This window comes from Mycoplasma sp. 6243, from assembly GCF_051200785.1.
Taxonomy (GTDB): domain Bacteria; phylum Bacillota_I; class Bacilli_A; order Mycoplasmatales; family Metamycoplasmataceae; genus Mycoplasmopsis.
Genome location: NZ_CP195154.1, coordinates 461,373 through 519,043 on the forward strand (window position 1 = coordinate 461,373; position 57,671 = coordinate 519,043).

At 27.0% G+C, this 57,671-nt stretch carries 49 protein-coding genes (2 of these 49 cut by a window edge); 17 read left to right on the forward strand and 32 right to left on the reverse strand.

Annotated elements, in window-relative coordinates; all coding sequences use genetic code 4:
* The 13 genes from ACR82Z_RS02000 to ACR82Z_RS02060 form a co-directional block, all read right to left on the reverse strand.
* Positions 1-1,843, reverse strand: partial view of a DEAD/DEAH box helicase gene (locus ACR82Z_RS02000; protein ID WP_435130467.1) — the 5' portion only. The gene continues 1,922 nt to the left of window position 1, outside the view; only the first 1,843 of its 3,765 coding nucleotides appear in the window; its start codon is at positions 1,841-1,843; its stop codon lies beyond the left edge, outside the window.
* A 6-nt stretch (positions 1,844-1,849) separates the two neighbouring features.
* A complete protein-coding gene (locus ACR82Z_RS02005; protein ID WP_435130469.1) occupies positions 1,850-2,206 on the reverse strand; it encodes a PTS glucose transporter subunit IIB in 357 nt (118 codons plus the stop codon).
* Positions 2,207-2,421: 215 nt separating this feature from the next.
* Positions 2,422-3,471 carry a hypothetical protein gene (locus tag ACR82Z_RS02010; protein ID WP_435130471.1) on the reverse strand — a complete coding sequence of 350 codons (1,050 nt, stop codon included), beginning with the start codon at positions 3,469-3,471 and terminating at the stop codon, positions 2,422-2,424.
* Positions 3,471-4,625: an MAG3720 family protein gene (locus ACR82Z_RS02015; protein ID WP_435130473.1), complete on the reverse strand. Its 1,155-nt coding sequence runs from the start codon at positions 4,623-4,625 to the stop codon at positions 3,471-3,473. The genes ACR82Z_RS02010 and ACR82Z_RS02015 overlap by 1 nt, the downstream gene beginning before the upstream one ends.
* Positions 4,626-4,636: 11 nt before the next feature.
* Positions 4,637-5,539, reverse strand: a complete 903-nt coding sequence (gene rsmH, locus ACR82Z_RS02020; RefSeq protein WP_435130475.1) for a 16S rRNA (cytosine(1402)-N(4))-methyltransferase RsmH — start codon at positions 5,537-5,539, stop codon at positions 4,637-4,639.
* Positions 5,539-5,964: a division/cell wall cluster transcriptional repressor MraZ gene (locus ACR82Z_RS02025; protein WP_435130477.1), complete on the reverse strand. Its 426-nt coding sequence runs from the start codon at positions 5,962-5,964 to the stop codon at positions 5,539-5,541. Before ACR82Z_RS02025 ends, rsmH begins: the two co-directional genes overlap by 1 nt.
* A gap of 208 nt (positions 5,965-6,172) precedes the next feature.
* Complete coding sequence (locus ACR82Z_RS02030) at positions 6,173-6,847, reverse strand: potassium channel family protein (RefSeq protein WP_435130478.1); 675 nt, start codon at positions 6,845-6,847, stop codon at positions 6,173-6,175.
* An 8-nt stretch (positions 6,848-6,855) separates the two neighbouring features.
* Positions 6,856-8,643, reverse strand: coding sequence for a potassium transporter TrkG (locus tag ACR82Z_RS02035; protein ID WP_435130480.1), 1,788 nt, complete (start codon positions 8,641-8,643; stop codon positions 6,856-6,858).
* Positions 8,644-8,658: 15 nt separating this feature from the next.
* On the reverse strand, positions 8,659-8,895 hold the full coding sequence (locus ACR82Z_RS02040; RefSeq protein WP_435130482.1) for a YneF family protein: 237 nt from the start codon (positions 8,893-8,895) through the stop codon (positions 8,659-8,661).
* A gap of 16 nt (positions 8,896-8,911) precedes the next feature.
* A complete protein-coding gene (locus ACR82Z_RS02045; protein WP_435130484.1) occupies positions 8,912-10,033 on the reverse strand; it encodes a M42 family peptidase in 1,122 nt (373 codons plus the stop codon).
* A gap of 65 nt (positions 10,034-10,098) precedes the next feature.
* Positions 10,099-10,692: a hypothetical protein gene (locus ACR82Z_RS02050; protein ID WP_435130486.1), complete on the reverse strand. Its 594-nt coding sequence runs from the start codon at positions 10,690-10,692 to the stop codon at positions 10,099-10,101.
* Positions 10,682-11,404: a 23S rRNA (guanosine(2251)-2'-O)-methyltransferase RlmB gene (gene rlmB / locus ACR82Z_RS02055; RefSeq protein ID WP_435130488.1), complete on the reverse strand. Its 723-nt coding sequence runs from the start codon at positions 11,402-11,404 to the stop codon at positions 10,682-10,684. The genes ACR82Z_RS02050 and rlmB overlap by 11 nt, the downstream gene beginning before the upstream one ends.
* 15 nt (positions 11,405-11,419) lie before the next feature.
* Positions 11,420-12,640 carry a class I tRNA ligase family protein gene (locus tag ACR82Z_RS02060; RefSeq protein ID WP_435130490.1) on the reverse strand — a complete coding sequence of 407 codons (1,221 nt, stop codon included), beginning with the start codon at positions 12,638-12,640 and terminating at the stop codon, positions 11,420-11,422.
* 150 nt (positions 12,641-12,790) lie between these two features.
* Here ACR82Z_RS02060 and ACR82Z_RS02065 point away from each other — a divergent pair, with 150 nt between their 5' ends.
* From ACR82Z_RS02065 to ACR82Z_RS02075, 3 genes are read left to right on the forward strand one after another with little or no spacing between them, the layout of a single operon-like run.
* Positions 12,791-13,579 carry a DNA-methyltransferase gene (locus ACR82Z_RS02065; protein ID WP_435130492.1) on the forward strand — a complete coding sequence of 263 codons (789 nt, stop codon included), beginning with the start codon at positions 12,791-12,793 and terminating at the stop codon, positions 13,577-13,579.
* 30 nt (positions 13,580-13,609) lie between these two features.
* Complete coding sequence (locus ACR82Z_RS02070; RefSeq protein WP_435130494.1) at positions 13,610-14,659, forward strand: hypothetical protein; 1,050 nt, start codon at positions 13,610-13,612, stop codon at positions 14,657-14,659.
* Positions 14,647-15,591, forward strand: a complete 945-nt coding sequence (locus ACR82Z_RS02075) for a hypothetical protein (protein ID WP_435130496.1) — start codon at positions 14,647-14,649, stop codon at positions 15,589-15,591. Before ACR82Z_RS02070 ends, ACR82Z_RS02075 begins: the two co-directional genes overlap by 13 nt.
* 247 nt (positions 15,592-15,838) lie before the next feature.
* Here ACR82Z_RS02075 and ACR82Z_RS02080 read toward each other — a convergent pair whose 3' ends face one another.
* A complete protein-coding gene (locus ACR82Z_RS02080) occupies positions 15,839-17,230 on the reverse strand; it encodes a DUF2179 domain-containing protein (protein WP_435130497.1) in 1,392 nt (463 codons plus the stop codon).
* 158 nt (positions 17,231-17,388) lie between these two features.
* On the opposite strand from ACR82Z_RS02080, the gene ACR82Z_RS02085 reads away from it, so the two are divergent.
* The 3 genes from ACR82Z_RS02085 to ACR82Z_RS02095 all read left to right on the forward strand — a co-directional run bounded on the left by ACR82Z_RS02085 (position 17,389) and on the right by ACR82Z_RS02095 (position 24,699).
* Entirely contained in the window at positions 17,389-18,645 is a 1,257-nt protein-coding gene (locus tag ACR82Z_RS02085; RefSeq protein ID WP_435130498.1) for an Mbov_0400 family ICE element protein, read from the forward strand.
* 144 nt (positions 18,646-18,789) lie between these two features.
* Positions 18,790-20,244 (forward strand): hypothetical protein, encoded by a 1,455-nt coding sequence (locus ACR82Z_RS02090; RefSeq protein ID WP_435130500.1) that lies wholly within the window; start codon positions 18,790-18,792, stop codon positions 20,242-20,244.
* A gap of 618 nt (positions 20,245-20,862) precedes the next feature.
* Positions 20,863-24,699, forward strand: coding sequence for a hypothetical protein (locus tag ACR82Z_RS02095; RefSeq protein ID WP_435130502.1), 3,837 nt, complete (start codon positions 20,863-20,865; stop codon positions 24,697-24,699).
* A gap of 123 nt (positions 24,700-24,822) precedes the next feature.
* On the opposite strand, the gene ACR82Z_RS02100 is transcribed toward ACR82Z_RS02095, so the two are convergent.
* From ACR82Z_RS02100 to mip, 5 genes are all read right to left on the reverse strand, one after another.
* Entirely contained in the window at positions 24,823-25,020 is a 198-nt protein-coding gene (locus ACR82Z_RS02100) for a hypothetical protein (protein WP_435130504.1), read from the reverse strand.
* 276 nt (positions 25,021-25,296) lie between these two features.
* Positions 25,297-26,490: an IS1634 family transposase gene (locus ACR82Z_RS02105; RefSeq protein WP_435130506.1), complete on the reverse strand. Its 1,194-nt coding sequence runs from the start codon at positions 26,488-26,490 to the stop codon at positions 25,297-25,299.
* Positions 26,491-26,642: 152 nt separating this feature from the next.
* Complete coding sequence (locus ACR82Z_RS02110; RefSeq protein WP_435130508.1) at positions 26,643-27,032, reverse strand: hypothetical protein; 390 nt, start codon at positions 27,030-27,032, stop codon at positions 26,643-26,645.
* A complete protein-coding gene (gene gltX, locus ACR82Z_RS02115; RefSeq protein WP_435130510.1) occupies positions 27,022-28,428 on the reverse strand; it encodes a glutamate--tRNA ligase in 1,407 nt (468 codons plus the stop codon). Before gltX ends, ACR82Z_RS02110 begins: the two co-directional genes overlap by 11 nt.
* Positions 28,415-31,021 carry an Ig-specific serine endopeptidase MIP gene (gene mip, locus ACR82Z_RS02120; RefSeq protein ID WP_435130512.1) on the reverse strand — a complete coding sequence of 869 codons (2,607 nt, stop codon included), beginning with the start codon at positions 31,019-31,021 and terminating at the stop codon, positions 28,415-28,417. The genes gltX and mip overlap by 14 nt, the downstream gene beginning before the upstream one ends.
* Positions 31,022-31,200: 179 nt before the next feature.
* Here mip and ACR82Z_RS02125 point away from each other — a divergent pair, with 179 nt between their 5' ends.
* The gene (locus ACR82Z_RS02125) at positions 31,201-33,699 is read left to right on the forward strand and encodes a putative immunoglobulin-blocking virulence protein (RefSeq protein ID WP_435130514.1); all 2,499 of its coding nucleotides are present in this window, start codon (positions 31,201-31,203) and stop codon (positions 33,697-33,699) included.
* 20 nt (positions 33,700-33,719) lie between these two features.
* Here ACR82Z_RS02125 and ACR82Z_RS02130 read toward each other — a convergent pair whose 3' ends face one another.
* Positions 33,720-34,721 carry an Mbov_0400 family ICE element protein gene (locus ACR82Z_RS02130; RefSeq protein ID WP_435130516.1) on the reverse strand — a complete coding sequence of 334 codons (1,002 nt, stop codon included), beginning with the start codon at positions 34,719-34,721 and terminating at the stop codon, positions 33,720-33,722.
* 86 nt (positions 34,722-34,807) lie between these two features.
* Here ACR82Z_RS02130 and ACR82Z_RS02135 point away from each other — a divergent pair, with 86 nt between their 5' ends.
* The 9 genes from ACR82Z_RS02135 (at position 34,808) to ACR82Z_RS02175 (ending at position 40,734) form a co-directional block, all read left to right on the forward strand.
* Positions 34,808-36,007, forward strand: a complete 1,200-nt coding sequence (locus ACR82Z_RS02135) for a DNA cytosine methyltransferase (protein WP_435130518.1) — start codon at positions 34,808-34,810, stop codon at positions 36,005-36,007.
* The gene (locus ACR82Z_RS02140; protein ID WP_435130520.1) at positions 35,977-36,159 is read left to right on the forward strand and encodes a hypothetical protein; all 183 of its coding nucleotides are present in this window, start codon (positions 35,977-35,979) and stop codon (positions 36,157-36,159) included. The genes ACR82Z_RS02135 and ACR82Z_RS02140 overlap by 31 nt, the downstream gene beginning before the upstream one ends.
* A 30-nt stretch (positions 36,160-36,189) precedes the next feature.
* Complete coding sequence (locus ACR82Z_RS02145) at positions 36,190-36,363, forward strand: hypothetical protein (protein WP_435130522.1); 174 nt, start codon at positions 36,190-36,192, stop codon at positions 36,361-36,363.
* Positions 36,348-36,782, forward strand: coding sequence for a hypothetical protein (locus ACR82Z_RS02150; RefSeq protein ID WP_435130524.1), 435 nt, complete (start codon positions 36,348-36,350; stop codon positions 36,780-36,782). The genes ACR82Z_RS02145 and ACR82Z_RS02150 overlap by 16 nt, the downstream gene beginning before the upstream one ends.
* Before the next feature lie 117 nt (positions 36,783-36,899).
* Positions 36,900-37,931, forward strand: a complete 1,032-nt coding sequence (locus ACR82Z_RS02155) for an Eco57I restriction-modification methylase domain-containing protein (RefSeq protein WP_435130526.1) — start codon at positions 36,900-36,902, stop codon at positions 37,929-37,931.
* Positions 37,932-38,891 (forward strand): hypothetical protein, encoded by a 960-nt coding sequence (locus tag ACR82Z_RS02160; RefSeq protein WP_435130527.1) that lies wholly within the window; start codon positions 37,932-37,934, stop codon positions 38,889-38,891.
* The gene (locus tag ACR82Z_RS02165) at positions 38,891-39,067 is read left to right on the forward strand and encodes a hypothetical protein (RefSeq protein WP_435130529.1); all 177 of its coding nucleotides are present in this window, start codon (positions 38,891-38,893) and stop codon (positions 39,065-39,067) included. The genes ACR82Z_RS02160 and ACR82Z_RS02165 overlap by 1 nt, the downstream gene beginning before the upstream one ends.
* Before the next feature lie 128 nt (positions 39,068-39,195).
* A complete protein-coding gene (locus tag ACR82Z_RS02170) occupies positions 39,196-40,155 on the forward strand; it encodes an Mbov_0400 family ICE element protein (RefSeq protein WP_435130530.1) in 960 nt (319 codons plus the stop codon).
* A gap of 150 nt (positions 40,156-40,305) precedes the next feature.
* A complete protein-coding gene (locus ACR82Z_RS02175) occupies positions 40,306-40,734 on the forward strand; it encodes a hypothetical protein (protein WP_435130532.1) in 429 nt (142 codons plus the stop codon).
* Positions 40,735-40,872: 138 nt separating this feature from the next.
* Here the strand turns inward: ACR82Z_RS02175 and ACR82Z_RS02180 are convergent, their stop codons facing one another.
* The 12 genes from ACR82Z_RS02180 to secG form a co-directional block, all read right to left on the reverse strand.
* Positions 40,873-42,798, reverse strand: a complete 1,926-nt coding sequence (locus ACR82Z_RS02180; RefSeq protein ID WP_435130534.1) for a hypothetical protein — start codon at positions 42,796-42,798, stop codon at positions 40,873-40,875.
* A gap of 1 nt (position 42,799) precedes the next feature.
* On the reverse strand, positions 42,800-43,075 hold the full coding sequence (locus tag ACR82Z_RS02185) for a hypothetical protein (RefSeq protein ID WP_435130535.1): 276 nt from the start codon (positions 43,073-43,075) through the stop codon (positions 42,800-42,802).
* Positions 43,076-43,077: 2 nt separating this feature from the next.
* Positions 43,078-44,106 (reverse strand): carbohydrate ABC transporter permease, encoded by a 1,029-nt coding sequence (locus ACR82Z_RS02190; protein ID WP_435130537.1) that lies wholly within the window; start codon positions 44,104-44,106, stop codon positions 43,078-43,080.
* Positions 44,063-45,100 (reverse strand): carbohydrate ABC transporter permease, encoded by a 1,038-nt coding sequence (locus tag ACR82Z_RS02195; protein WP_435130539.1) that lies wholly within the window; start codon positions 45,098-45,100, stop codon positions 44,063-44,065. Before ACR82Z_RS02195 ends, ACR82Z_RS02190 begins: the two co-directional genes overlap by 44 nt.
* Positions 45,081-47,165, reverse strand: a complete 2,085-nt coding sequence (locus ACR82Z_RS02200; protein ID WP_435130541.1) for an ATP-binding cassette domain-containing protein — start codon at positions 47,163-47,165, stop codon at positions 45,081-45,083. The genes ACR82Z_RS02195 and ACR82Z_RS02200 overlap by 20 nt, the downstream gene beginning before the upstream one ends.
* Positions 47,166-47,177: 12 nt before the next feature.
* Complete coding sequence (locus ACR82Z_RS02205; RefSeq protein WP_435130543.1) at positions 47,178-48,551, reverse strand: thermonuclease family protein; 1,374 nt, start codon at positions 48,549-48,551, stop codon at positions 47,178-47,180.
* 51 nt (positions 48,552-48,602) lie between these two features.
* Complete coding sequence (locus ACR82Z_RS02210; RefSeq protein WP_435130545.1) at positions 48,603-51,149, reverse strand: P68 family surface lipoprotein; 2,547 nt, start codon at positions 51,147-51,149, stop codon at positions 48,603-48,605.
* A gap of 192 nt (positions 51,150-51,341) precedes the next feature.
* On the reverse strand, positions 51,342-51,626 hold the full coding sequence (locus tag ACR82Z_RS02215) for an antibiotic biosynthesis monooxygenase (RefSeq protein ID WP_435130547.1): 285 nt from the start codon (positions 51,624-51,626) through the stop codon (positions 51,342-51,344).
* On the reverse strand, positions 51,627-53,177 hold the full coding sequence (metG, locus tag ACR82Z_RS02220; protein ID WP_435130549.1) for a methionine--tRNA ligase: 1,551 nt from the start codon (positions 53,175-53,177) through the stop codon (positions 51,627-51,629). It abuts the gene before it with no gap.
* Position 53,178: 1 nt separating this feature from the next.
* On the reverse strand, positions 53,179-53,979 hold the full coding sequence (locus ACR82Z_RS02225; RefSeq protein WP_435130551.1) for a tRNA1(Val) (adenine(37)-N6)-methyltransferase: 801 nt from the start codon (positions 53,977-53,979) through the stop codon (positions 53,179-53,181).
* Positions 53,960-56,140, reverse strand: a complete 2,181-nt coding sequence (gene rnr / locus ACR82Z_RS02230) for a ribonuclease R (RefSeq protein WP_435130553.1) — start codon at positions 56,138-56,140, stop codon at positions 53,960-53,962. The genes ACR82Z_RS02225 and rnr overlap by 20 nt, the downstream gene beginning before the upstream one ends.
* Before the next feature lie 3 nt (positions 56,141-56,143).
* A complete protein-coding gene (secG, locus tag ACR82Z_RS02235) occupies positions 56,144-56,377 on the reverse strand; it encodes a preprotein translocase subunit SecG (RefSeq protein ID WP_435130555.1) in 234 nt (77 codons plus the stop codon).
* Positions 56,378-56,524: 147 nt separating this feature from the next.
* On the opposite strand from secG, the gene ACR82Z_RS02240 reads away from it, so the two are divergent.
* Positions 56,525-57,671 carry the 5' portion of a hypothetical protein gene (locus ACR82Z_RS02240; RefSeq protein ID WP_435130557.1) on the forward strand. The gene runs 548 nt beyond the window's last position, so 1,147 of the gene's 1,695 nt are visible here — the first part of the coding sequence; its start codon is at positions 56,525-56,527; its stop codon lies beyond the right edge, outside the window.

The window sequence follows — 57,671 nt, forward strand, 5'->3', positions numbered from 1 at the left end:
CATATTTTTTAACAAAACGATACGGTTCAAGGTTTTGGATGCGAACACTTTGAGAAAATTCACGATATAATCGCTGTAATTGTGGACTGAATTCTTTGATTTGCTTTACATAGCGCTCTAAGGTAATGTTTTTAACTATCTCAGCACTTAATATTTGCTGATCAAAATTGATATTTTTAGATTCATTGATAATGCGATTTAGGTATTTTATTGAGTTACTAACATTTTTAATTGAATGAAAATTGTTAACTAATTGGTATAAACTTCCTGAAAAGTTGCTTAATTTGTTTTCGATCTGCTTAGCAACATCGCGAATCTTTCAATATTTTTTCATAAAAAATAATAAGTAACTATTGTTTTCTTTTAAGATGCTCTTTGCAACTTTCCCTTCTTGCAAACTTTCTGAAGGGTAAATAATATCTTTTGGTAAATCATTAATAAAATGTGCATCATTTTCAAAATCAGCATCCATTTTGTATTTGTATAAATAATAATATGCTTGAAATAGTTGGTTTATCCCATCTTGGTTTAGGATATTATTTACATTAACAATATGTCTGCTTTCTTGTTGGTTTATTACTGGATATTTTTGTAGTTGTTGCTTTGAATCAAAATTTTCCAGCATATCAAGGTAGTCTTGTATTGGTTGATAAAACTTTTTCTTTTTAACATCCTTATAATTAAGTAAAAATAAACAAAATTTACTTAAAATTCCAAGACGTTCATTGATAACATCTAAGGCAGCTTTCTTTTGTGAAGCAACAATAACTTTTTTACCATAAATTAAAATATTTGTTATTAAATTAACAATTGTCTGCGATTTTCCAGTGCCAGGAGGCCCTCAGATAATGGTATTTTGCTGTAATGCAGATAAAACTGCTTTATCTTGTGAAAGATTAGACTTAGCAACATTAAATAATGAAATATTTTCATTTTTAAGAAGTTGTATCACTTTGTTTTTATATTTGTTTTTATCAAATTCAACCTTAAAAATATCATTAATTTCATCATTGTTAATAATTTCTTTCATCCGATTGCGTGAATATCCACCTCAAGGTTGAAAAATCCCTAATAACATACCCTTATGAAACATTAAGTTTTCATTAATAATCAAATCACTGCGAAGTGGAGTAAATTTATCATATAAATCATTAGGTAAGGTAAATAAATTGTTTCAATCAGTTTTTAGTCTTTCAAAAATTGTATTAATTTCAAAGTGTTCAAAGTTAGAATCGATGTTAAGGTTAAATCCTGAGTTGTTTAAAAAGAAAATGAGTTTTTCATTAACTTTAATATCTCCATCTGAAAATAAATAAGGAATAGTATTTTTAAATTTAATTTGAACTTCTTTAAAAAACATTGGCGCATAAATAACTTTGTCATCTTTGCGCAGTGAAACAAACAAAAATCCGATGTGTAACGGTCATGTATTGGTTTCATCCAAAATGGATGTTACTTTATTATCTAAAATTTTTCATTTGCGAATCGCTTTTTGTTGTATATGTTCTAAAAAATTGATCACATTTTTTTGTTCATATTCAAAATTAGCGTTAAAATCCACCTTAGATGTTCTTATATATTTATTTGCTTTTGATTCTAAAAGAGATTTTAAGGAATTAAAATCGTAAGTGTTTTTAACTTGATCGATAAAATCAATTAAGTTTCCATCTAATAAACTGATCTCAAATTTTTCCTTATTTAAAACTTCTTTAAAATCTTCAAGACGTAAAAGATTAAAAATATCTACACAATTATTTTCGCTAAGTTTAGTAAAAATTGATGCATCATTTTGTGAGATATCGAGCAAGTTATCTAAAATTACTTGGTATTTGTTTTCTTGCATAAGTACCTACTTGATATATTTTGCTAAAGCATCAGCTACTGCTGCTGTATATTGTTCAAATATGATAGAAACAGAATTAGATTTTAAAAACAACCCACGAACACCTTTTAAAGCCTTTATTGACTGTATATCAATTATTTTAGTATCTTTTAAGATGATATTAACTCTGTAGTGTGTATTGGTTATTTCGATAATATTTTTTTGTTTTAAAGCATTAATTAATGTTTGAATTTTAAATGGTAAATTGTTTTCTTGGTAAATAGTATTTTTTTGATGATTTTTACTTTTATTTTTTCATTTTAATCAAATGAATCCAAAGGTTATAATGGTATAAAAAATAATAATTCAGGTTCTTTTTTTCATATATTATTAATTTTACAACATTTACCATAATATAAAATAGAATATATGAATTTAGTCAAAATTTACTTATTTTTTTTAGTTGTTTTTAATTAAATTTAACTAAAAATTCAAATAACTAATTATTTTTATATGATAAACATTATTATGCTTATTTATATAAAAAAACTAGTAAATATTACTAGTTTACAACTATAATTCTGATTAATAATTATCTTCTAAGACTTCGAGAATCATAAATCATACATTGAATTATAGTTTTTTTGATTCGAAATAATTTTTGTGTTTTCTGAGTTTATTCACTTCAATCCTTGCGAATATTTTGCATCAGTAGATTCAACATCATTTATATGTAAATTTTTTATATTATTATCAAGAGAATTATTTCGATTTACTAAATTTTGATTTATTCCACTTATAAATACATTTACATCTATAAAACTAAATGATTTTTGTTGATAAACTATATTTTTTATAATTTGTACATCATTAGATAAATTAAAATATTTAACAATTTCAGAAATTATTCGGCTAATTTCTTTATTTGTGTTGACATCTGTTTTAATGTTTACAAAAACTTTTTCAGCATTTTGGATTTGGGAATCATTTAAATTATATGTAGAAAACTTCTTAATTATTTTACTACTTAAATTGCTTCCGGATGCTTTTGCAGCAGTAATATAAGTTAATCCTGAATTCTCTAACGTCTTCTTTAAATTTGCAAGATTTATTGAATTATTAGCATTTTCATTTAAGAAGTTAATTAAATAACTTAATTGTAAGTTTGCGATTTTATTAATTTCTTGATCTGGAAAGTCTGGATACATATGATGTATTTTTTGCGTTGATACAAAAGTGTATGCATCAGAACATTCAATGATTTTATCTAAATATTGCTTTATATTAGGTAAATATGAATTTTGTAAAGGTATTTTGATAACTGAAACAACTAATTTGTTTAGCATTTTTGCTAATTTTGTTATTGCAGGAGTTAACCAAGTTCCCACATTGTCTATATAACTGCTGATTAACACAATTTCAGCATCTGCTAGCATATTTTTTAACATTAATGCATCAAAATGACTGCTAAAGTCATCAATATTATCTTTTAGATTCTCTTTTATTAATATTTTGCTTTCACAAGAACTTTTAGTAAATTCTTGTTTATTTGCAAAAATTGCAATATATTCAATTTCATCATTTTGCTGAAAAGAAATTGGGTTTTCACAAAAACTACCACATATATATAAAATTTTAATACTTTTCATTAATGTTTAAAAGCAAAGATTCTTTGTCAAAAACTTTTATTTTTGATATATGTTAAATCAATTTCACGTGTAACGGTTTGTAAGTGTCCGCTATCATCATAGTTAAATGAATTAGCAAAAATAATTGACTGTTTAATAATTGGATCAAGTTTATGTATCAAGTTAAAACCACTTTGGGTAATGGAATTTAATTGATAAAAACCTTTCAGTAGTTTTGAATCGATGTTTATTTGCTCTGTAAGTTTTTTAGTTATAAAGTCTGTTAATAAGTCATTGCTGCTATTAATTCAAACTTTTAATTCTTTGTTATTATATTTTAAAATTTGGTTGATTTTTGAACATAATATATTTACAAAGTTTATCAAAAGTGAATATATATCATTGTTGATTTCATCGAGAATTTGACCAGAATCACAAGATAAAATTTCATTGATTCTTGCAAAAATAACTTTTTTACTTAAATTTTGATCTAAAAACTTATTTACTATAATATCGGTACCCATTGTGATGTTAATAGTACTGAGAATATAACCATTTTTTACAAAACTTACATAAATATTACTATCACATATGTTAACTAAAAGGTTGTTATTTTCTTGATTAAGTGAGCTTGCAAGAATTTGTTGAAAGGTCGCAAGTGTGTATGTAATATTTTTTTTGTTTAAATTTGTCAAGTATTTATATGTCTTTACAAGAAAGGAATTTAATTGTAAATTATTTGTATTAAGAAATAATTGACTTTGAAATTGATGCAAACTTTGATAATCTTTGTCTTTTGGAAAAGTATTATAGTATTTATAAACACCATTATAAAAAGTTTGATATTGGTAGTTAAAGGTATTCAAATGAATAAAATCTTCAATTTGCTCAGGTTTTTCATTTAAAACATCTGTATTAACTTGCTTTTGACTAAGGATGTATTTAGTTTCTAAAAATAAGTCATCTTTTAAATTGATATTAATAAAAATATCATCTTTTTTGTATTTTTTGGTATAAGTGTTGATTTTATCTTTAATAAAATCTAAAATAATTATGGATTTTTGATAATAGATTTTAACATCTTCGGCAATTTTGCTAAAGTTGTTATTTGAATGTTTAATAGAAGAAAAGTAAAAATGATTTTGATGAATATTGAAATTTAAAAATATTTTCATTTTAACTCCTTCTATATTAATTTAGTTAATTTACGTAATTTTGCACTTTTTGAGCGTCGATTAATTTGAATTTCTGCTTGTGTAGGCAAAATTTGTTTTTGAATAAATGCTTTTGGTTCTTGAATCGGTAATTTGCTTGGTAGTTTTGACTTACAAAGTTGATTAAAATGCTCTTTTACTACCTTATCTTCAATTGAATGAAAGGTGATAATTACTAAGGAGGCATTGATTTTTAATAAATCGATGGCATCTTTTAGCATTGTTTTTAAAGAGTTGATTTCATCGTTTACTTCGATGCGAATTGCTTGAAATACAGGTTTTGCAGGATTTTTAGCACGTAATAATGCAGCAGGATATGTGCTTTTTATCACATCAACTAATTTTAGTGTTGTTTCAATAGGACGCGATGCTATAATGGCTTTCGCAACCCGACTAGCAAGTTTTACATCAGCGTATTTATATAACAACTGTGCTAAATCACTTTCACTATATTCGTTAACTACCTTATAAGCAGTTAATTGTTGATCTTGATTCATTCGCATATCTAAAATAGCATCTTTGTTGTAACTAAATCCACGGTGACCTTGATCGATTTGTGGAGATGAAACACCTAAATCAGCAATAATTCCATCAACTGAATAAACACCTAAATCCAATAATCTTGATTTTATATCTTTGAAATCACTTTTGATTATCGTGAAGTTATTCGATACTTTTTTAAGACGTACAGATGCTATCTTAATAGCATAGTCATCTTTATCAAAAGCATACAAGTGTCCGTTTTCAAGTTGCTTTAATATCGCTTCTGAGTGACCACCCATTCCAAGGGTTAAATCGATATATATTCCATTTTTATCTATATGCAAGGATTCGATGCTTTCATTAAGGAGTACAGAATAATGTAAGTTTGTCATTATAGCTGCGAAATTTTTTCTGCTAATGCCGACATATCTGAAAGTGATATTTCAGCATTTTCTGCATCAAATTTTTCCTTAGCTCAAATTTCAACAAGCGAACCCATACCCACAAATGTTATTTCTTTTTTGATAGCAAGATCAGTAGTAATTTTTTTCGGGATGCTAAAACGACCCACTGAATCTAGTGTGGCTAAAAAGGAATTACCAAGAATAAATCTAGTTACCTTTCTCACATCCTTATTAAAGAAGCTTTTTGATTCAATATTTTGACGATATTTATCAAATTCTTCAATACTGCGTAGTTCGGCATTACCATCAAAACCGATGCTAACCATAAATTGATTACCCAACTGTTCTTGAAAGACTGGAGGTAAGATAACACGGTTTTTATCATCTAGGTTTCTTGTATGTTGTCCAACCATTACCACGTCCTCCCACTATCTAATAAAATTCTACCACTATTTACCACCACTTATAAATAAAATTTTAATATTTTTTATCTTTTTAGTTTCTTAATCAATTTTGTTTTGACTAAAACAAAAGAAAACACCTATTTTTATGTATATTTAAAAATAGGTGTTAAAAATTTGTGAAAAAATTTTCCACATTTTATCAATGTGGAAAATAATTTTAGTTTTGGTTATTAAATCATTCAAAGGCAGCAGTAACATTTTCTATTTCACCGATAACAGTAACTGTATCATTTTCATGTAAGACAGTATCAGCTGTTGGTCTAATTTTCTTTTGTTGGGTTTTAATTAACACGATTGTTATTTCTCATTTGTTTAAATTTAGATCTCGAATTGGTATATTACAAATACTTTTGTTTTTAATTACAGAGTTACCTAACACAAAACCATCACCGAGTTCTTGTAGATTCTTGCTATATAAAATAAATTTTTCATTTGATGCAATTAATGCAGCACGGATTCCGGCTTCTTGTTCAGGCCGCAAAATTGCACTAACACCAATTTGTCTTAGCACTCTTGCATGACGACGACTTACAGCGCGAGCGATAATGTTTTTAACTTTTAATTCTAATAAGGCTGCAATGATTTCAATGTTATCAGGGACAGCAACAACGATTGTTCCGATTTTTTCTACACCAATTGCTTTTAGCAATTTTGTTTCTGCAGCATCACCTACTATAAGTCTTTGTGCATCATCTTCATAAAGTTTTAACCGTTCTGAGTCGGTATCGATAATTGTAATTTGCTTACCTAATTTAATTAACTCTTCAACAACGGCCTGTCCGAAGCGACCTAACCCGATAACAGCGATGTCATCGCTTTGTTTAAATTTCATATTTTCTCCTAACCGATTGCTAGATCAGCATCGATGTATTCATAACTGCGATCTTTTGATTTCTTACGTTTTCATACCAACAAGGTAGATGAAACACCGAATTGACCGATAAACATTGTTAATATTAATGCAAGTTTTGAAGCAACATTGAGATCTTTAGTTATTCCTGTGCTTAATCCAGTAGTTCCAAAAGCACTAGAAACCTCAAAAATGATATGCATTGGATCATAATAAGGTTTTGATAAATCTGAACCAGTTTGCACCATATTTGATGTACTGATGTGTCCACCTGAAACATCAAAGGAAGTAAATGTGATTAAAGTGACAAAAAAGACTAAGACAAAAGCTAAAATAAAAGTTTGTGTAGCCATAAAGACGGTTTTTTGTTCAATAGCACGTTTAAACATTCTTACTCGTTTGCGACCCATTAAAACTGAGATGGTAGTCATTAGCAAGACAGCAAATGTTGTTGTTCGAATTCCACCACCTGTTGATGATGGTGCAGCACCAATAAACATCATAGCTGTTCATATTAAAATTGAACTTGCACTAAAATCTCGTAAATTCACACTTGAAAAACCAGCAGAACGTGTTGAAAAAGTTGTGAATATTATCGCAAAAGTTTTATCAAAATTGTTTCCGTACATATAACCTTGATTAATATAATGTTTTAAATTTTCAAGATTATCCTTACTTGTGTTTAATAATTTGTATATTTTTAATTCTGAATCGCTAAGATTATTTGAATTTGTGATATTTAAAAGATGTGGAAGTTTTTGGTTATTATTAACTGCAGATAATCAACTATTGTATTCTTGATAATATGCTCCTGGGATATAAACTTTATTTCAGATAGTATTTTGTGATTTAGATGTTGCTTCAAAGGAAATTGTTAAAATAAAACCTACTAAAAATACTAAAATATAGGAAATAATTGAAACTTTAGTAAATAAACTAAAGCGATGTTTTCCTTGGTATCTACGGATTTTATGTTTTAAATAGCGATGGATATCATATATTGTTGGATAACCTAAGCCACCTATCACAAAAAGGATGATAAATCATATTTGTAATCCAAAATTAAGATAATAAGGCATGATTGAATTACCAGAAATAATGTCAAAACCAGCATTATTGATTGCTGAAATTGTGTGAAAGAAACCAAATCTAAATGAGTGTGCTCAGTTTTTATAAGGATTTATATATGCACCTTGTGTTTGTAAATATGATTTAATTCCTAATGTTTGTTGTGGTGGAGTGTAATAAAAATAAATCGACATTAAAATACTTGAAATAAGTATGACAATTAATAAAAATTTCAAAGAAGATATAATTAATTTTATAGTTACATTAACATCCGAACTACCGCGTTCATGCTGGAGCAGTTGCACATTTCCAATTGATGTGATTTGTCTACCTAATAAATAATTGAAAATAAAGAATTTTAAGGCAAATATCCCGATTCCACCAAGTAAAATTAAAATAGCAATAATCGCTTGACCAAAATAATTTCAATGTGAAAAAGTATCATAGACAACTAATCCGGTGTCCGAAAAAGCACTCGCTGTTGTAAATAAAGCATTGATATAATTATCAAATGAAGTTCAATTATGATTATATGTCTTTTGAGTAATTGGACTTCAAAGCAGTAAACTAAAAATCAAAACTACAAAAAAATAAACAATTAAAAGATATTTTAATTGCGAAATATTTCTGCGTCAGTTTAAAAATTTTATAAATAGCTGAACTAATTTTAAAGACTTAAGGAATTTACGAACCTTAAACCAAAAACTCATGTAACTCCTTAGAGATTATTTATCAGATTGCATAGAACGCATAATTTGTCTAATTTGTGATTCACTAGCAGTGCGTCCCATTTGTTTAAACATTATTCGAATTTGTTTTTCTGTAATAGGTGGATTTTCTTTAAGTTGTTTTTGAAACATTTTTTTTGCAACAATAAATGTTACAACTGCAGCGACAAAAATAACAAAAATGATAACACCTATCATCATACCAACAAATGCTCCTGTTGACATTTCAACCATTGTTACTCCTTAATAATTAATTATACTTAATTTTTTGATATTCTGAATCATTAAAATCCTTAAGAAAATTAACTATCAAATCACTAGCAGCTAATAAATCAGAAATTGCACAAACCCCGATGGGACTATGTAAGTATCTTTGTGGTAGTGAAATTGTTAACACAGATGCCCCACCTGGAGCAAATTGTAATTCCTTAGCATCAGTTCCTCCACCAGCAGCAACAAATTTATAAGTAGGAATTTGATATTTATTTGATATTTTTATAAATGCATCAATTAGTTTCGGATCCATCAAGGTTCCACCATCTTTTACACGGATTGCAGCACCTGCATTTAATTTGGTGCTACCTGGTATAGTTGCATATGTATCATGTGAAGATGTAGTATCAAGAGCAATTGCAATATCTGGGTTAATAATTGAAACTGATGTTCGAGCACCACGGGTTCCAACTTCTTCTTGTACAGTTCCTACTAAATATAAATTTACATCTAAATCACAATTGGCTATCTGTGAGGCAATTTCATCTAAAACTGCTACACCTGCACGATTATCCATTGCTTTTCCACCAATTAAATTTGTATCATTGAACAAAATTGTTTCACCTGATAAATAAACTCTATCCCCTATTTGAATTCCTGCAGCAATTGCTTGTTCTTTCGAATAAAAACCAAAATCTGCATATAAATCATTATTTGTAAGAGCTTGTGAAATTTTTGATGCTTCCATAATATGGATGCTGGTATGTCCAAAAACACCTATATACTCTTGTTTTGATGAAGTGATTAATTTTGCTTTAGTTCCAATAACAACAGAGGCTCAAATTCCGCCTACTGGAGTTAAAAGAAGTTGTCCAGTTTTCGTAAAATCACGAACTAAATATCCTACTTCGTCCATATGAGCAGCAATCATTACTTTTGGAGCATTAGGGCTACTTGCTTTTTTATAAAAAATAATTGAACCAAATTTATCTCTAGATACTTCAAAATTATTACTAATATTTTTACGAAGCAAACTTGCAACAGGTTCTTCGTAACGCGACATTGCATCAGTTTGCATATAAGAAATTAATTTATTTTTAAATTCATTTTGTCTTGGTTCTGTAACATTATAAGATGGTTTATTGCTTTGATCTGACATAATTTCCTTTTGTAATATATTCTACCAAATTTTAAAAAATAGCCCATAATTATTGGACTATTTTTTTAGAAGAAATCAGTAATTTTTGCTCGGATGTTTGTTGTAATTTCTTTTTGTTTTGAATTTGTATAATACATTTTATTATTATTTAATAAGTTTTGTAAATAATTTCTTTCTTGTTCATTTAACAGATGCATAATTGAAATTAATTTTACATATGCTTCGTTTTTATTGTTTCTTTCTTGAAAGTTTTTATATCATAAAAGTTTGTTTTGCAAACGATTGAAATTTATATTGTGTCTACCAATCTTGTTTTCAAAACGACTTTGACTTCCATAATGAGCATTAAAAAAATTGATAATGCGATACTTTAGCATACTTCAAAAATAGTTAGCAAAAGGGATGTCCTGCTGATTGCGTTTTGTTTTTAACATCTGCAATAGTTCATAATATGCTGCATTTAATATCTCATCAAAACTAAATACATGATCAAAATATACATTTTGGATTTTATGACATACAGCGAATAAAATTTGCTGGTATTGCTTTATAAATGATTGAATAATCTGATTATTTGTGATGTGTTTTTTGCTTTCATCCAAGTTTAAAAACTCAATAACTTCTGAATCAAGATTTTTGATCTGAAACTTAGTTCTCATTTAATTTACTGATATAATCAAAAAGGATAATACCAGTTGCAACCGAAACATTTAAAGATTGTACACTTCCGTATTGTTTGATATAAACGCTTTGATCGCAGACTGACAAAACACTTTTTGAAACTCCATCTCCTTCATTTCCTACAACTAAAATAGTTGGTTTATTATATTTTATTTGTGTGTGTGGAATTGCCTTAGCATCTATGGTGGTAGCATAAGATCAATACCCAAATTTTTGTAGTTTTAAAATTGTTGCTGAAAGACTAGATACTTTGTAAAAATTGATATTTACAAAACCACCAGATGCAACTTTTAACACGGTAGAATTAATTAAAACACTTTTTTCTTTTGGAATAATAATGTCTTTGATTCCGGCTGCATTAGCAGTTCTAATGATTGCACCAAAATTATGTGGATCTTGTAAATGATCTAAAATTAAAATACATTTTGGTTTGGTTTTAATTAGAAGATCTATATCTTTATAATTAAAACCATCTAATATACCAATAAAACCTTGGTGGTTTTCCTTGGTTATATTATTTAAAAAAGCATTATCCTTTATTTCTACATTGTTAGTGTTTTTTATAAATTTAGTGTATTCTGCTTTAGATAAATATATTTTTTTAAATTTATATTTAGCAGCAATTGCATCGAGCAAGGTGTTTTTTCCACACACTATTAATTCTTTCATATTTTCTTTAAAATTTTTCATAACATTTGTCCATATTTAGACCAATTTTTGTTCCATTAAGGTATTTCTGAGTAAATCTGCATTTTGGTAGTCTTTATTTTGCAGATGTTCTTGTCATTTATGATATATTTTGACATAAGGTAGATAATCAAAATCACAGATATCAAATCTTAAGGTACTAAAAATTTCAGTAAGTAAACTAATATCATTACTTTTTTTATTGATATTAATGTTTTTAATTAAATCATTAATCTTTTTATTAAAATCAGAAAATTTTTGTTGATATAAAAGTCGCAAAATATTTTTGTATTTATCTTTATCATAGTTACTTTTAATATTTTTTAGGTATTTTAAAAAGAAGATTTTCTTAATTTTCTTTAACAAAATTTCGATATTGTTTATTGCATTATCATCAATGTTAATATTTGCTGTAAAGGAATTTAGTAAAAATAATAATTTTAAGTAATCACCTGTATATTGATTCAAAAAATCTTTTGCTAAAATAAAATTTTGTAATGATTTAGACATCTTTTGTCCTTTTAAATTAATTTGTCCAGTTCGCAATCATTTTTTGGTGATATCATTATCTGTTACTGCAAAATATTGGATATTTTCATTTTCATGATGTGGAAATGTCAAATCCATACCGCCTCCATGGATATCGAGTCCATCATTATTAAAATGTTTATAAACTAAAGCTGCACACTCAGTATGTCAACCTGGCCTACCAATTCCAAAAGATGAATGATATTTTATCCCTTTATCAGTTGTTTTTCATAAAGCAAAATCAGCATAAAACCTTTTATGTTCTCTAAGATTTTCATCAAAAATCATATGTTCAATTTTTTGTTTTGATACTATACCATAGTGTGATAAGTTATTTTTTATATCAAAATATAATGAATTTTGTGATATATATGTATGATTTTTTACTGTCATTTTTTTTATAAAATCTTCAATAATATCCAAATTTTTTGTAACATATTCATATTGATAAACTGTGTCAACTTTTAACTTTTTTAAAATATCTAAATAATAAGTTGCATACTTTGTAGCTATTTCTGATTCGCTGACATTTTCCTGTAAAGCTCTATTAATGATTTTATCATCGATATCTGTTATATTATGTATAAATTTAAAGTCGATATTTAATACTCTGGCAGCTTTTAAAATAAGATCCATAGTTAATATTGGTCTAAGGTTCCCAATATGCACATCGTTATATACAGTAGGCCCACAAACATAAATTTTTAGCATATGATTATTATATAGTTTTTCAAAAGAAGAGAATTAAAGAACAAAAAATATGGAATTTATTCAACAAAAACATCAAAAATAACAATATATAAAACGTTTTGCGAAGATATTCATATATAAGATTTATAATATAAAAGTTATAGGAGTAATATGGAAGTTAATAAAGTGTATCAGATGGATGTTATTGAGTTTTTAAAGAATTTAGAAGATAACTCAGTTGATTTAATCATTGCAGATCCACCTTATAATTTAAATAAAAGCAGTTGAGATAAATTTGAATCTAATCAGGAATATTTTGAATTTATGTATTCTTGATTAGATTTAGCAGTTAAGAAATTAAAAGATACAGCAAGCATATATTTGTTCAATAATTCATATAATTCTGCTTTCATTTTAGTTTATTTAATTAACAAAGGGATGTTATTTAAAAATAATATTATTTGATATAAAAAAGATGGTTTTTCACCAAGTAAGAAAAAATATGTTAATAATCAAGAGACAATTACATTCCTAACAAAATCTAATAAATATACATTCAATTATAATGATATAAGAACCGAATATCTTTCAAAGAAGCGACTTTTTAATGCTAAAAACAAAGGGATAATTAAAAACGGAAAACGATGAACACCTAATCCGAATGGTAAATTATGTACTGATATTTGAGAAATTCCGTCAGTAAGACTAACAAATAAAGTTAATGGTAAAGTAGTAAAGACTAATCATCCAACACCGAAGCCGAAAACAATGATTGAAAGAATAATAAAAGCAAGTTCTAATCCGGGAGATCTTGTTCTAGATTTATTTAGTGGTAGCGGTGTAACATCATTTGTAGCAAAAGAATTAAATAGAAATTTCATAGGATGTGAGTTAGATTCAGAATATGTTATGAAAATAAACATAAAATTACTAGATTTAAACAAGCAGCAGCAAAAATAATTGTTATAATTTATAACTTATAAGGATTATATGCAAAAGAATTATCAAGTGGTTTATAAAAATTTATCTAAATCACAAATACCATTAGAAGATTTTAAAAAGACAAGGTTATTTAGTTATTTATCTAATTTAGGATACCAGTTATCAAAATTCAAAAATATGAATCAAAAATCATTGTATTATATACACTTTACATCTTTTTGTAATATTTATCAGCCTAACAAAATAAGGTTAAGAAATGATTCGTTTTTAGATGATGTGATAAATAAAAAAGATTCTATTTTAGTAGCTGGATACCGTGAAAATAAAGATGTTTACTTAGTTTTTATGAGTAAATCATTTTTTGGTTATAACAAACAAGTATCTGTATCAAATTCATTTATTTTAATGGAATATAGTGATTTAAAAAATAAGATACTACCATTAAATTCGGATGTAATTTTGCCTTATTGAATTAAGAAAAATAAGCAATCAAAAATAAAATATTTATACTATGTAACATCGAATGACTTTGATGAAGAAATTTTTGATAATTTTAAAGAAACAGTTAATAAGATGAATTTTAATCCATATTCTGAAAATATGAAAATTCAAAATTCACTTATAAACAAAGGTCCAAAAATAAACCAAAATGAAGTCTTAAAAATTAGAAGTTTTTGAAATTATAAATGTGCCTTGATAAGCTCAAATTATGACTATAAATGCCCACTTGGTGAAAACATTGATATAGATAAATTAAATAATTACGGTTTATCTTATGTAGATATTCATCATATTGTTCCAAAATGATATTTTATTAAGTATTTTAAGGATAAAGGTGAAATAATTGATTGAAATATGATTCATAGTAGCACAAATTTAATTCCATTGTGTGCTGCTTGTCATACAGGGATTCATAAAGGTTCTTCGAAAGAATCTATTAAAAAAGAACTTAGCTTTAAAATAATTAATTCGCTTTATAACAATTTATTTAATAAAAATATACAAAGTGATTTTGATAGTTTTATTATCAAAAATACTGATATCAAAGAAATAAAAAAATTATTTGAAATTTATACGGATGAATTATGAAGAAATTAATTGTCTGGGATTTATTTGGTGGTGGTCAAAACTCGGTATTTAATGCAATAAATGAAGATAAATATTTAAAAGACAAATTTGAAATATATACATGAGATATTACTGAACCTACTAGAAACAACCATTATAAATTAGATTTAGCATCAGATAATATAGTGCAATTATTTTGAAAATATCCTAGACCTGATATTATCGTTGCTAGTCCATTATGTCAAAGTTTCAGTTGTGTTTTAGCAATGAAAGGTGGAGGAACTCCTTTTTGAAAGCTAAATGAAACTAAGGATTATGTTTTAGAACGCAGTATAGAAGAATTTGAAAGATTAAAGGGTGGTTTTACTAAAAATTTAAAGGCAGATGTGCAACTTTTTATCAAACGTCTGGGTGAAAAATGTTTAAATAATACAATTGAATTAATAAAGTTTTATAAACCAAAATATTTTTATCTCGAAAATCCTAAACAATCAATGATGTGAAAATATATACAATTTAACCGTAAAGATTTTCACAATGAAAATCATTACTTTAACGAAGCAAGTTATGGAAAATATGGCTTTCTAACAACTAAAGCAACTTATTTTTATAGCAATTTAAAATTAACTTTAAAAAAAGGAAGAATTGACCCACCTTATACGATACAAGAAATTAATGGTGAAAAGTATTATGTATTAAAAGATGATCACAACATTAAACTTAGACGGGATTTGGATAGTAGGATGTTAGGATTGGCTTCATTAAATCGGATGATTAAGGCTCGTAAAGTCAAAAGTGGTATGGGCGCAATGGATTTTGTGCAAAGATATAAAACACCTGTTCAAAAAAATAAAATGGTAAATGAACAAATATGTGAAGCAGGACCCGCTTCTGCAATACCTCATTCATTGATAATAGATATTTTTAATCAAATTTTAAATGATATAGAGAGAAATGAGTAAGAAATACATTTAAAAGTATTTTAAATTAAAAAAATGGAACAAATGTGGAAATAATTTTATTCATAGAATAAAAAAGTTAATTTTATTTGTAAATATTTAATATTTTCAAATACTTTAATTATAATTATATAGCCTTGTACCCCCAAGGTAAAAAATAATTCTCAAATTGTGTAAAGTTATTCATTTATGTCCTTTTGCTAGTAGCAAATAATATGATGATACAAAAAAACCAAGGAAACTTGGTTTTTTAAAATTTGTTTTGTGGTAAGAAAATGTGTCCATCGATGCTGGTAACATCGGATATTGCTATAAATGCATCGCTATCTATTTTTCGGACATCTTTTATAATTCGATTTACTTGTCTAAACAATGTAATTGATGTAACAACATCTAATAATTCATTTGAATAACCGCCTTGTGCTTTAAACAAACTTACACCTGTAACAATTTTACGGTCAACTTTAATGATTTGAGCGATTTCTAATGCTTTTTTGAGTGAGTAAATTTCAACACGGACTAACTTAAATTTTGGATACAACTTATTTAAAACAATGATATAGACAATATTTGTTAAGATTGTTGCAACAAAATTTGGAGATAAATATAATTGAAATGATCACTTTAAGGAGTTTATTTGAGCAAGTTCATGACCAGAAATATTACCTGATTTTGATGCTGCTTCCAAAAGTAGTGAACCAGGCAATCATGAACCAATTAACACACCAATTAAAACAATTATAATGTTAATATTACCAGAAATAGAACCAAATGATTTTTGCTTAGTATTTGCATATCATTCACCAATAATCCCTGTAACTCCAGCAGTTCCACCGATTATCTGAATAATTGCAAAAATTCATGCAAGTAAAAATCCGTATATAATAGCAAAAACAAATAATGCAATAATATTTCCTCCATCTTTTCAGGTTAGTGGGATTATCCCGCTTAATGGTTGCTGTCATTCAGAAAGTGATTTTTTAATTTCAGCATTTGAAAAATCACCAATTAAGTAGATTGAACCAATATTATGAATAAATCCTAATCCAAAGGAAACTAATGAAGAAACAACTAAAAAAATTACCGTTAAATTCGTAAATAATTTACCTATTTTTTTATAACCAAAAATAAATATCGGTATGCTTAGGATAATATAAGCTAATCAAAAGACAAATTGATCTAAAAAGTTGCGAATTCCTAGTGTAACACTTCCTTTTGGAAGCAAAACAATTAAAAGTTTTGATAAAGCTTGTCCAAAAGTTGCTAATCCAAAGTTATAAATTCCGACATTTTTAACTAAAAAAACCGAAATAACACCAAAAAAGACAGCAGCAGCAATTGTAATTAAAACAAGTTTTCAAAAAGGTTTTTGTGAATAAAGCAAACTTAGTTTCAATCCGAAATTTGCCATTTTGGTTCTTTTATAAATGGTATTTTTTTTAACTAAGCGAGTTTTTCTTTCGCTGGTTCCTGCTAGAATTTCTCCAATTTCTAATGTAAGTGTTTTTCGTGATATTTTTGAAATTAAACTATTATCATTTTCGGCTTTTTTGGTTTCTTCAAAAATTGGATCACAAATGTTGGTTTCATTTGTTACATTTTCTTTTTGAGTTTCTAACGAATCATTTTTGTTTTCTTGCATCAAACCTCCTTTTACATAGTAAAAAAATAACAAATTCTTGTTAAGTTTTTTATTAGAATAATTATATTCTTTTTAACTAAAAATTAGACATTTATCTAACTCAATTTTAGTTTTATAATTATATCAAATATAGTTTAGATATTAAGTGATAAAGGAATATGATGAGAGAAAAAGATATTTTAATGAAATTAGTAATGCCAAAATATTCAATAACATATAATCGCTTAGGAATTAATATTGGTAAGCATCCTGTAATATTTTTTAAAAATTATCAAGATAATGAATATTATTATGTTTCTGCTCGTAGTGCATCTGATTTTGATAATAAAAAGAGATTTAAATATAATTACGAAGTTGAAATAACTAATTCAAAGATGTTAAATAATAAAGTAAGTTATATTGATACAACACAAATTTTTCATATAAATAAACAAGATCTATATAAAGTTTTTGATAAAGATTCAGTAATATTTTTAAATACAAATTATTTTGATATTAATGATATCAAAAGTATTTATAATAAAATTTATCAAAACTTAACTAAAAATCCACCTTATGTTTCACTTAGTTATATAAATATCAACAAAAATAAAATTCATACACAAACTAAATATTCACATAAAGAGTTTTTATGAAGAAATTATTCTGAATTACAAATAAAACCAGATGGATATAAATATCTTAATTCTGCTAAATGACAAATAAACAAAATTCTAAATAATAAAAATTATCCAGATACTATTTTAGAACTTGATGATTTAGCTGGTGGAATATACACAACATATACTGAAATAATTCAAAAACATCATTTATTTGAAAAGTTTAAATCTTTTTTAAAAAAGGATTATCCACAATTTCTTGAAGATAAAAAACTTGATTTTAACAAATATTCACCAAGGCAACTTGAACAAATTTATTTAGGTTTACAAGCATCAGTTGATGTTGATAAATATTTGGATTCAAAATGAGAATACGATCAAATGCAGCAAATTAGAATAGGTTTACAAGCAAAAATTGATATAAAAGACTATTATGATAATAATTTAGATGGATTAAAGATGCAGCAAATAAGAGAATGTATTTTTAATGAACTAGATATAAAGAATAAATATAAAAATTATTGAGCAGATTATGAAAATGATAGTAATTATGATATTAATAAAGCAGATATCGATGTAATTAACATATTTAATGAAAATTTTAATGACAAAATAAATATCGTTTTTAATGATATTCTTAATCCTAATATATCTTCATTAAATGAAGATGCGAAAGAGACTAAGAATGAAATAAATGTTAAAATTGTTAAAAATATAGATAAAGAAAGTAAATCAGATAATGATGAAAATTCAGATGTTGATAATAAACAAGAGAATGACTTAGTTATTGAAGAAGATAGCGGTATAGTTATGTAAGTTTTAAATTTCAATTGAAAATATTTCCTTAAAATAGATAAAAAAATAATAAATTCACTAAATCTTATATATAAAATTTTGATATAATAATAATATCGTGTATATAAAATAATTCGATATATTTATATAAATAAATGGAGTAAAATGAAAATCAAAAAGAAATTAATATCGCTTTTACTAATTTCATCTAGTGTCACAGCAGTAGCGACAACTGCAGTTGTTGCTTCTTATATTTCGGTAAAGAATGTTCCAACTAAAACTCAATCAATGCATATGTCATTAGCACCATTAAAATATTTTGATGGTGATAATGAAGTTAAAACAAATGAATCAGATAAGAAAACCAATTCAGATAATAAAAATTCATCAAAACAGGAAACAAAAGAGTTACAAGAAGCAAAAGATGGATACAAACAACTTATAGCGTCAATTTTAACTAACGAAAATAGCATTTTCACTGATGAATCTTTTAGTCAATATAAAAAAATAGTAGATGATGAGAAGAAAATTCTTGATGAAAAACTTGACAAAAAAGAAATTACTGTTTTTGATGTAAGACTAGCAAATTCAAAAATTATTCATTATAAGTATCAATTAGTGATAAATGATGCAAAATTAGATGATGTTTATAAAATCATAACAGATTTAACAACAAAAATAAAAAATGATGGTGCCGCAGAAGTTCAAGCAGAAATTGATAAAAAAGTAGCAGACTTTAAAAAATCTTATGCAGATGAAAAAGATAATAATCAAAAAACAGAACAATTAACTAAATTAACTGAAATTTTCCTTGATACAACATTGATTCAACCTGCTATTAAAGATCTTAACACCACTAATATTAATTCACTTAAATTAGAAATTGAAAACACCTGAAATGAAAATGCATTTTTCACTGTGGATTCATTTAAACAGTTTTCAGATGAAAAAACAAAACTTATAAATCAACTGCAAGATTTATTAACTAATGGTACATCAATTACACAAGCGCAAGAAGATCAAGTTAATTCAGATTTAAAAAATTCAATTAATAAGTTAGTTATAGATTCATCTAAATTATCAGATGCAGAGAATAAATTAAAAGAACTTATAAGCAAGTTACCTAATGAAAAAGATAAAAATACCAAAAAATCAGCTCAAGATGTTGCAAATGAAAAATTAGCAGAAATCAATAGTTCTAAAACAAGTGAAACATTACCATCTGATAAATTACAAGATTTATCTACATTGTTTATAAATGTCTGAAGTCAAATAAATAACCAAGAACTGATACAAAACTTTAAAGAGAAATTAAATCGTGAAATTAAAAAAATAAGCGACAACGATGAAGTCCAAGTTCTTTCAAATGAAGTGCAAAAAGCAGCGACAATAGAAGATCTTAAAAAGGTACAACTAAAGATAACCGAAAAAATAGCAACTCAAAAAGAAGTGATTGAAGAACCAGAATCTAAATCTACTACAGCAGCTATAATTATTACATCGATTGTAATTGGTATTCTAGCAGTTGTTGGAGTTGTTATTTCATGAATTGCTGCTCCTCGCAAAGAAAAGAATAAAGATTCAAAAGCACAAGAGCAAGAACAAAAAGCAGAAAATTAATTTCTGCTTTTTGATATTTAATTAGTTAACTGATTTTATAAATTATAAGAATATATTGTTTCTAAAACTATATCCGTAGAAACAAATATTAACAAAGATTAGCGAATGATTCCAAGATCATATTGATTAATCAAAGACTTAATTAATATGATAAATCAATATTTTATAAATATACTTAGATAATTATAAAATTATATTTCTTTATTAATTGTTGAGAAATTTCCGTGTATAATGAAATATTGTTCAAATTTCTCTGGAGGGGGATTCTATAAACACAATTAAATAAAACACTGAATCAATAATGTTGATATAAGTTGCACAAGATTTTCTTATCTGTTTTTATATATTTAAATAAGATAGTTATAATATATTTATGGTTAAATAATGGAAAAATTTTCATTTATTTATCGTAAATTACAAATAAAAATATATAATTATAGAGCAAAGAATTTATTTAGTGTTTATCTTATTTATACTTTTTCATTAATAAGTAATTTAATCAAAGTAATTTTTCATTTTTAATTTTTATATTTATAACACTAAATTTATTATGCAAATAAAGATATAAAGTGAAATTTATATCTTTATTCTTATATCTTAATTTTAAGAAAGGTTTAAATGAAAAAAAGACACCAGAAAATTTTTCTTTTATTATCAGGGATTACTTCATCAACGGTAATATTAGTTACTGCATGTTCTAATCAAACTGATAATAAACCAAAGCAAGTAATTATAAATCCAAAATTAATTAATTTATCAACATTACAAACAACATCAAAATCAGCAAAAATAAAAGCCGTAATTGATGCAAGCAAACCTGAATATAATAATGCAACGGATTTTAAAATAACATTTAATAATGTTTCTTATATAGCTTTTGAGATAAAAACATCTAATAACCAAAAAGAAATTACATTTAACTTAAATGATTTAAATCCTGCTACTATCTATACATTTATAAAATTAGAATTTAAAAATAGTGTTTTAAATTCAGATGTCAATAATTTTTCTTTTACAACTACACAACAAAGTGATTTGACACCACCAAAAAAAAATGAACCTGATTCTGAAAGTGAAAAATCTCAACCTATTGACAAACAAGAATCATATAAAATCGAATCTGTTCAAACATCTAATGTTCATACAACATCTGCTATATTAAAAATTAAGATTCACACATCATCTGATATTTTAGATGCAAGTAATTTTATATTAATATTAAATAATCAAAACTACACTTCTTCGTCATTTAACAAACAAACAAAAGAAGTAACTTTTGAATTAGACAACCTAAACACAAATACAACATATAAGTTAAATAAATTGATAGTAAATGATAAAGAATTTCCATCATTTAATTTTAGTTTTAAGACAAAAGCAGAAAATGTAGTTGAATCATTACAAGCAAGTTCGATTAGTCACAACAGTTTATCAATCACATTCTCTTTGACAGATAATAATTTAGATGTCACACAATTAAATGTAGAAGTAAGCGATTACAGTCAACCTATTTTAGTTTCATTTAATCAAGAAACTCAAAGTTACAACTTTACTTTAACTAATTTAACCCCACAAAAATCATATACTATCAATTCTATAAGTTATCAAGGTAAGACATTATCAATAAAACCCTTGAATCACACCTTTACAACCACTTCTAATGCATTGCAAGTTAATCAAGCACATTTGGTATCAAAAAGCAAAAATACTGCTGCAATTGAGTTTAATTTAAACCGCGATATAACAGACAATGAATTAGCATCATTGTCGGTAGATTTAACAAACAATGAAACAACAACCAAACATAATAAATTTAAATATTTATCAAACCATAAGATATTGCTTCAAATAGATTCACTAAAACCACAGACAACTTATAAACTAACTAAATTAACTTTAAATAACAATGATATAGCATTAAACCATGAAAATGAACTTTCTTTTACAACATCAAAAGAAGTTACTACTGATTCATTTGCAATTAGCAAAATAACTTATAAAGATATCACTGCTACTTCTGCTACAATGCATATTGACTTTAGTTCAAACGATCTTTTAAATGAAAACCATCATGAATTTGAAGTAAATTTAGATAATAAAGTTTATAAATTTAGTGATTATAATCCATCTGAATCATATGTTGAAATTGTGCTTGATAATCTTGATTTTCATACTAAGTATTTTGTAAATTCAGTTACATTAAATGATAAAACTTTAACATTACCAACTGATGAATCACAAAAATCATTTACCACCTTGGACTGAAATCGTCCGGTAATATTAAATAGTTTAGGATATACTTTTGAAGATAAAGTTTCAGCTGATTCATCTGATGTGATGTCATTAGATTTTGGTGTTATTGATTTATTTCCACTTCATCGATCTCAGTATTTCTTTACAGCAGAATTTACTGATGAAAGTGCAAATAAAGACTACAATTTAGATTTTTTTGCTACACCTAAGGAAAATAATAACAATCAATTAAGTTTAGATAATATTCGCATCTTTGTAAAAAACGATCCTGAAGAAGCTGATGAAGGACATTATTATGATTTAGAACCAAATAAAACATATAAACTCAAAGCATTAAAATTAACTAATGGTGATGGACAAAGTGAACACGGAACACTTACTTTTGCCTTAAAACAAGGTGCTTCTTTTATCGTTGATACACATATTAACACCACCAGATATCAAAATGTTGAAATTACTAATACTAATAATAGTTTAAATGTTTCACTTGGTTTATCAGCCGATTCAAGTGATCCTGTTTCAGTTGATATAAAAAGTGATTTTGGCGGCTTATGAAATGTAAATTTAACTAAAACAAATGATAAATATACAGGAAGTGTACAGATTAATAATTTTCCGTCTGGAACATACAGCATCGCAAGAGTATATTTAAATTCAAAACCTATTTTTGTAAATAAAAATAATAAAGGTAACGATACATTAAGAGTTGATGCAAGTAAACCAACAACAAATAATATAAATACAATAAACTATTCATATGATAAATTTAATTATCAACATAATATTATTTTAGATTTACAAAGTAATAACACTGTTAATACATTTGTCTATAAACAGTCTCCAAATATTGTTATACAAAAAAATGGCTCAGAAGATTTTGTTAATTTAAATAGTATATGAAATCCGAATACTAATAAATTAGAAATAAAAACTTTAAATTTAGATTTTGCAACAACTTATAAAGTTATCGGAATTGGTAGTGTACATATTAACGAAAATAAGTCATTTACAACTATAGCTAAACCTACTACAAAAGCACAGCTTAGTGTTGATGAGTTAAACAGTTTAATTAATTCAATCAATCACTTAACACTAAAAAAACGTTGATGAGCATCTGGTATTAAAAAAGTTTTATTAGCAGATAAAGACTTATTTAAATACTTTAATTTTTCAAATAAAAATGGATTCGATAATGAAATAACATTTAATTTTGATGAAAGTAAATTTAGTAATCTAAATGAATTAAATGGTACATTATCGCTGACTTTGAAATTAAGTAGTGGAAATAATCATTCAATAGAAAAAACTTTTAAAATTGAAAATCTATACTCAAAAGCTTGAATTATTGCTAATAAAACTAACACATTATTATTCGATCCATTAGTACATATCTCAAAAAAAGGTATGAAAAAATCCACCAAGGACTTTGATGATGCATATAAAGATGCTAAATATAGTAACATTGATGATTTAGATTCATCATTTGGAAAACCTGCTATTATCGTTGATCTAAACGATGCATCGCTACAAAACTTTATTGATATTGATGAAGGACTAAAAAGTTATGATCCAAGTGTTTTTAAAGCATATTTTGTTAAATATAAAGATGATGAAAATGTCTATAAACCATATAAAACCACTGCATATGCTCCATTAGGTATGATTCAATATAAAATAATGTTTTGATTCAATCAAACTAATGCTGAAGATAAATATACTAACCAAATTACACCTTTGTGATTAGCTGGATTTAACAATTATACTAACAAAGATGCAAAAGATTGATATACATATTTATCAAGGCAAGCAAAATTATATGCATCAGCAGATTATTTAACTGTTAATTCTTCATATGGTCTTAAATCAACAGCAACCGAGAGTGCTGAACAAATGGTTGCATCAATAAATAATAAAGCAAATTCTCAAGAAAAAGTAGATTATCTTGATAAATATACTAATTTAATCAAGTTTATTAATGATAATTATAATGTTATAAAAGATGCTTATAATCCAGCTGTAGCACGCAGTTATTATCAAATTGAAATTATAAATGCATCAAAAATTGAATATGGTAAAAACAAGTTTGTAGATATTGCTTTTGCATTAAAACCAATATATTTGGGTGCAAGTGATGCATATAAAGCAAAAACAGATGTTATAGCAAAAAATGTTATCCATATCCAATTACTTAACAATAATTAAAAATATCCCGAAAAACAAGTTTTTCGGGATATTTTTAATCCTTAATTAAGGTTAAACCTGAATTTCCCACTTTATTGTATTAAAAATTCGTTTAAGCCTTAAACATAGGCAAAACGAATTTTTTTAATAATTTTTTCTTACTGTTTCACAGTAATCATTAAAAAGTGTTCAACCTTCTTCGAAATTAAATCCTGTAATTTCGTTTCTTATACTTTCTATAACTTCATTTGTGTATATATCAACTTTGTTTGAAATCGAAACATTAGAAATAAGATTTATTAATTTTTCTTCTGTTATTTCATATGAAATACCTGTTTTCATATGAAATTCTTTGAAAAGATAAACAAGAAATTTCAATATTACTAATGATGCAAAACATATTAACATATGTCCGATGATATGTTCTTCAACTCAAACATAAACAGTGTCTTATTTCTAAATAAGTCTTTAAACTTCTAAAATTTTCTTCAATTTTTCATTGATTTTTATAAATATTCATTATTTTATCTACTTTTTCATCCATTAAGTTAGTTTCATAAACATAAATTCCATCAAATTCTTTATGTCTGTTTACTTTATCTACATCAAGTTCAAACTTTAGATTTGATACTTGTCTGAAAAACTGACATTTATAACTTGAAATCATTTTACTTGATCTATATATCCATTTTTATCAAGTTTCTTTTGAAAATCTTCTATCATCTTGTCTCGGTCGAACTTTATCTTTTTAAATTCTTTTATACTATATGTAATGATTTTTCGACGAAGATGTCCATTAGGTCGTTTTTTATGAAAAGTTGAAATTGCTATTTCTTCTTTATAAACAACATCATTATTTAGTTGTATATATCCACTTTTTTCTAATAATAATTCTTTGTAATTTTTTACCCCTTTTCTTGCTCGATATGAGATGACAAACTTAAATCCTTTTTGTTCCAAAAATCTAATGTTAGAATTCGTACTCATTCCACGATCGGCAACAACAGTTAAATCATTAACATTATAAGTTTTTTGAACTTCTAAAATAAAAGGGATAAATGTTCTAGGATCAGCTGTATTTCCACGATATATTTTGATGTGATATGGTATTCCATTTCGGTCACAAGCCAAACCTATAACTATTTGATCTTCTTTAAATTTACCATCCTTAGAATAACCATTTTTCTTGTAACCTTTTCTTTTAAAGGTTTCAAAATAAACAGTTGTTGAATCAAAATAAATTTCACTCTCGCTTCTATTTGTTTTCTTTAAAACCATTTCATTTAATTTTTGTAAGAGTGTATTTTGGTTTTCTGCAACAAAATCTAAGGTTCTGTAGAATGTATTTTTTGAAACTTCCTGACTTTCTATATATTCTTTTTGAGAAATAAAACTTCGTAAAATACTTGATGGTTCGGTAATTCTACGAGAAATCAAATAATAGAAAACATATTTAAGTTTTTTATGCTTTTCTTGCTGCGACATACAATTAAATATATTGTATTCATCTATCAATTCGTATATTAATTTATTTCCCATTTTGATATTCACACCTTTAATTTGGTTTTCTCTAAGCGAACTTAGCAATGAAGCCTTTACAAAATCAGGATTATCATTTTTTGAAAATTGCTTTACTCTTCTTTTTAGTATATTCATTGCTTCCTTATTAATTTTTTCAAGTTCACTTATCAATCCTAGACTAAATCAGCGCACATAATTTCTATCACCTTCCCCTTTGTATCATCCTACATACTTATAGGTGATACCTTTTTTATTTCCTGATACGTTAAAAACTTTTAATTCATTTTTCATAATAAAATTATAACATAACAGTAAGAAAACGTAAGAAAAAAATAAAATAATTTTAAAGTTTCTCTTATATATATTTATATATATAAGAGAGTTAAATAATCAAATAAAAAATCCTACTTAAGTGGGAAATGTAGGAGTTTTTCGGGATATTTTTAATCCTTAATTAAGGTTAAATTAATGGTATATTCACCTAAAAGTTGTCCATCTTTAGCTAGTGTATAAGTGAATTCAAATAAATCATCAGCAAAGTTTTTATAAAACCAATTTGATACTAGTTCGATTGCTTGGTTGCGTCAATTAAAACCTTCAAGATCTAATAAAAACTTAAATTCTTTTTGGTATTTCAAATATACGGTTGTAGCACCTGCATAAATATTGATATTGGTTTCTGATATTTCGATTCGATTTCGAATTCCTTGTGAAGGTTCGCTGAATGTTAAAATATGATAACCATCATCAAATTCATAATCTAACACAGAAATAAAATCAATATCTTTTGATTCACCATTTTGTTTGGTGGTTGATTTAAAATTAATTTTCATATTTTTTTAATGCATCCTTGATAAATTCTGGTCCATATAAATATATTGCTTTTGCTAGTTCAGGACCATGTTGTTGCGATGTAGTTGCAAGACGTATGGGCATAAAAAGATTTTTACCTTTAATGTTTAAGTTCTTTGAAGTGGTATTGATTGCATCTTGAATATTTTCGATACTAAAGTTATTAAAGTCTATATGATTTTTAAATTCATTGATAACTTTATTTTCGTTATCATTAAATTCAAAGTGCTTATCAACAGGATTAAGATAAAGCATTAAATTTTGATTCATTTCAGAATATGTGATAACACTTTGTTTAAATGTTTCGATAAATAAATTAATTCATTCTAAACTTTTATTACTATTACCAAGCGATAAATGTTTTAAGATCTCATTGTTATCTTGATTTTTCATATATTGTTTTGAAAATCAATTCATTTTCAAAATATCGAATTTTGATGGACTTTTACTTAATCTATTTGGATCGAATTTTAAAATATTTTCGGAATGCGACATCATTTCACTTGCATCTGATGCAGTTCAACCTAATAAAGATAAAAAGTTAAATATTCCTTGAGGTAAATAGCCTTCATTTTTATAATCTTCTATAAATTGTTTTAATGATGTATCACGCTTAGAGAGTTTTTTACCTTCCATATTAGTAATAATGGTAAGATGTCCAAATTCAGGCATATTTCATTTAAGCATTTGATATAAAGCAATTTGTTTTGGTGTGTTTCCGATATGTTCTTCACCTCTTAAAATATGTGTAATCTGCATATCATAATCATCAATAACTACTGCAAAGTTATAAGTAGGATACCCATCGGATTTGATAATTACTCAATCACCAATTTCATCTGAGTTAAAACTTATTTGTCCACGTACTATATCATTTCATTGATAAACTTGATTTTTTGGCATCGCTAAGCGAATCGAATAAGCACCATTTTGATCACGAATTTGTTTTTCTGCATCGGAGATTTTTAATCAATTGCGATTATAACGAAAACTAGGAATACCTTTTGCATCGCTTTCTTGCTTTTGTGCTTCCAATTCTTCGGTTGTATCATATGCTTTATAAGCAAATCCTAGTTCTAACAACATATTTGCAACTTGTTGGTAGCGACCTAGTTTTTCGCTTTGTCGATATTGGCCATATTTTGGGTTTGGTTTTAAAGGTGATTCGTCAGGTATGATACCTAATCAAGCCAAATTATCTATCTGTGATGCTTCACCACCGATAACATTGCGTTTGACATCTGTATCTTCAAGACGGAAGATAAATGTTCCATTATAATGTTTTGCAAATAAATAGTTAAATAAAGCTGTTCGAGCTCCTCCGATATGTAAATAACCGGTAGGACTTGGTGCATAACGTGTTCTAACTTTTTGCATTTACATTATCCTTGAATGCATGATCTGAGTATGCAGAATTTACTCCTTTATCAAAAAGGTGTGTTTTGTAATTTGTTCCATAAAGTTTTTCAAGAGCTTGCTTAAAGGAATTATTTTGATCTTTACCTCCACCATAAATAACATCATATTGAGGGGTGTTGTAATCACCAAATGCTCCATCGTAGTTAACACCCAATGAACGCAATGCTGTAGCAATAGTAACCCTTGAGACAAAGAATACTGAATCAACTAAAGCAACTAATTCGTTTTTCTTAGTTCTAACACCAGTCCCGGATGCACCACCACCGACATTAAAGTCTCTTATCGCATATGATAGTCCTGAATGGTAGTATTCTTTTCCATCATCTTTGGATGTAAATAGATTTGGTTTATTATCACCATAAGATAAAAACGGAAGTGCTAAAAAGCGATCAAAGACACCTTTGCGGTTCTTAAATTCAGAAAGTACATTTGAATGTGATAAAAATCCACCACGTTGTGCTCTTGGATTATTTGCTAAATCTGTTGAACTTTTTCCGTATAAAGAACGGTTGGCATTAGTTCATAATGAATATGAATAAGGCGCGCTAGTTATTAAATCTTTATTTGTATATTGTCCATCACCTTCTTGTAAAAAGAAGTCGACAAACCCTTGTGATTTAGTTTGTGTTGCTGGAAAACCAACAAGGTAAAGTAAGTTGTAATCAGAAACAGGTTTTTTCTTGTGATCATCAATTTGACGTTTAATAATCGGCCCATCTACACTTTCATAACCACTTTGTGATAAGTAATCAAAAGTAGGAAATGATACTTTATTTGTATTGTTTACATAATCATTTGACATATCTTTAGCAAATTGTTCTTTGGTTTTTCCATTTAGCAAGTTTTCAGGTAATTTATCAATATCTACTTCAAAGATAGCAAAATCTAAAAATTCTTTTGCATTTTGAGCATTAGTTGCAACTGATGTAGGGTCAAATTTAAAGAAGTCGCGACCATCTAAAATAACCTTAACTGAATTTTTATCAAAGCTAAAATTTGAAAAATGCTGATCAAAAGGAATGGTTTTTAACTGATTACCAATATAACTACCATTATTATTTAAACGAGTTAATCCTAAGGTAAAATCAGGTAAAGAACTTATACCATTTACCACGTGGTAGTTAGTGATAAAGTAGAATTTGGTTGGATAACTTTGGTCTTCTTTGATTTCATAATCAATTATTGATGCAGTTCCTGCTTCAGTTTCTTGTTTTTTTGGATATCCAGCTAATTGGTTGAAATCAGTTGGTTTGTTTTTGCTAATATAATCTTTAACTTTTTGTTTTACGGTTGCATCTAAACCGGCTGTTTCATCTAATTTTTTGTAAATTTTATCATATTCAGATTTTAATCAGTTTGTATATATAACTGCATCTTTTTCATTCCCGTTATTATCCTTTTCGTTTCCATAGTCTGCTACAAGTTGCTTTTCGGTATCATCTTGAATAAGTTTTCAAACACCACGGTTACCATTCGATTTGTTTCATCTGTCTAATAATTTTGTTTTAGTATCTGAATCTTTAAGTTGATTTATCAAGTTTCGCAAATCTATATTATTTGTTAATGCAGTGGTTAAAAGGTTTTGTTGATTTTCATCTTTAGTAAATAAAAAATGATTAATACTTACATGATAAGATTGTTTGGCAAAATCTGAATATTGTTGGTTAGTGATAGTTCGTGCGACTCCTGTATTATTTTCTGGATTATTAATAGCATCAGTTCAGTTAGCAGCCACACGAGGACCGATATTAGGAAGTTGTAATTTCAATTTACCTTGATCATTGACCGCAATTGAATATCCCTTGATTCTTAATTCATCATAATTTGGCATATCCAGTTTTTTTAATTTAGCATCAATTTCTTGTTTTTGTTGCGAAGTTAAATTACTTGTAAGAGTCGAATCTGCGCTAAGGTATCTGTTTTTAATTAAATTTCAATCATAATCAAATTGTTGATCTTGATTCATATTAATAAAGTAGTTTACTTGGTCATTTTCACTAACATTTTTGGTTTGACCAAAGTTAAATTCTTCTTTTTTCTTAAATCCATCAATAGTAAAACTTTTATAAACATCAGCATCTTTACCAAAAGCCATAAATATAGTTATTTTACCATTAGCATCATCTACTTTGGTATTTGTTATGGTAAATTGAGGAATTTCATTTTCTTTAGCAGATAATTTTAAAATAAGTTTTCCTGGTTCCCTAATAGCAATTGCATCCTTTGTTACATCAACATTTGAAGCATATACATCTGACTTATTTCCTGAAAGATCAATATTAAATAAATCATTTAAAGAAGATTTTTCAACTTTTTGTTGTAATTCATTTTTTGTAAGTGTATTACCAGGATTTTGTGGATTTGTTCCAGGATTAGTTCCTTGATTTCCAGAACCAGGATTATCAGGATTTCCCTTTTTATTTTCACCTTCATTTGCATTTGAATCGGTTTTTGTTCCACATGCAACAGCAGATATAGCCACAAAAGCAGTGGTAGCATTAAATAGCAAGAATTTAGATAAAAACTTGGATTTTTTTATTTTTAATGGCATAATTTCTCCTTATTTGTTAAGTATAAGATAATTTGAATAAATTTTACTACTTTAAATTTCAAAAAAAATATTTTTAATTTTTCCAAAAGTAATAAAATATTTTCAAATAAATCATTGATATTATACTAAATATAAAAAATTACTTAAAGTGTTATAATATTAATATATGGAGATACATTATGAAACGTACCTGAAAAATTAGTTTAATTGCTCTTTCTTCTATTGTGATAACCTCAGCTGCATCTGGGGTGTTTGCTAATATTGTTGCAACTGCTGCTGATAACAGTTATCACTCATTTACTGTTAGTGATCAACAAACCTTTGATACTCGCAGTAACCTTATTTTAGAAGGAAGTAAGACTTCTAAGGATTATAACCTAAAACAAAAAGATCCAGAAACAACCAAACCTCCTAAAAAAGAAGACATCAAAACTATTCCATCGGATGTACATCAAGAAGATATTATTAAAGTACAACCAAAACCACAAGAACCTCCAAAAAAAGAGGAAATCAAAAAACCTGAAGAACCTAAACCGCCACAACTTACTAATGAACCGATTAGTAAACCTGGTACATCAGAAAAAGTAACAGAAACTCCACCACCTACTATTGAAAAACCAAAAGTAGTTGAACCACCTAAGGTTATCGAAACTCCTAAACCAATAGAAAAGAAACCAGAAATTATCCCACCACAACAAGTTATTCAACCAGTACAACCTGTTGAAAAACCACAACAGCCAAAAACAGTTACTAAAACTGTGCATACAGATGTAGGTAATATTCAAGTTACTGTTGAAGATGTTCCGCCACGTGTAGATAAACGTAGTGACCAAGAAAAAGGAATAACCAATCGTATACCATATCGTGCTGAATTAGTTCCTGATTTAAAGAATGTTAAACTTAATGCTGAAAACTATGCACAAACAGTTTCAAACGGAGAAGCATCATTGAAATCTTTTAGTAATCTTTGAGCAGGTGTTCCAGGAAAACCCGGCCCACTTCAAGAATACTATAAAGACTTATATATTTCTCGTGGTCATGATGAATTACAAAATTATTTGAATAATAGTCCTGGTGATTTAAATTTAATTTTACAATTATATGACAAATACCGTAATGTAATTGAGGCAGGTAATGCTAAGAAATTTATGTATGATTCAGTTCAAAATAAATATGATGAATGATTTAATCGTACCGATACTTTAGAATATATCCCACCTGTTCGCGGTTATGGAAAAGAGTATTTAAAAGTAGGGTGATTATGAATTGCGATGAATATGGACCCAAGTAAGTTCAAAGAATTATCACAAAACCTTAAAAATGAACTTGCAAAAGGATTTTATATCAGTAAAGATGAAAGAAATGTTTATGTAAATGATAAAGGTGAACTAGATTCATATGCAGTAAGTCCAATTTTCAATTCAGTTGTTGCTGAAATGAAACGAAATAATGCTGAAAAGCGAGCATTAGGATATGATACACAATGAACTCGTAGTCCTGATGACATTGCTCGTGGTAATTATCCTGGCTGAAGAAAATATGATGGTGATATGTCATATAAATATAAAAAATATGGTTTTGAAAGTGGTGATGGAATTTCAGTAACTGAATATAACAAAGAATCATCGAATACTGCAAATCCTAATGGACCTAAAAAAGCATTTATAATGACTGCTGATTTAGCTAATGAAAAAGCATTTGCTAAAATAACCAATGTTATTAAAAATATGGTAGCTGCAAATGATATTCCGATGGGAATAAGGATATTAAACATCGGTAAATATGATGATGCTCAAAATATTAGAAGTTTATTATCAGTATTACCAAAGCATTTACCTTTATTAGAATTATATTTTGACAGCTTTAACACATCTGCACTTGAAGCTATTTCTGATAAAGATATTGATGAACTTGGGTTATATACCAGTTTAAATTCTCTTGATGAAAGATGATCAATTAATCCTTGGGCACTAAGAAATGTAGCCTGAGTAAATACCTTAGATTATAATGTAAGTTCCGATTATAATCGATATGAAAAAATTACTACTAGAATTACCTTTAATTCACTTGCTTTTGATGAAGATGACTGACATGGTGAAGATGATATGACAACAATTAATAATGGATTACGTATGGCATATGTAACCAGAAATAATGAACGTATTTTCCAAGGTGCAATGGGTCCAGGGTTGAAACCCGATCGTAATGCTTCTGGAAATTCATATCCGACTGGTTTAGATTTATCTCGAATTAAAGAGGCAAAAGGACTTAAAAATATGATTTTCTATGATGAAGATCACGGTTATTCAACCTTACGTAAATTAACCAGAATTGTCTTATATAATAATTCCGATACATGAGAAACTGATACTGATAATATGAATAAAGCACAATTCGCTATGGTTTTAGCAAAAGATATCCCGATGCCTCGCTCTAAAATTATTTTTTCAAATGGCAAAGGAACCAAGAATATTTTAATTAAACCAAAAATACCAGGTGCGACTTTAGATGGAACTGGTTTAGCTAACTTATCAACATTGATTGCTTATAGCGATGGAACTTTCTTTAAAGAAACAACTAAAATCTTTGTTCCAAATAACGCAACCAATTTATATAATCAATTAAAGGCTAATGGATATAATGTTGACTATCAATCAAATGATATACAAGAAATATAAAAATAATACCTAAAAAGGTATTATTTTATTTCTTTATAATTTGATTCGTCAATGAATTTATCACCCGATAATTCCTTACGTTTTTCTCGCATCTGTTCTCATGATAAACTTGGATCTGCAAATTCTTTAAAATCTAATCCTGATTCTAAGGCAAGCCGTATTTCTTCCATCTGTCAAGCATCAAAAAGACCACTAGAATATAAACTGGTATCGACTCCACTTTCTAAACCAAGACGTATTTCCTGCAATTGGCCATGACAATATGAATCTAAATCATTATTTCGTGATTCGACATAATCTGGAAATTGATTAACTAACAACTCTTGTTCGCGACTACGACCTTGATATTCAAATAATGCTTCTTGGTATTCCCTTTTAATTCAAATTAATAAGTTTTGTAGTTCTTTAAGTGTTTGTGGGTCCTTGTTACGTTTTTTTTCGATTTCAAGCAATAAAGTTTTCTTAGCTTCGCGTTGTTTTGATGTTAAAGTTGCATCATCACGCACTCAATCATAATCACGCTTTAAAAAGTTATCACAAGCATATAATGTTTTAGCACGCACTTGATTTTTTTTATCAATATATACATGCGAAAGCGATACAAGTGGTCGATTTTTACTTAAATTATCAATTATCCCTTTATATAACTCATGAATTTGTTCGATGTTAAAAAAATCTGTTTCTAAATAATAAATTGATTCTTCATCAAAAACTTCATGCAGATCATGGTCACTTATTTTATAAATTTCAGATGTATCTATAAAGCTATCATGGATAAATAAACCAGTTTTTGCTTTAGGAACCTTGATTTCATATTCCAATTTAGCTCGCTTATGATGAAATTTGTTTTTGGCACTTCGCGCTTTAACGTAGTAATAAACATCTTTATAAATATCTAAAAAAACTACAATTGGATGTACACCAAAATTATTTTCAAGTCGATCAAAGGTAACTGATTCATATGGTTTGAAAGGTTTTAATGGTTCAAAATGTTTTTGTATTTTATCTTTTTGTTCTGACATATTAACTCCTTTAATAAAATTATAAAACATTAAAATAAAGCAAAAACAAATTTTTAAATTTATATATAATAAAATAAAGGGGTAAAATGATTGATAATAAATTAACTTATATTACACTGTTTTCATCAGCAGGAGTTGGTTGTTTCGGGTTTAAAAAGCAAGGATATGAACGCATCGCTACAAACGAATTGCTTGATAAACGTTTAAATATACAACGAATAAATAATAAATGTAAATATCAAAGCGGTTACTTATTAGGTGATATCAAAGAAAATTATGATAATTTATATAACGAGATACAAAGATGACATTTGCTTGGCAATGATGTTGTTGATGTAATTATTGCTACTCCTCCGTGTCAAGGGATGAGTGTTGCAAATCATAAAAAGAATAACAATGATATAAACCGAAATAGTTTAATCGTAGAAAGTATAAAATTAATTAACAATATTCAACCAAATTTTTTTATTTTTGAAAACGTTGCTTCCTTTTGAAAGACGGGGTGTTTATATAACAAAAAAATCGTTACAATATCAGAAGCTATTAAAGAAAGTTTAGGTAAAGATTATGAATATCAACATAAAATTATAAATTTCAAAAATTATGGTAGCAACTCATCAAGAACACGAACCTTAGTCATTGGTGTTCATAAGAAATTAACTGATAAAATTGATGTTGAGAAAATCTTTCCTAAATATCAGGGTGAAAAAACGCTCTATCAAGTGATTGGTGATATGAAATCATTAAAATGAGGTGAATATGATAACGAAGATTTTTTTCATAGCTTCCGAACTTATAAACACCATATGCAATCATGGATACAAAATATCAAACCAGGACAATCAGCATTTGATAATTTAGAAGATATAAATAAGCCACATAAAATTATTAATGGTAAAATAATAATAAATAAAAATAAAAATGGTGATAAGTATAAAAGACAAAATTTTGATAAGGTTGCTCCATGTATTCATACTAGAAACGATCAACTAGCAAGTCAAAATACAATTCATCCGAATCAAAATAGAGTATTTTCTATTAGAGAGTTAATGAAAATGATGACTATACCAAATGATTTTAAATGAACTAATATTCCTCTGTCACAGTTGAATAAGTTATCTTATGATGAAAAAGTTGCTTTTTCAAAAAAGAATGAAATGAATATAAGACATTGTATCGGAGAATCAGTACCTACTGTAATCTTTGAGCAAATCGCTAAGAATATTAAGAAAGAGTTTTTTTGATGAAGAAAAGTTTGAATAAACAACAAATTAAACAAATTATAGAAAAAAATGAATTAATAAACCATCAGAATTTAATTAAATTTATTAATGATAACAAACACAAATATGATTTCAATAGTTTATCTAGAATAATTGAATTATCTAATAGTAAGCGCAATCATTATGCAGCATTTTATACACACAAATTATTTTAGGGACCTTAAAAACACATTCAAAGAAATATTGTGTCTAAAGTAAGGGTTTCTGATCGTAAAGAAATTTCTAATGATTTTATGTTGATTGCAAAACGAAGTAATAAAACTGAAGCACAAAAAGAACTAGAAAACTTTGTATCAAAATGAACCATAAAAGGTTACAAAAAGAAGTCTCATATCTTTTGCAAATGCAAAATTTATTAACATTTTTTGATTTTCCACCTGAAAAGCGTAAATCTATTTATACAACAAATCCAATCGAGATCCTTAAACTCGAATATGAAATTGATTTTAAAAAGAAAAGTTTCATTTTCCTAATACGGAAAGTTTATCACTGCTTTTTAGCACATATTTTTGATAACTGAAATATTGACAGAAGTTTTAGAGCAACAAATGGTTTTTTAGAAATATTGGTTAAACTTCGATTTGGTATTGAAAAACCTGGAAAATATAAAGCAAAAGAACAAAAGATTACTTTTGTTCGCTTTATTTTGCGGGTTTTTCAAAAAAAATTTTTAAATTTTTCTGATAAGATGCTATTATATATACTACTTACCTTTTTTATAGGATATAACTTAGATTTTATTAAAATACACAAGAATTTTTATAATGTCTTATTTTAGAGCAAATATATTTACAATTACCTGAATTTACAAAGAAAGAAATTAATATTTTAGAACCTGCAGTTGGTTCAGGTAATTTTTTACCTATTTTATTTAGAAAATATCAAAAAAAATATCGTGAACTTAACAATTATTGATATAAATAACGAATCGTTAGAACTTTTAAAAATTCTTTATAAAAACAATATACCCGAAAACTTTAAGATTAAATATGTAAATGATAATTATTTAATGTTGAAATTCAATAAAAAATTTGATTTAATTATTGGAAATCCACCCTTTACCAAAATAAATAAAATTAAAAAAGTGAAATATCAAAATTTACATCAATATTCAGTGAATTTAAAAAATTTAGCAGGATTATTTTTAGAAAAATCCTTATTAGAAGCCGATAACATTTCATTGATAATGCCAAAAAATTTATTAAATACACCAGAATATCAAGAAACACGTAACTTATTAGTTAATTTTAATATTTCATCAATTATAGATTTTGGCGAAAAAGGATTTGATGATATTTTAATCGAAACTATTAATATAACAATTTCAAAATGTATTATAGATAGAATTTATATTAAATCATTACCCAAAAAACAAGAAAATTATCAATTCAGGGACTATATTTTCTCTAAGGAATTGCCATACTGAGTTATTTATCGTGATGAATTTTTTGATTTTGTATATAAAAAAATGGAATTTGATATTTTTAAGGTATTTAGAGACCGTCAAATTACTAATTCAATACTCATTAATAACAAACAAAATACAATAAGAGTCTTGAAGTCTAAAAACATTGATGATAGTGGAAAAAGTATCAGCGAAATAGAAAATTATGATTCTTACATCCTGGATGTTGTTGCAAAAAAATTAGATGTCTATAAATATCTTGATTATGAAAATGCTTATTTAACACCTAATATGACTTATAAACCTAGGCTAATATCAAAACCAAAAGGTTATCTAACAAACGGATCAGTAGCAATATTAATACCTAAGAATAATTTAAAGTTAAATGACAAACAAAAAGAATATATTTCGACTGATGAGTTTAGAAAGTTCTATCATATTGCACGAAATTATCAAACTCGTTCAATAAACATTGATTCTTCAAGTGTTTTTTGATTCGGGAAGAACAAGGAGTTGAATTAGATGTATAAATTATTAAGCGATTTCTTCTATGATAAGAATTATGATTTAAGAATTTCAAAAAATTTTAGATGAATTGATCAAAAGTGTACATATGATGTTTTGTCAATAGTTTCTGATTGTATTTTAGAATATATCAATAATAAAATGGATACATTTAAAGTAAAAGACATTTGATTTAATGAATATACAGTTATAAATGTTTCAAATCTATTTACCAAACCAAATCCATCGAATAAATCATCAAGAGAATACGATAAATATTTTGGTCAACCTATTAATTTACTTGTATATGCAGGAGTTTTAAAACAAAACAAAGTAAATAATGTAAGACACTTTAAGGTAACTAATAAAGAAATTTTAGAATATATTGCATTAAGACCAATGAATGCTCTAAACTTTTTATGTGAGTATATCAAAAAGGTTTTAAAAGATACTGATATATATCATTATTTTGTGAATTTTTTAAACAACACGAATTCATATACTTTTAAATATTTAAAAGAAAATGTAACAAGTTTTTATAAAGAAAACACAAAAATTAAGGGGACATTAGAAATTTATAGAATTTTTACTAAAATTATAAATCCACTTTCATTTGTAAATAAATCCTTAGGAACTAAAAAAGGTTATTTGTCTAAAAATATTATTACATTAGATGATTTAACATACAATAAAGCAAATTTTAGAGATTTGAAACCTAAAAATATGTCTAGAAATGACTATGTACAAGTTATAAATAAGAAAATTAATGAGACAACATATCGAAAATACTTAATCGATAAAGCAAAAAAAGCAATAAAAATGTTGAATCAAAAATATAATAATAAAAGTGAAATTATAGGATTAACAGATAATAACGATGCAACACAAGTGCATCATATCTTTCCGCAGTCTAAATTTCCACAAATAGCAGATTATTTAGAAAATTTAATTGCACTAACACCAATCAACATTTCTTAATGGCACATCCAAATAATAGCACACATTATATTGATGTAAATTTTCAATATTTAGCATTAGTCGCTAAGACATTTACAATTAAAAGTGATATCGAATCTGGAAATGAAAACTATTCATTTAGTAAATTTATTAATGTATTGAGATGCGGGTTAAATACAGAAGAGTTCGAGATATAGAAAACAAAGATTTTTTCATAATTATAGAAAAAATTGATTTAATATATTCACAATTTGGAAATGATAATCAATATAAGGAAGAAATTAGGATAAATAAACAAAGGATATTTAATTAAATTAAGGAAAATATGACACAAAAACAAAATTTTGAATACAAATTAACAAACGGATATAATATGAAACCAATACTACCGAAAAAACCTATTACATTTGATAGGTTTGAAGAAGATTATGGAATACATCCTGTTATTTTCTTTTACAGCGATCTAACAGGTTCATTTTACTATCTTAAATCTAGAAGTGCATATAATAAAAAACAAATCCAAAGAAAACCGTATGAATATGAAGTTTTAATTAAAAAGTCAGGCAATGGATTGCTATATAATGACAGTTATATAGATACAACACAAATTTATAAATTAAATATTGCAAAGGAAGATTTATACAAGGTTTTTGAAAAGGATTCTGTCTTATTTTTAGATACTGAATATTTTAATATAGATGATATTGATGAAATTTATTCACAGTTATATCGTAATTTAAAAAATAATCCTCCGTTTGTTTCGATAAGTCAGATATATTTTTATGATGAAGAAGTTAAATCAAGAACACTTTATAGCCATCAAAATTTTCTTGATATGGAATTAAATGCATATAAATCAAAAAGTAATATTTCAGTTGAACAAATTATACAAAAACAAGAGTTATATAATGAAATTATAAATTATCGTAACAACAATTATGATATTCTGTTTGAACTTAAGGAACTATCAAAAGGTTGTGATTTAGAATTAACTGATATTCATAATGAAATTAATTTTTTTAATGAATATAAAAATAAGATTTCAAGTGAATTTTCAAGTTTTATTACAGATAATAAATTTGATTTTAATAAATATTATTCAAGCCAACTTGAACAAATATATTTAGGTTTAAAAGCAAATTTAGATGTTAAAAAATATACAAAAAATATTTTTAATGGTTTTCAAATGCAACAGATAAGACTTGGTTTACAAAAAGATTATATATCAGATAAGGTATATTTATATATAGATCCAAAATACGATTGAAAACAAATGCAGAGATAAGAAAAGGACTAGAGTTATCGTTGGATGTGAATTATACCTAGATTCAAAATTATCATATTATCAAATGCAACAAATTAGAAATACATTACTCGAAGATAAAAGAAGGTTATTAGCGATGATGTAAAAGAAAAAGGACTAGATAGTGAATATATGAACGAGTTGAATATACCATATTTTGATGCGATTTTGGATGAAGTTCACAAACGAAAACACATTACATCTGAGAGCAGTAGTCACAGAGAAATTGTAAACATCAAGCATAAGGTTGCTAAGGCAGATGAAATAAATTCACAGCTACATTTATTTAATGAGCAGCAACAAGAACAAATCAAACTAGGTTTACAAGTAGATATCAATGTATATTCATATTTGGACCCAAAATTATCAGCCAATCAGATGCAAGAGATAAGATATCATTTACTAGAAGAAAAAGTATATCAAATGAATTTAGATTTAAAAGAAAATGGTATATATAGCCAATACTTTGATTATACATATAAAAATGTTTTCAATCAATTTAATGAATTAAAAGAGTTATATAGTGATGAAAAATCAGATGTAAAAGAGAATGTGATGTAAGTGTGATATGTTTTAGCAGATAAATGTATACTGTTTAACAAAATAATAAAGTCACTAACCATAAAGAACATAATATGGCTTTATAGGCACTATTTTGTGGGTATAAAAAGTTGTCTACACAAAGTGTATAGACAACTTTTATAACTCTGAATTAGAATTTGGTAGTTTTTCAAAATGATTATCTAATTTATCAAAGATAAATGTATCAATATTTGAGTTTTTATCTTTTTTGATGGCTTTATAGTATCCATATACATCGAATAAATATCATTTTTTATCTTCTTGATTATAAAATTCTACTCAGTATGTAAGTTTCTTAGAATCTGTATTTATTTTATATCCTAAAACAGATTGAGTTTTATATATTTTATTTAAAAATAAGAGTTTAGCGAATAAATCAGCTAATGAATATTGTGATGTTTTAGATTCTGCAAAACTTTTATCGATTAGTTTGTAAATATTATCCAAATCAAATTTAACAACTTCAAAGTTTAAAAAGTCATTAATAGTTTTTGTCGCTTGTGCCTTTGTAGTAGCATTAAGATCAGGATTTCGCAATGCTTCAGATGCTTTTTTAACAGCCGGCAGAGTTTTTTCAAAATAATCTATAACAATTTTATAAACATCAACTTTTTTATTGGTATTTTTTACAAACAATTCTGCAGCTTTTAAAGCAGAAATTTTTTCATCCAACTTCTTTGTGTCATTATCATTTTGAAGTTGTTTGATTTCTTGTTGTAGTTTTTCAATATTCTCTTGCGTTTTTTTAATTGTTTCAAGAGTTTCGGGTAAGGTATTAATGTATGAATGATAAGTTTTATAATAAAGCATATCGATGTGATTTTGGATAAATTCTTTTGGTTTTGATAAAAATTCACTTTGTTCTGATTCACTGAGTTTTTCAGTAAAGACTTTATATTCATCGTTTTTATTTTCTTTTGTATCGGATGTTGCAGATGGTGAAATTCCAAAAATTAAGTAAGTAGGACCAAATCCACGAGTAATTCCGTGAATTTCATCTTCCAAGTTTGCAGGAAGTGATTCATCAGTTTCAATGCGATAATTAGGATATAATTTATAAAACACATTTCAAATGTTTTTTAAAGTATTTTTAGCATCTATTTTAGTATAATCAATTTTTGAATCAAGAATCTTATTTTTTTGTAGAGTTAAATTAACTAAATTAGTATCAATGGTGTTTCCACGGATGTTATTTGCAAAATCAATTTTAAATGAAATGTCAGCATTATTATAAGTTAAAAGTTTATTCACAGGTTTAAATGCTTCTATTTGTTCCTTGTTAGCATAATCGACATAATTTATCCCAACTGCTAATGGAGTATCTTTGATGAAGTTATATACAATGCTTTTAACTTTATCTTCGGTAATAACTTTATTAAAATCATCAATTTGATAATATTCAATTTTGCTTAATGCTTGATATAAAGTTAAAATTTGTTTTTCTAAATCGATATCATCCCCTGCTTCGTTTGTTCCATATTTGTGGACTAATATTTGTGCAACAGAACGTTTTCCGTTGATTTTATGATATGCATCTAGTTTCTCTAAGATTTGTTTTTGTTTTGTGCGAATATCATTTAATAAAATGATATTTGAATTAATTAAGTCTTGTCCTTGTCGTTGGTATTTATGTTTTTTATTATATTGATCAAAGTTGTATTGCATCAAAAGGATACTATTTGCTAAAAAGTTGATATTATCTTGGTTAAATGCAACACCTTTACCTGCTGTTGTAATAATTGTTGGTAGGCTTGTTTTTAAAAACGAGTTATTAATAGAGACATTTAAATTTTGATATCTGATGTCTACATCTGAATATGTATATGCTAGTCAGTTTGCTGTATATAAATTATTTTCAAATTTTACTAATGCAGGAATATTTTTATCAGCAACTCTTTGTTTGATATTAAATCCGTTTTGTTGGACTCAATCCTTAGCATACTGAATTGTTTTATCACCTTGGTATAAACAGGACACGGCTGATAAAGGAACGACACATGAAGATAAGGTTGTAAAAAGGAGATATTTAATTTTTTTGTTCATATTAACTAAACATTTCTGAGTATTTTCAAGATTTAAAACCAGCATATGAAATAATTACACCGATGATAAATACCACACAAGAAAATGCTAAACCTCCTATAGAATATGCTTTAGAAAACTGAAATGCATTGATGATGCTCCGATCAAGTTCAACTTTTTTGTTTAATTCAATGGTATAACCTAATTGGTGGATAAAGATTGATAATCCGATGATTGCCATCAAGGCCAATGCAGCAATAATTGTTCAAATAATAATTCTGCGTTTATATGTTCTCATTTTTATCCTTTAATAGTTGAACCTTGTCTGCTGATTGCATTCATAATTCTTTTTCTAAGTAATAAATAAATAATAAACATTGGCAAGATTACAAAGATAGCAGCTGCCATTTTAATATTTTGGAGCGGAACACCAGCACTGTTATCATCACTAAAGTCCATACCAGCATTAAATAATCAAACTGATAGCAGTTGTAATGAATTACGATCCGAAACTAAAATTGATGGTCACAAGTAAGCATTTCAAGAAGCAAGAGAGGTTAAGATAACAATAGTTAAAGTAGTAGGCATTACCATCGGAAAGGCAATTTTAAACATATATTTTATCCCACCTGCTCCATCAATTAATGATACTTCTTTAATGCGTCCTGGAATTGCTTCAAATGAGTTTTTATACATAACGGTATTAAAGATGCTAGATACAAAAGGAAGTGCAATAGCAAATAATAAACCAGTATAATTAGCCCGCATATTAGTACGAAACACCACGATATATTGTCCAGATAATAAGGCAACTTCAGGGAGCACCAATAAAGCAAGTGCTAAGAATCAAACCAAACCTTTTCCATGTCACTTTTTAAGAGCAAAAGCATATCCCATTAAAAAGGTAATAAATACTTTTAAAACAACTGATATAATAACATTTAATGCAGTAAAACCTAATGAATTTCAATAACCAGTTGCTAATGCACGATGGTAGGTATTGGCAACAACTTTTGACCAAGCAACAGTATCACCAATACCTTTGGTTCCTTGATAATATGTATTTCCTTCGGTAAAATCAGAAACAAATCGAAAATTAGTACTTAGGTTTGCTACTTCATCATCGGTCATTAATGAAATTGAAATCATAAAGAAAAATGGGAATAATATTAGAACACCAAAAAAACATAACACTAATAACTTTAAAACCGATAAAAAAATTGCTGATGCAGGATTGCTGTCGATTACTTGGGTGGTAACTTTTTCTTGGTTGCGACGGATTTTTCTATGTATTAGAAGTTGTTGAATTTTTAACTTTAACTCAAACATTTCTTTCTCCTAAATTATTTAATGATAATTGCACCATAAAAAATCCTCCACGAATAATAGATGAAAAACTTACACCTATGATAAATAACAAGATAGCTGCAGCACCTGCATTATGAAATTGCGCGCTTTTAGTCATTAAATATACATATAACATTAAGGTTCCACCACCGTATGAAAAGGCATCGGTTGGGTTATTATTGAATAAAGCAAGCGGAAAAACTTTTAAACCTCCGATGATACCTAATGTGATTATAAAGTTAATGGTTCCTTTAATTGATGGTAAAGTAATGCTAAAGAATTGTTTGATTCCACCGCATCCATCGATAGAAGCAGATTTATAAAGGTTTTTATCTACTCCGAGCATTGCTGTGGTAAATATAAGGATGTTAAATGCTAATCCACCTCAAATCCCGTTAATAAACATTGCAATCAATGCATTGAATGTATATGGATCGGATGTGTTTAATCAGGCACGAGTGGAACCGGTAATTTTATTTAATATCCCTGCTGGAGCAAAGAATTGGATAAATACCAGTGAAACTGCAACAGCATTAGTGATATAAGGCATAAAGAATACAGTTTGTCATATTCCACGTGCATATTTACGATGTAGTTTTGCAATGATTGAAGAAATAATTAGTGAAAAGGACATCACAAATGGTAGCACAACTAAACCATATATAAATGAGTTTCTTACCCCAGTAGCAAAACGTGCATCTTTAAACACATATTCATAATTTTTTCATGTTCCTTCACCGCTTTCGGTTGTAAAAGATTGATAAATATTAATTCCCATTGGAACTAATGTAAACATTAAAATGAGTAAAAATCCAGGGAGTAGTAAAAGTAATGGGATATATAAAGGGGTACGACGTTCTAAAATTGAATGCGATAAAACGACTTTCTTTTGTGATTGTTTTTTTAGTGACCAATTAAGTAAAAACCCCATATGAATCGAGATAAAAGAGTGCAACTTACGAATTAGATATTTCATATTCTAATCTTTCTTCGGAAACTGCATCAAAGATATGCAATTTTGAAATAGGTAAATCAAAATAAATATTATCCCCGATTCGATATTCTAAATCATTATCTAATAAAAAGTTAATTCTTCCGATGTTGTTAACTTCAACTATTAATTTACTTTCTTTTCCAAAGTTCTCTTGCACGATAACTTTACCTTTAAACATCGCTTCTTCGTTGTTTTTAATAATAAAGTCTTCTGAACGAACCCCGATGTTTAAACTTGGATTTGACACATTTTTTATAAGTACATTTTCAAGCAATTTACCAGCAACATATACTCTGTTATCCTTATATTCTGAAGGGAATAATCCCATTTCAGGCATCCCTAAAAAACGGGCCACGAATTGGTTTTTAGGTTTATTATATAACTGCATCGGTGTTCCGAATTGTTGCACTTTTGCAGTTGACATACAAACAATAATATCTGAAATTGACATTGCTTCCTCTTGATCGTGGGTAACAAATACAGTAGTAATTCCGAGCGATTGTTGAATTTCCCGAATTCACTGACGGGTTGAAATCCGTAGTTTTGCATCAAGGTTAGAAAGAGGTTCATCCATTAATAATATTTCAGGTTTTTTAACAATTGCACGAGCAATTGAAACACGTTGTTGTTGACCTCCAGATAAACGAGTCGGTTTTTTTTGTAAAATAGGAACTATTTCAACACGTTTTGCTACTTCCATAACTTCATTATGAATTGCTTTACGTAGAGAGATTACATTTTTTGTTAATTCTTTTACTTTTTGGCGATCGCTTTCATTTAGAATGTGGGGAATAATTTTCTTGCGTTCTTGTTTTATTTTATTGTCTAAATCATATCTTTTGCTTAACTCCTTAACTTGGTTAATGAAGTGTTTTTGAGCAACATATGGTAATCTTTCGCTATCATCTTTAAGTTGTTTAAAACTAAGATCTTCGGATTTTGCTAACTTATATTCTCTTTTTGCAGCTAAATAAATTTCTTTGGTTTTTGCTTTTTCCTCGGCATATTTAGCATATATTTCTTTACGTTTTAAAATATATTTATAGCGAGTGATTAAATGCAATAATTTTTTTTCTACTGAAACAATTTTTAATCGCTCATTTAATTCTAGATGGTCAAGGTTTTCAGAAACTAAATTTGCAACTGCTTGCTGTAGTAATTCTAAATGAGATGGGATGTCTTCAGGTTTTAATGGTTTAAAATGTAGCAGTTTAAGATCCATATTAGCTAAAATTTCGGCTTTTTTAAGGTCTTCTAATAAGTTGTTACTTTTTTGAGATAGGTATTTGTCTTTAATTTCTTGTTTTTTAGTTTTAGTATCAAGATCCACTTGCTTATTAGTTTTCAAGACATTTTTAGTTAAAAGGGAAATTTCAGATGTTTCATGTGAAACGGCAAGTTTATAATCAGTATGAGCTTTTTCAAGATTTTCAATCATACGAGCATATGCTTCGTTGAATTTGTGCTGTAAATTATAAGATAAAAGTAATCAGTCATCAAAAGCTTGTCTTAATGAATTTGTTTCATTTTTACTTGCACCAAGCGCATTTAGATATAAAATTCTAATTTCATTTTGTGCTTGTTGCTTTTTTAACATTGTACGAAACTGTCAATCATAATCATTTTTTAATGGAAAAGCAATGTTAGCATAAACACTTAAATGTGGATATAAAGCATAGTTTTGAAACACAAATCCGATTTTGCGACGTTGTGGAGTAAAATCGGTAACATCTTTTCCTTTAAATAAAATTTTTCCTGATGTTACTGTTAATAAACCAGCAATAGCATTTAATGTAGTAGTTTTTCCAGAACCAGATGGACCTAATAAAGTTACTAATTTACCATCTGGGATTTTAAAACTAACATTATCAACAGCTAAGGTTTCACCAAAGTCGATATTTAAGTTTTTTAATTCAATTGCAGGAACTGAATCTAGGTTTTTTTCTCGAAATTCATCTCGGTATTTTTGAATTTTCATTAAATCTGAATCGGTGATATTAATAGACTGAGTTTTAAGTTTATGAATTAACTTCTTCAGTAATAACATAAATTCCTTTCGTTATTTTTGATTAGTATATGTTTTAACTTTATTAGATGCATCACCAGGTTCACTGGAATAAAATGGAGCATATGAATTAGGTCGTTTGCTTAAATATACATATAATGAAACTTGATCAGGGGTGTCAAAATATTTAAAGAATCCATTTTGTTCTGCTACAGCTTGGTCAGCTGCTTGTGCCATCTTTGGATAAATATTATATATAAAGTCATCTGTTTTTGCTTGTTTAAAATCCACACTTCAAGCCGCTTCAGAAAGTGGAAGGGTTAAACCAGCACGAATAATTTCAACACCATAACTATATTTATATTTACTATAATCATTTATAGGTTGACTTGAATCATTGCTACCAAAGATAATATCTGCTACATTTCTACCATATGTATCTTTTCCGCTTGGAAAGACAACTAAAACATCATCTTTATATTTATTGAAAATTTTTTCAGCAAATTCAGTTGACTTATAAGCAAAATGTGATTCAAAAGGACTAGCAGTTTTATAATTTTTTCCACCACCTATTCCTTTTTCAGGGGTATCAATTCCACGTAATCTTATTTTATATTGCTCGCCTTTTTTAAATTCAGCATTACCTATTATTTTAGCTTCTAGTGGCTCAATGGTAAATGTATCACCATCTGAATCAGAAACAAGTTTAGCACGTAATATTTTATTTTTAAAGCGTTCTTGATTAAAATCAATTCCTAATGGGACAAAGTTTTTTTCATCTGTATCAACTTTCATATCCTTAATAGGGACATCAAAACTAAATGGTTTTTCAATATTAACTACAGATACTCAATCAACAGGATGATTTTGATAAAACATTTGATATCCTAAGGTTATTTTGTCTTTTATGCTTTTAGAATCTCATTGCGATAGAGGATTATTTTGTCCAGGTTCTTTCAGTTTGTCATCTAAATCAAGTGATACACTAGCATATAAAAACTTAAATACAACATATTTATCAAAAAACTTCATACGAACTAGTTTTGGATAACTACTCTTAGCATCATCGATTCTTAATACAGCTTTTTGTGGTTGTAAAAAAGTCAAATGGATTTGTTGTTTAAATTGATTTTGTATTGATGATGCGATTTTTTCTTTAATCTTATCAATATCATTATAAAATGAAGTTCTTTTTAATGTATTGTTTAGAACTTCTGGTGTGGTTGTGATGTTATAATGATAGTCTTTTTTATCTTCTGTAAAAATAAGTGGATATTTTGAAACAGAAGCATCAACTTTATATTCAAGTATAGGGAGTTTTTCGTCATTAGCAGGATCATATTTAGAACAAGCTACTGCAGCAACTAAACTACATGCTGATAAAGTTGGTAAAGCAATCACTTTTATTAATTTAGTAAACTTAGACATATTTTCCTTTCATTAAAATATAATTTGCCTAAGCAAATTATATTTATAACATTAACTTACTCCGATTGTGATAGCATCAACAAATTTGGTGAAATTGAATTTTTCTTGACTTGGATTATTGAAATTGTATTGATCAATGGTTTGTTTTCATGCATTTTTGATTTGTTCTCTAAATGTATCAGAGAATGTTCCAGCAGGTTCTTCAAATGTATGGATTTCATCTGGTTTATTAATTGCTTCTTTTGCTTCCGCTAACACAACTTGAAGATATTTATTTGTACCACTCTTAGTTTTAGCAAATTTATCAGGATCTAAATTAACTAAGTCATTTGTTCCTGAAATATAAGACATTCCTTGTTCTAAGGTTCTTAAAGGTGTGTTTGTAATAGTATTTTTATCAACTTTAAAGTCAAAGGTTTTTGTAGTAGTAATCAATCATTTTACAAAAGCACGAGTTGCATCTTCATCAATATCATTTGATTTAACACCCATCAATGAAGGTCCTTGAAGGTATAAAACATTTTTATCGGTTGACTTTGCAGATCATTTTTTAGGTGTTGGTAGAGCAAATAATTCATCTTCGGAAAGAACATCAGTAGCATTTAATTTACGTTTGTGCAATCCAACTTCATTTAAAGCATTAGTAAATTTATTGTCTGTATCATCAATATTTTTTTCATAATCTTTATATTCTGTTGTATCCGTTTTTAGAACATCTTTTAATATCACGAATGCAAATGAATCACCTGATGAATTTTTCATATCAATAATTTCAACTTTAGAATCTGTTTTATCTTTTAACATATCTTTAGCTTTTTTGATAAAATTAGTGTTTTTTGGATTATCTTTTAATGAAACAATATAACCTAAGTTTTTAGCACTTGTTTTAAGATTTTCAATTTTAGTTTTATTTGCATCATCAGCAGGAAGTAAATCATATTTTCCAATTGAAATATCATTACCTTTATCATCTTTTGGAATAGAAGATCATACAAAATTTTTAAAATCACCATAAACAGCTAGAATATTTGATTTGTATTTATTATATAATTCTTCAATTGCAGATGTACTTCCATCTCTATTTTTCTTAAATGTAGGATTTTGGATAAAAGTAAATGTGTTAGATTTTGATGGTTCAAATGAGAAGTTACCACTTTTATCATCAATTTCAGTTGCACCATCATTTTTAATATCTTTATAATTTTTTGAATATCCTGCAGTTGAACCGATTGAAAATGCGATTTTATGTTTAATTTGATCAGTTGATGAATATTGTCCGCCCGGAAAACCATAAATTGCTTTGGTTTCAAATCCCTCAGTAAATTTATCTCAAATTTGTTGTGATACAGTATATGCATCACTACCTTTGCTTTTTAAAGCGTTATATTGAATTACGGTTTTATCATTTTGACGAATCGCTGTTGAAATCATTTTTGAGTAATCAGCACCTAAGCTAGAAAATAATGCTGAATCATAAACTCCAACCATATCATCGATTCCGAAAACATGTAATGATGTATCATTTGTCTTTGCTGAGTTTGTAAATAAACTTTGCATAGTTTTTGAGAAATTAATAATTCCTGTATATGTTCCGAATAAATCATCCTTAGTTATAGTTTTATTTGGATCTAAATATCCTGCATTTTTCAGGATATCTTGTGCATTGGCAACAGGAGCTCCTCAAATTGCTGTAACGCTATTGTGATCAGCATGTGATTTATCAATAATATCATTGAATTCATTACTAATTTTTACACCTTTAGCTTTCATTTCATTTAAAAAGTATCCTAAAACAGGTGCATTAATTGATAAAACATTTGAACTTTTGAATAATGGAAGAATGTATGTTCCTGGTTTGGTAATATTTTCAGTTGTATAGTTTGCATTAACGAAACTTTTAGCAAAATCATCTAAATCAGTATTTAAAGATTTATCTTGTGAATTGAAATTTAATAATAAATTTTCTCCATTGCTATTTAAAACTGAAGCAATTACAGGATAACCGATTAATAAATTATAATAATCTTGTTGTTCTTCTTTTTTTAATCCGTGTATAGCTGCAATTTGTTTTCCAACATTTTGCACCCCGTCTGGATAACTGTTTCCATAGTTATCTACCCTAACTATTTCAGCAGCAGCAGAGATTCCTAATTCATTTAGTTTTGCTTCTTTTTGTTCGTCGGTTGCATTTTGATTATCATTTATGAATTTTTGATAATTGCTAACTAAATCATTATATACATCAACAATAGCTCTAATTGTATTACCTTGAACACCACTTTGAGAAAAGGTAATTCCTAATTTAATATATCTATTCCCGTTGGAATCTTTCTTTTCTTTTTGACCATGACTTCTATTGTTTTTATCATTTTGAGCATTTTGAATCCGATCTTCTTGTGTCGCAGTTTCTAAGTCGCTTTTGATAACTAATGAACCTGGGTTACCTGGATTCCCTGGTGTAGTCGCACTACCACCACCAGTATTATTTCCTTCACCACTTGAAGATTTACCACCTCCACATGCAGCGGCCAGTGTTACTGTGGCACTACCTGCTAAACCTGATAAAGTCAGTAAATATTTTTTAAACTTCTTTGACATATTATGTATATCTCCTAAATTATTTATTTATGTTATATAGAGCAGAAATTTTATTTCTGTATAAATTATATATTATTTTCTATAGTAAGTTTTAATATGCTTATTTTATAAGGTTATTTAATAATCTTTTGCTAAGAAGTGAAAATTCATTTCATATTTTTTTCATAAGTAACAAAAAGAACCAATATGGTTCTAACGATTTATTGACAGTTGATAAATAACATTAACAGCCTTTGACATCTTTAATAAAGTTTGTAGTTCTTTAGCAAACTCAGGATTTTTAATGAATTTATCAAATTCGTTAAAATTGCTTCAACGTTCAATTACTAAAATTTTATCATCTGCTTGTATTCCGTATTCAAAAGATAAATTAGTTTCTTGCATACGTGTTTTTTGTGTAAAAACATATAAATAATCAATAAAACCCTTCATTTTTTCAGGATTAATTATATATTGTGTGGCTTTTGTGTAAATCATTTAGTTTCCTTTTTTGATGCGATTAAATAAAATAAAATGTGATTTAGGGATGATGTTATCAAATTTATGAAAATTAGTTATTTGTTGAAAATTAAAACCAGATATGCATAAAGCATCTGCAACTTCTGCAACTTTTTTAGGTAGTAAAATAGATAAATATGCTGAAACAGCATAAATTCCATTTAATAATACTAATAAAATTTTTTCCAATCTGATTAAATCATTTGTTAGTGTTCAAGGTTTAGTTACATCAATATATTTGTTTAAATTATCTGATAAATTTGTTGCAATTGTAAATGCTTTATGGATTTGATAGCGATCAAATTCATAACAAAAACTTTCTTTTGATTCTTTAATTTGTTCAAGCATTTGTAAGTCTTCGTTTAAATATTCATTTGTTTTTAAAGGTCTGTTAAAACTATTTGAAATCATCTTTAAGGTGCGTGATACTAAATTACCATAATTATTTATTAAATGTGAATTAATAACATCAATAAAACGATCTTCATCAAAGATTAAATCTTCACCTAAGCCAAATTGCGAAATAAAGAAATATTTAATCATTTCAGGATGGTATTTAGAGACTAAATCAAAGGGATCTACTACATTGCCTTTTGATTTAGACATCTTTCCTTGTGATGTAACAATTCAACCATGTGCCTGGATGCGATTTGGTTGCTTGATATTTAATGCTTTCAAAAAGATTGGTCAATAAATCATATGAAAACGCGAAATTTCTTTACCTAAAATATGTACAACTTCAGAGTTTTCGTTGTTTCAATATTTATTAAAATCACTCGGTTTATCAACATCATTTATATCAAAATCTAATGCACTGATGTAATTACATAAAGCATCTAATCATACATATAAAGTATGATTATTATCTTCGTTGATTTTAATCCCTCAGTTAATATTAGTTCTTGTTACTGATAAATCTTCTAAACCTTTGTTAATGAAGTTAACTAACATCTCATGTTCTGTTTTTTTAGGGAATAGAAAGTCTGGATTACTATCAATATATTCTTTGAGTCAATTTTCAAATAGTTTCATTTTAAAAAAGTAACTATCTTCACTTACTTTTGTAAGTACATGTCCTGAAGCTGGATGATAAAGTTTTCCATCTTTTTTAATTGCTTGTGCTTCGGTTAAAAACTCTTCATCTGAAATTGAATATCATCCTTGATATTTACCTTTATAAATATATCCTTGCTTTAAAAAATAACTAAAAATATCCTTAACTATTTGTTTATGTTTTGTAGATGTTGTTCTTGAAAAATAATGATAATTAATATCAAAAACTTCTCACATATGCTTAAATTTACTTACAACTTGATCCACAAATTGCTGGGGTGCTAAATTATGTTCCTGTGCAATTTGTTGAATTTTTTGTCCGTGTTCATCAGAACCAGTGAGCATTTTAACATCATAACCTTGACTTTTTTTATAATTTGTAATCGCTCAAGCAAGTGTGGTAGTAAATAAATGTCCAATGTGTAAGTTTCCGCTTGCATAATAAATAGGAGTAGTAATATAAAAAGTTTTTTTCATCTTATTCCTTATTTAATTTTATAGGTTTATACAGTTGTTTTATTTGTGGTAGATAATTATGATTATTTAAATCTTTTGCATCGTGAAGATATAAATTAGGTAAAAAGTGTGAACCTCAGCCGGCTTGATATCGCGCTTCAATTAAAACAAATTTTGCTTTATCTTGCAACCTCGGATGCACAAATTGAATGCGTTTAGGTTCGAAATTGTATTTACGCAATAATTCAAATGCATCGATGCAACGTTCTACAGGTAAAACTAGTGATAAAAATCCTTTTTGTTCTATTATTTTTGAGCAACCTAAGATTAATTCATCTAAATTAAGTGTAATTTCGTGGGTTGCAATCAATTTTGCTTTTGATATATCTTGCTTAATTTTGGATGCATCAAAACGATAAAAAGGTGGGTTGCAAAAAATTATTTGATATTTTTTTTGATTTTGTTGATTAAATTGCTTTCAGTATAAATTAAAATCAGCATTAATCACATTTATTTGCTTATCAAGTTCGTTCAAAGCTACATTAAATTTTGCTAACTGTATTGCTTGTTGCTGTATTTCAATTGCATCAATATGTAGTTTTTCACTGCGTGCTGCGATAAAAATTGATAAAGCAGCATTATTAGTTCCTATTTCTAGAGCATTTGTAAAATGATTTGATAAAAACACAAAATTACCCAGTAAAATTGTATCAACTGAGTAATTAAACATCGTTTTGTCTTGGTAAACATATAAATCACTATCAAAACCTAAAGAGTTTTTGATTCAGTTTTGTCTTGGTAATTTATTTTCTAATTCGTTCATAATGGAATTTTTTCTTAACATATTCAGTATATAAATCAGCAAGGCAGCAATCTATTTTACCTTCAACTAAATCAACATCTAAAACAACAATATCGACATAATCACCAATAGCAAAGGTGCGTTTTTTTGAAATTAATTTAGTAAGGTTTTCGTTAGGTTCATAAATATCATCGATTAATGTAGTTTTGTGAACTAAACCAGATGCCATAAAGTCAAATTCCACAAAGAAACCAAAATTAAGCACACTAACAATTTGGACTTTAAAGGTTTGTCCAACTTTGTTTTTTAAAAATTCTGCAAATTTTAAATCATTAACACTGCGTTCGATTTGAACTGCCTTTTGTTCAGAACGAGTATTTAGATCGCCATAAATACTGATTTGATGTTTATATTCAGCAAGATTCTTTTTATTTTTATTGATAATAAAGTCACGAATGATGCGATGGATTACTAAATCTGGGTAACGACGAATTGGACTGGTGAAATGACAATAGAACTTTGATGCTAGTCCGAAATGTCCGATGTTATCTGGTGAATAAACTGCCTTTTGCATTGTACGTAAAAATAGTAATTTAATAAAATCATCATTGCGCATTTGCTTTACATGATTTACAAAATCAGCAAATTTATTAGGTTTAATACTAGTTTTTGGATTGATTGCTTCACTGATTATATTAATTGCATTCAATGAGTTTGATAGTAATGTTAATTTTTCAGCATCGGGAGCCTCATGAACACGGTATAAAACAGGTAATTTATGATCAAACAAGAATTTAGCAACTGTTTCGTTGGCTCTAACCATAAAGTCTTCAATTAGCACCTCAGAAAAACCACGATCATTGATTAAAACTTCTTTAACAGTTCCATCATCGTTAAGTTTAATTTTCGGTTCAGGAAGTTCAAAGTCAACATAACCTTGTTTAATTTTATATTTATGTAAAATTAAACTCAGTTCCTTAGCATCATTTAACATCTGTTTTAGTTGTGATACTTGCTTTGGATCACTTTCTTCATTAATTAAACCACTTTGATAATACTTATCAACTTGTTTATAGGTTAAGCGAAACTTACTTTCTATGATTCCTTGAATAATTTTTGTTGAAACGTTATTCCCATCCTTATCAATTTCCATTTCACAACCCATAACAAAACGTCGAACATTTGGATTAAGAGAACAAATTCCGTTTGATAATTCAATAGGAAGCATCGGAATAACACGATCAGGTAGATAAATACTTGTTCCACGTTTTAGTGCTTCATGATCAATTTCACTACCAGATTTAACATAATAGGAAACATCTGCAATATATACACCTAAAAAGTAATTTCCATTATCTAATTTTTTAACATAAATTGAATCATCGAAGTCTTTGGTATCATCACCATCGATGGTAACAATCATTTTATCAGTTAAATCAACACGATTTTTTAAATCTTCATTGTCTATTGTTTGCGGGATGTTTGCAACTTCAGAAGTCATTGCATCTGGAAAATTTGATGGAGCTTTAATATGCTCAAGGTATGATTTAACATACACCATCGGGTCAGCTTCATTGGTAATTACTTTAATAATTTTAATTGAAACGGTTTTTCCATCATATTTAATAATTTTTGCAACTACTAAATCATTAAATTTTGTTTCAACATTTGATTCGATAATATTTCATGTTACATTTTTCATCCGAGTTTCAACAGGGATAAAATAAGTTGAATAATTTTTATGTTTTATAAAACCAATGACTTCTTTGTTACCACGTTCTAAAACTTTTACAACTACACCAGAGTTTAATTGGTTTTTATCTTCATATGGGTTTGAATAAACATACACAAAAACCTTGTCGTTATTCATTGCACCGTTGAAATTGAAGTTTTTAATAAAAACACGATCCTTAGTTTTATTTACTTCATCAATGTTATAGTCAACAAAACCAAATTGACCTTTAGCATTGACATTTAAAATACCCTCAATTTTATCAACTAAAACTGGTGCATAGTATTCATCGTTAACATTTTTAAATAACTTATATTCTCGTTGTAATAAAGATAATAAACTTGTTAGTTCACGATTGTTCTTAGGCAGAATCCGAAAACGTCTTGCTATATCTAAAAAACTTCTTGATTTAGCAGACTGGATGTATTTTAAAACTTTTTCTTTATTCATAATTTAATGAACAAAAACCCTTAATAAAATTGCAATTACAAATAACAAAATTCCCAATGCAATCATAGTATATTTTAAGGCTTTTTTAACTCCCCTTTCTTTTGAAATTTTAAATAAATCAAGGTCCCCAGAACCGACTAATGCACCCGAAAAACCATTTGAATCAGGTGACATTAAAAAGGAGACAATTAAGATTACAAAAGATATAATAATTAAAATTACTGTTAATGCGATCATGATTTCCTTATAAGTTTTATTATTATATATTATTCTATTTTTTTCTTAATATTTTGATTATAAATATCTTAATTTATTAATTTTGTTTTACAACTCATCATATGCTATGTATTTTCATTTTTATAAAGATATAATATAATTAAAATTATGCAAAAAAAATGAAAATATAAATTTTTATCATTGTTATCAACCATTGCTACTACCACAACATTAATAGCTGCAGCTTGTTCACCTAAGCAACAAGTCAGCAGTTCTGAAAATGTTGTAGATAAAGAAGCAGAGAACAAAGAAAACGAGATAAAAATCCAAAATCAACGAATAGAAACTTTGCAAAAAGTACATAATTATGCTTTTAATTTAGTCATCCCACAGATTATTACACAGGTAACAAAAAGTGCTAATGATTTATTAAATAACAAAGATAAACAGAAGCAATTCGTAGAGAATCCTGAATTAAAAAACCAAATTACACAATTAACTAAATACGATGACTTGTTTAATGGTTTTAATGATATTAATAAGAAACTTTTAGAAACAAACTTTTATCAAAATAAGCCATACTATAATTTCACAGCGAAAATCACTAATATAGGTCGTATAATTTTTCAAAATCGTATATATATAATTTCACAAATACTTCAAACTAATCAAGAAGATGCAGAGAAAATAACTGATTATGTAAAAAAATATAGCGAAATATATGCACTTTTGAATTTTTCAGCTCGTTTATATTGATCAGAAAGTGTTTTAAAAGTTCTGTCTAACGATAAACAAATCGATCAAAATAAAATAACCGATATTCAAAAAGAATCTATCAATTTTCACAGTCATATTGATGATATTTTAAAACAAATTCAAGAAACTAACTATTTAGAAAATAATGAAATAATTACAAAAGTCGAAGATTTAACAAAAAAACTAAATGATACATTTTTAAAACTTAATGAGTTTTGAAAAACTTATTTACAATTAGAACATAAAAAGCAAATATGAAGTTTTGCTATAGGTAAATATAAAGATACTAAATTGGAGATAGAAAATCAAATCATAGATAATTATGAACCTTTATCTAGTTATATTGATAAATTAAGCAAAGATAAAGATGAAAAAGAGAAGAATGCAAACGAAACAAGAATTCAGCAACTTAAAAACCTTCATGAAAAACTTTTAAAAGAAGGTAATACACCAGAAACAGATGTAAGAAATGATGTTGATTATCAATTCTTTTTACCTGTAAATGCTACTTTTAAATATCGCGATAATCAATATCCTGCTAATTTATTTTTAACTGTAT